Annotated in this window: 35 protein-coding genes and 2 pseudogenes; 14 read left to right on the top strand and 23 right to left on the bottom strand. The window is 57.9% G+C overall.

The window, feature by feature from the left end; all coding sequences use genetic code 11:
• The 4 genes and pseudogenes from CA85_RS22410 to CA85_RS22425 all read left to right on the top strand — a co-directional run.
• Positions 1 to 265 (top strand): annotated as a pseudogene (locus CA85_RS22410) (hypothetical protein); the annotation flags it as partial.
• A 74-nt stretch (positions 266 to 339) separates the two neighbouring features.
• Positions 340 to 558 (top strand): hypothetical protein, encoded by a 219-nt coding sequence (locus CA85_RS22415; RefSeq protein WP_146393597.1) that lies wholly within the window; start codon positions 340 to 342, stop codon positions 556 to 558.
• Positions 559 to 838: 280 nt separating this feature from the next.
• A complete protein-coding gene (locus CA85_RS22420) occupies positions 839 to 2,371 on the top strand; it encodes a hypothetical protein (RefSeq protein WP_186775142.1) in 1,533 nt (510 codons plus the stop codon).
• Positions 2,372 to 2,380: 9 nt separating this feature from the next.
• Positions 2,381 to 3,229, top strand: coding sequence for a trypsin-like serine peptidase (locus CA85_RS22425; RefSeq protein WP_146393599.1), 849 nt, complete (start codon positions 2,381 to 2,383; stop codon positions 3,227 to 3,229).
• A gap of 239 nt (positions 3,230 to 3,468) precedes the next feature.
• Here the strand turns inward: CA85_RS22425 and CA85_RS22430 are convergent, their stop codons facing one another.
• The 4 genes from CA85_RS22430 to CA85_RS22445 form a co-directional block, all read right to left on the bottom strand.
• On the bottom strand, positions 3,469 to 4,395 hold the full coding sequence (locus tag CA85_RS22430; protein ID WP_246113080.1) for an ISAzo13 family transposase: 927 nt from the start codon (positions 4,393 to 4,395) through the stop codon (positions 3,469 to 3,471).
• Positions 4,314 to 4,640, bottom strand: coding sequence for a hypothetical protein (locus CA85_RS25890; RefSeq protein WP_246113075.1), 327 nt, complete (start codon positions 4,638 to 4,640; stop codon positions 4,314 to 4,316). Before CA85_RS25890 ends, CA85_RS22430 begins: the two co-directional genes overlap by 82 nt.
• A gap of 162 nt (positions 4,641 to 4,802) precedes the next feature.
• Complete coding sequence (locus CA85_RS22440) at positions 4,803 to 5,720, bottom strand: hypothetical protein (RefSeq protein ID WP_146393601.1); 918 nt, start codon at positions 5,718 to 5,720, stop codon at positions 4,803 to 4,805.
• Positions 5,721 to 5,793: 73 nt separating this feature from the next.
• Positions 5,794 to 6,915 (bottom strand): S8 family peptidase, encoded by a 1,122-nt coding sequence (locus CA85_RS22445; RefSeq protein ID WP_246113076.1) that lies wholly within the window; start codon positions 6,913 to 6,915, stop codon positions 5,794 to 5,796.
• Between the two features lie 445 nt (positions 6,916 to 7,360).
• Between CA85_RS22445 and CA85_RS25895 the strand changes: the two are divergent.
• Positions 7,361 to 8,553 (top strand): annotated as a pseudogene (locus tag CA85_RS25895) (ISL3 family transposase).
• Between the two features lie 80 nt (positions 8,554 to 8,633).
• Here the strand turns inward: CA85_RS25895 and CA85_RS22455 are convergent.
• Positions 8,634 to 9,389 carry a hypothetical protein gene (locus CA85_RS22455; RefSeq protein WP_146393603.1) on the bottom strand — a complete coding sequence of 252 codons (756 nt, stop codon included), beginning with the start codon at positions 9,387 to 9,389 and terminating at the stop codon, positions 8,634 to 8,636.
• A 1,005-nt stretch (positions 9,390 to 10,394) separates the two neighbouring features.
• Between CA85_RS22455 and CA85_RS22460 the strand changes: the two genes are divergently transcribed.
• On the top strand, positions 10,395 to 11,630 hold the full coding sequence (locus tag CA85_RS22460; protein ID WP_186775143.1) for an MFS transporter: 1,236 nt from the start codon (positions 10,395 to 10,397) through the stop codon (positions 11,628 to 11,630).
• 523 nt (positions 11,631 to 12,153) lie between these two features.
• Here CA85_RS22460 and argF read toward each other — a convergent pair.
• The 5 genes from argF to CA85_RS22485 form a co-directional block, all read right to left on the bottom strand.
• Positions 12,154 to 13,101 (bottom strand): ornithine carbamoyltransferase, encoded by a 948-nt coding sequence (argF, locus tag CA85_RS22465; RefSeq protein WP_146393605.1) that lies wholly within the window; start codon positions 13,099 to 13,101, stop codon positions 12,154 to 12,156.
• Complete coding sequence (locus CA85_RS22470; RefSeq protein ID WP_146393606.1) at positions 13,098 to 14,495, bottom strand: aminotransferase class III-fold pyridoxal phosphate-dependent enzyme; 1,398 nt, start codon at positions 14,493 to 14,495, stop codon at positions 13,098 to 13,100. Before CA85_RS22470 ends, argF begins: the two co-directional genes overlap by 4 nt.
• Positions 14,492 to 15,355 (bottom strand): acetylglutamate kinase, encoded by an 864-nt coding sequence (argB, locus tag CA85_RS22475; RefSeq protein WP_146393607.1) that lies wholly within the window; start codon positions 15,353 to 15,355, stop codon positions 14,492 to 14,494. The genes CA85_RS22470 and argB overlap by 4 nt, the downstream gene beginning before the upstream one ends.
• A 100-nt stretch (positions 15,356 to 15,455) precedes the next feature.
• Complete coding sequence (locus CA85_RS22480) at positions 15,456 to 16,112, bottom strand: class I SAM-dependent methyltransferase (RefSeq protein WP_146393608.1); 657 nt, start codon at positions 16,110 to 16,112, stop codon at positions 15,456 to 15,458.
• 17 nt (positions 16,113 to 16,129) lie between these two features.
• Positions 16,130 to 16,654: a gamma carbonic anhydrase family protein gene (locus CA85_RS22485; protein WP_146393609.1), complete on the bottom strand. Its 525-nt coding sequence runs from the start codon at positions 16,652 to 16,654 to the stop codon at positions 16,130 to 16,132.
• A gap of 81 nt (positions 16,655 to 16,735) precedes the next feature.
• On the opposite strand from CA85_RS22485, the gene CA85_RS22490 reads away from it, so the two are divergent.
• Entirely contained in the window at positions 16,736 to 17,515 is a 780-nt protein-coding gene (locus tag CA85_RS22490; protein WP_146393610.1) for a ThuA domain-containing protein, read from the top strand.
• A gap of 50 nt (positions 17,516 to 17,565) precedes the next feature.
• Here the strand turns inward: CA85_RS22490 and CA85_RS22495 are convergent, their stop codons facing one another.
• Positions 17,566 to 19,005 (bottom strand): class I adenylate-forming enzyme family protein, encoded by a 1,440-nt coding sequence (locus tag CA85_RS22495; protein ID WP_146393611.1) that lies wholly within the window; start codon positions 19,003 to 19,005, stop codon positions 17,566 to 17,568.
• Entirely contained in the window at positions 19,002 to 19,790 is a 789-nt protein-coding gene (locus CA85_RS22500) for a TrmH family RNA methyltransferase (RefSeq protein ID WP_146393612.1), read from the bottom strand. Before CA85_RS22500 ends, CA85_RS22495 begins: the two co-directional genes overlap by 4 nt.
• A gap of 225 nt (positions 19,791 to 20,015) precedes the next feature.
• Here CA85_RS22500 and CA85_RS22505 point away from each other — a divergent pair, with 225 nt between their 5' ends.
• Both CA85_RS22505 and CA85_RS22510 read left to right on the top strand, forming a co-directional pair.
• Positions 20,016 to 21,065 carry a hypothetical protein gene (locus tag CA85_RS22505; RefSeq protein WP_246113077.1) on the top strand — a complete coding sequence of 350 codons (1,050 nt, stop codon included), beginning with the start codon at positions 20,016 to 20,018 and terminating at the stop codon, positions 21,063 to 21,065.
• 164 nt (positions 21,066 to 21,229) lie between these two features.
• Positions 21,230 to 23,371, top strand: a complete 2,142-nt coding sequence (locus CA85_RS22510; RefSeq protein ID WP_146393613.1) for a TolC family protein — start codon at positions 21,230 to 21,232, stop codon at positions 23,369 to 23,371.
• Positions 23,372 to 23,481: 110 nt separating this feature from the next.
• Here the strand turns inward: CA85_RS22510 and CA85_RS22515 are convergent, their stop codons facing one another.
• The 3 genes from CA85_RS22515 to CA85_RS22525 form a co-directional block, all read right to left on the bottom strand.
• Positions 23,482 to 25,338: a glycoside hydrolase family 97 protein gene (locus tag CA85_RS22515; RefSeq protein ID WP_146393640.1), complete on the bottom strand. Its 1,857-nt coding sequence runs from the start codon at positions 25,336 to 25,338 to the stop codon at positions 23,482 to 23,484.
• A 247-nt stretch (positions 25,339 to 25,585) separates the two neighbouring features.
• The gene (locus CA85_RS22520) at positions 25,586 to 26,617 is read right to left on the bottom strand and encodes a zinc-binding alcohol dehydrogenase family protein (RefSeq protein ID WP_146393614.1); all 1,032 of its coding nucleotides are present in this window, start codon (positions 26,615 to 26,617) and stop codon (positions 25,586 to 25,588) included.
• 2 nt (positions 26,618 to 26,619) lie between these two features.
• A complete protein-coding gene (locus CA85_RS22525) occupies positions 26,620 to 27,567 on the bottom strand; it encodes an aldo/keto reductase (protein WP_146393615.1) in 948 nt (315 codons plus the stop codon).
• A gap of 280 nt (positions 27,568 to 27,847) precedes the next feature.
• On the opposite strand from CA85_RS22525, the gene CA85_RS22530 reads away from it, so the two are divergent.
• Together CA85_RS22530 and CA85_RS22535 are read left to right on the top strand one after the other, a co-directional pair.
• Positions 27,848 to 28,726 (top strand): AraC family transcriptional regulator, encoded by an 879-nt coding sequence (locus tag CA85_RS22530; RefSeq protein WP_146393616.1) that lies wholly within the window; start codon positions 27,848 to 27,850, stop codon positions 28,724 to 28,726.
• A 345-nt stretch (positions 28,727 to 29,071) separates the two neighbouring features.
• Positions 29,072 to 30,535, top strand: coding sequence for a sulfatase family protein (locus CA85_RS22535; protein ID WP_146393617.1), 1,464 nt, complete (start codon positions 29,072 to 29,074; stop codon positions 30,533 to 30,535).
• 36 nt (positions 30,536 to 30,571) lie between these two features.
• Here the strand turns inward: CA85_RS22535 and CA85_RS22540 are convergent, their stop codons facing one another.
• On the bottom strand, positions 30,572 to 32,062 hold the full coding sequence (locus CA85_RS22540) for an alkaline phosphatase D family protein (RefSeq protein ID WP_146393618.1): 1,491 nt from the start codon (positions 32,060 to 32,062) through the stop codon (positions 30,572 to 30,574).
• 580 nt (positions 32,063 to 32,642) lie between these two features.
• Between CA85_RS22540 and CA85_RS22545 the strand changes: the two genes are divergently transcribed.
• Positions 32,643 to 35,045: a DUF6288 domain-containing protein gene (locus CA85_RS22545; RefSeq protein ID WP_146393619.1), complete on the top strand. Its 2,403-nt coding sequence runs from the start codon at positions 32,643 to 32,645 to the stop codon at positions 35,043 to 35,045.
• Between the two features lie 105 nt (positions 35,046 to 35,150).
• Here the strand turns inward: CA85_RS22545 and CA85_RS22550 are convergent, their stop codons facing one another.
• Both CA85_RS22550 and CA85_RS22555 read right to left on the bottom strand, forming a co-directional pair.
• The gene (locus CA85_RS22550) at positions 35,151 to 36,716 is read right to left on the bottom strand and encodes a sulfatase (protein ID WP_186775144.1); all 1,566 of its coding nucleotides are present in this window, start codon (positions 36,714 to 36,716) and stop codon (positions 35,151 to 35,153) included.
• An 805-nt stretch (positions 36,717 to 37,521) separates the two neighbouring features.
• On the bottom strand, positions 37,522 to 37,968 hold the full coding sequence (locus CA85_RS22555; protein ID WP_146393621.1) for a YbjN domain-containing protein: 447 nt from the start codon (positions 37,966 to 37,968) through the stop codon (positions 37,522 to 37,524).
• Between the two features lie 221 nt (positions 37,969 to 38,189).
• Here CA85_RS22555 and CA85_RS22560 point away from each other — a divergent pair, with 221 nt between their 5' ends.
• Together CA85_RS22560 and CA85_RS22565 are read left to right on the top strand one after the other, a co-directional pair.
• Entirely contained in the window at positions 38,190 to 38,774 is a 585-nt protein-coding gene (locus CA85_RS22560) for a pyroglutamyl-peptidase I (RefSeq protein WP_246113078.1), read from the top strand.
• Between the two features lie 342 nt (positions 38,775 to 39,116).
• Positions 39,117 to 40,721, top strand: coding sequence for a 2-isopropylmalate synthase (locus CA85_RS22565; protein ID WP_146393625.1), 1,605 nt, complete (start codon positions 39,117 to 39,119; stop codon positions 40,719 to 40,721).
• Positions 40,722 to 41,114: 393 nt separating this feature from the next.
• Here CA85_RS22565 and CA85_RS22570 read toward each other — a convergent pair whose 3' ends face one another.
• The 5 genes from CA85_RS22570 to CA85_RS22590 all read right to left on the bottom strand — a co-directional run bounded on the left by CA85_RS22570 (position 41,115) and on the right by CA85_RS22590 (position 47,789).
• Entirely contained in the window at positions 41,115 to 41,423 is a 309-nt protein-coding gene (locus CA85_RS22570) for a carboxymuconolactone decarboxylase family protein (protein WP_246113079.1), read from the bottom strand.
• A 106-nt stretch (positions 41,424 to 41,529) separates the two neighbouring features.
• The gene (locus tag CA85_RS22575; protein WP_146393627.1) at positions 41,530 to 43,560 is read right to left on the bottom strand and encodes a thioredoxin domain-containing protein; all 2,031 of its coding nucleotides are present in this window, start codon (positions 43,558 to 43,560) and stop codon (positions 41,530 to 41,532) included.
• An 86-nt stretch (positions 43,561 to 43,646) separates the two neighbouring features.
• Positions 43,647 to 46,232, bottom strand: a complete 2,586-nt coding sequence (hrpB, locus tag CA85_RS22580) for an ATP-dependent helicase HrpB (RefSeq protein WP_146393629.1) — start codon at positions 46,230 to 46,232, stop codon at positions 43,647 to 43,649.
• Between the two features lie 139 nt (positions 46,233 to 46,371).
• Complete coding sequence (locus CA85_RS22585; RefSeq protein WP_146393631.1) at positions 46,372 to 47,412, bottom strand: hypothetical protein; 1,041 nt, start codon at positions 47,410 to 47,412, stop codon at positions 46,372 to 46,374.
• Positions 47,409 to 47,789: a hypothetical protein gene (locus tag CA85_RS22590; protein WP_146393636.1), complete on the bottom strand. Its 381-nt coding sequence runs from the start codon at positions 47,787 to 47,789 to the stop codon at positions 47,409 to 47,411. Before CA85_RS22590 ends, CA85_RS22585 begins: the two co-directional genes overlap by 4 nt.
• Positions 47,790 to 47,878 lie beyond the last annotated feature (89 nt).

Raw genomic sequence — 47,878 nt, forward strand, 5'->3', positions numbered from 1 at the left:
CGAAGCGTTTCGCATCCTGAACCGAATCGAGCTGGTGTTCACACCCAAACATGGAAGCTGGCTCAACATGGCCGAACCGGAATTAAGCGTGATGACCCGTCAGTGTTTCGCCGGTCGAGTTGGCAGCGAGCAAGAAGTCGCTGACCGAATAACGGCTTGGCAGCAGGATCGCAACGAACGCCAAGTTGGGATCAATTGGCAATTCTCAACCGACGATGCAAGGGTCAAGCTAAAACGCCTCTACCCGAAAATGGAGCTGCGATAGAATGCTAGTCAGTGTCGCCGCTTGCCTCACCCGATATCGGTTTCGGGCTCATCCAATCGCCTTGATGTCTAAATATGAACAGACATGAATTGATCGTTACGCTCCGGGCGGAGCACTTGGAAACGATTGACAAGGTGGCATCTTCGCAACAAAAGGCTCTGGACATCCTCCGGCCTACGGAACAAATCGTGGGGATCACATCACGAATGGAGGTTTATTCGACGATCTTGTCCCTGTCCAAAGTTGACTCCGTGGAACGCGGCGAGGCGATGCAAGTATTTGACGACGAGTAGACTCGCGGACACCAAGGCAGAAGGGCTGATGTTAATCTGTGCGGGCAATTCGCATTTTGTCACCAGAGCCGATCCTAGGGGTCGATACCTCGTTCGGTGGGGCGCCGTTCAACGGCGACTCGATTGTCGCGTCAAATCCAGTCCGTTTGCCAATCGATGGTGCGTTTGACTGGTATCTCTTGAGAGGTGTTCAATGAGAATCATTTTGCATAGTTGGCTTTTTGTCGTGCTTGGAATCGCGTCTCTTCTGTCGGGATGCGCCCGCTGTCAGCAACGGCCGATGATCACTGCGGTAGGACTATCGCCCGCCAATCAATGTGACCCACCGGGAATTCCCTACTACCTCCCCAAGCCACTATTGGTGGTTGCTAAGAATGTACGACACATCGACGAAAGTAAAGTTGGTTTGACCGGACCTGCACCTATCCCGGGTGGCTTCGATAATCAAGCAGCCTACGCAGACATTAAGGCTAATGTGACCGTGCCTAACACCGGCGGCGAATCAGGGGGCGGCTTGGCCGCGGCGACTTTAACGCCGGCAGCATTGTCCGGGGCGGTAGTCGGTACCGGTGGAAACCAATCGACAGTTCCCGAAAAGATGACACCGGACCAGAGTTACAAGGATGGCGTTTCTCCCGACAGTTTCTTTACCTACCAGGTTATCTTCGTCCCCGACCTGACTCAGAAGTACGGCCTGCAGATTAGCGGCGGTGCCGGTGAGTTCCGAGCCGCAATGAACATGGTCAACGGCTGGATGTACACCGGGATGGGACCGTTCTATATGAAAGACAGTTCATCTGCCCAGAATGCAATGGCGACCGGTGTTGCAGCGATGTATGCCGGGCGGGGCGTTTCGGATGTTGTTGACAGCGTCGGCGGTCTAACCACTGCGATCGGAAATCTTCCTGGACAGGAAAGCGGCATTCGCACCGACGGCTTGCAAGCGGATGAATTCAGCAGTGCGGTCCGTGCACTCGAGCTTGCTCAAGAAATGGCTCCGAAAGTCCATCGTGACATTTTGAACTACGCTGAAGTTTACATTTACGAGCCTGTGCTTCTGCCCGACGGCCAAACAACCGAGTGGCGACAGGTTGCCGAACACCACTTTGATCGTCACTATTTCGACACGGCTGAAACGCCAGGCATGGCGAACCAGCGTGAACAGGTGATGCAAGGTCTATTTCGTCAGGCCATGGGTGTCGGTAAGCCAGCCCAGCCACCGACATTCGCTCAGCCTCCGACGGAATCAAGTGTCCTTCCTCCGCCAATTATCAATCGGATCGACCCGCCCTCCAATCAGTTTTCGCCCTTTGATAACGGGTCGGACTTAGAGGACCAGGACGAGCCAACCGACGCGAATGACGATCCGGCAACAGAGTCTGCCCTACGAATTCAGACCAAGTGGAATCAACAGCTGGCGATTGTTAGTCAGCAGGAGTCCGCCGTCCGTCAACACGCCGCTGAGCTACAGGTTCAGGAATCGGCGATCCGTCAGCAGCAAGTGACCCTTGGGGAGCGTGAAGCGGAGGTGCGTATACGTGAGAACGGCCAAAATTTCGCCATGGGAATGTTGAATCGAGCAGACGGTTTTCAGGTGCCATCGCAGGCCGGTAAACCCTATCCCATTGTCACTACCGATGCCTCCGGCAATCCTGTCTCTCCAACGGTGGTGCAGATGAACGTCCACGAAGCCGAGACCGAAAACGTCAATCCGCGACCGCGGTTAAGCCTCCGCGAGCTGTTCCACTGCGCACCGGCAGATCGGCCAACGGTCCGCAGCGAGGTCGCCCCACAAAGAATCATTTTACCATAGAATGGCAGAATGAAAAATCAAAACGCAAACAACAACTGGCTGCTTCAGAACGATCTTCTGCATCCGATCGGGAATCCGCTACCGCTGCTGCCAAGGAGCATCATTGGAACCGATGATCGACAGGCATGCCCTGACGTAACCCTCAATCCATTCCGGTGGATCTGTCAGATCGAATCCACTGGACGAACTCGCAGCGGAGCGACAGGCACCGCGTACGGAACCGGTTGTCTCATCGGACGCCAAACAATCTTAACTGCCGCGCACAACTTCTTTGTCGGCGGTCAAAAGGTCGCCAACCGCGACGTTCGCATCACATTTGGCACCGATGGTGACCGGTCTCGCCCAATGCTGGGCGCTTATGCTGTGACCAATGTTGAAACTCCCAATGCTTACAACCCAGCGGAGATCGTTTCCTCGCACGACATTGCCGTGGTCGGACTTCGCGCGCCCTACCCCGCAGACCAGATCACCAATATGGGATCTCAGTCATGGACAGAGATCACCGCGTCGCAATTGCTTCATGAGCAAGCATTTATCAGCGGCTATCCCGTCGATCGCCCGCGCACTCCGCCGCCAACCGAACCTGCCAATGCGGTCCAGTTCTGGCACGTTGAACGCGTGACCGACATCGCGTCGGGCGAATTGTTCTACGCGGTCGACACGACAATTGGGCAAAGCGGTAGTCCTATCCTCGCCCAGTTGCAATTGGAGAATGGTCGCACCGACACGGTCGCGGTGGGAGTCCACACTAACGCCGCCAGCGACCTCTTACCCAATCGAGGCCTCACGATCGAAGGCCCTATCGCCGACTTCGTACGACATCACTACGAAAGCAATGAACGAGGCTTCATGGCATAAGCTCCGATGGCTCACCTTGCCGATTGAGTTTGCCCAGATGCCAATGCGTTGAACGTCTATTCGTCGACCTGCATGTCAAGCTGGTGGATCGGTGCCACTGGCGGCTTGGAAGTAGACCGGTACACCTCCATCATCGCTCAGGGTGCAGTCGGGCAGGTAGCACGTGTTACCCTTGGGTTTCAGCATGATTTCAATCGATTTGTCTGAGTTAGGACCTGTTCGGAAACAATTTCGGGATTTCAGCATGGGATGACATAATTGAATTTACTGAGGCTTGAGTCCCGCTGAGTCGGTTCGTTGTCTTTGAATGCTTGCTCTACCTTGATTCCAGAGTGGTAGACTTTGCGAGCCAACTCGCAGACAACCTTCAGACCAGTTCGCGTATTGACTTTCGAAATCAGCGTCTGCATCCATGAGAGTGATTCGACGAGCCGTCCGCTGATCGCTCGTGTTAGGTGACAGAACAGGCGATGATCGATCGGGTTGTACTTGCTGCAATACGGAGGCAGATGAGCGACGCGAATTGGGATTCCAAGGGTGACCGCCACGCGGTGCAGGCGTTCCCGATAGAGCGGGACGCGGTAACCGTTGCTGCCACCGCAGTCAGCCAGGAGCAACATTCCCCCGGCATCGGCGTAACGGGTTCGTCCCATTCGATACCACCAACGACGAACCGCATCGGCAGCTAACTCACCGGTGTCAGCGCCCGTCGCCAAATACACAAACGCTTCGTTGGCAACTGTATCGTAGACGCCGTAGGGAATTGCTTTTGAATCACTGCTGTAGGACCCGAAGTCATGGTCAAAAGCATGTAGCGAGCCATCAGTCCAAGAGCGTCCGCTGCGGGAAAACTGACCGATCAACTCCTTCTTCTTCGTGTCCACGCTCAAGATCGGCCATCCGAGTCGTTCGTACTGCTGGCGAAGCTGCTGCAACCGGTCGAACTGTGGCTGGCGAAACTCGCTAGCCCCCAGAGGAATGTCTTTGGAGATCTTGCGACGCCCCAGTTTTAGGTTTCTACGAAGGATCTCAGCGATCACGCCCGGTGAGAGTGAAAAGCCAAGCCGATCGATGGCCGAGGCAATCACTCGCAGCCCGATGCTGGTCCAGATTTGACCATCGTGGACCGGCGATCCAGCTGTTTGCGTCGTGACTTCAGTTTCAATCGCATCGACGACCCCCGGCTGGGCTTTGCTAGCAAATCGGCGGCCTCCCCTTTTTTTCGAACTCGTCCTTGGGCCTCATCATGGGGCAGGTTTTGCAGGTCACGCTTGCCTCGCGTGATCGTATCGGGGTGACAGCCGAACAACTCAGCAACGTAACCGATCCCGCCATGGCCCAACTTGCTCGCTTCAATGGCCGCATACCGTCGTCGGTCCTTCTCGCTGAGCGATTCGTACAAATTCCGCATCTGCGTTTCAACATCGCCTCGGTAAACATTCTACATCGCTGGCCTCCGTGGAAAGTGACGAAACCAGTTTACACGTTTCCCGAAGTTGTTTCCGAACAGGTCCTGAGCCCGAGTGAAACGAGAGCTTTCAACTTTTGCTCAGGGTAACGCTTCTCACTGCTCTTACGATCCAGGAGACAGGGCGACGCGGAACACGAAATAGTTGTAGGGAAGAATTTCCGTAGGATTGTCCTTTGCGACGAACGCCCATCGATGCTTGTCGAACACCCATCCGTTCCAGTCAAAATTCTGTGACTCTTTCACTTGAACGACAATGTAGTTACCGCACCTCATCGGTGCAGCGAGCGGAGCGTCATCGAAATCGAGTCCGAGAAATAGTTCTTGAACCTTTACATTGCGATTCCGTTTCAAAAGCGATTCGACAAGGCCACGCCCCACGTCGACGAACGGCTTTAGAACCGGTTGAGAGGTGGCGAGCAAGTTCAGTCCAGCCTTTACCGATTCGCTCTTGAGAGCGTTGAGAAGCTGCTCGTCAGTTTCATTTCTCGCATTGACGGTGCAAAGCTGAAATGACACTCCGCGCTTCCCCACCACCAATCCGTTAAAAATGGGGTATCCAATGACACCTGCGGCATCATCTTCGTTGACGTCGAACGCTTGATTGAATACGACAGGCTCAGGTGAATCTGTCCCAGACAATTCATGGTTCGCCTTGAATTGAACTACAATCTGATGTTTTCCACGACCTGGGTAATCGTAGATCCGTAGCCGATCAAGACGAATGTCAATGGCCGCACCCTTCAGTGAACTGTCCGGGCTGACGTTTCCAAGCGATTGAATGGACACATGGTTCTCAGTAGTCGCGTTGACAAATTCGAGAAAGCCGATGGTCTGATTCGAGTATTCGTACGGGCGTGTCCCGAACCAAGATCGGGTTGCACCTGCACCAATCTTGGGTTGCCCAGTTCGCGTCTCTCCAGCCGAGGCAAGGTCAAGCTCGCGCACGACACATGCTGCGTCCTCCGCAGATAACTCGCCAATGGTAGGTATATCTGCGTAGAGTTTTGGAAAGCTGTTCATCGGATCGGCTTGCACCTCAAAAGTGGAGATCGATTAGGAGGGGGACGGTTTGATAGCGACAGGACGCGTGCATCTATACTTGCGGAGCTCGGACCATTCCGTTTCCGACATCGCTGAACACTGCGTCCGAGATGAATCTTGCCGACGCCAGTGTTTTGACGGCTAGATTCGTGTTGGTCAGCATTCCGGTGAGTTCCTTTTGCTGCTGGGCCCAAAGGGCCGCACAACCAGCCACGTGCGGTGTCGCCATGCTCGTTCCGCTGATTGTATTCAGCGCTCGATCATCACCGATCCATGAGGAGGTCACAGCCACACCTGGCCCGCTCAGATTGCAGTTAGTATTGGAGAACGACGCGATGCTGAACTGGTCGCTCGGAGAGCGTTGCAGTGCGCCGACGGAGATCATGCCATCGCCTGCAGCGGGCGGGGCCACCGCGATTTGGTATCGCGGTCGCTGGCTCTCATTTCCTGACGCCGCAACAATGACAGCCGCCTGCGCGAATGCATCGGAACTTGCCAGCATCGAGGTCAGTCTACTGAATAGGTTCACATTGGCGCGGTACTGCTCTAACGCGATCGAGGTGGCAGGCTCCGCTTCGAACCCACGCTGTTCGATCAACCAGGCAACGTAGCCAGGGAAATCAATTCCCAGTGACATCGAGATGACATTTGCTCCTTGCTCGTAGGCCCAGTGAATAGCGTTGGCCAGGGTCGCGGACGACCCACCGCCTGGGCCCAACACTTTACCAATGACTGCCTTCTGGACACCTGGGGCAACTCCAATCCGCAGGCCATCAACGTCTCGACCCAAAATTGTCCCGGCACAGTGAGTCCCGTGGCCATTTTCATCGTCATCGCCACCCTGAGTAAAATTACGGCGTTCCAGCTGAACACCGTTGAACGCATCGTGATTGGGGTCGATTCCCGTATCGAGGACTGCCACGACGACGCCCGATCCGTCATAGGGGCTTGTGTCCGCCCCCACCGCTTCAATCCCCCAGGTACTCCCCGTCACTGGGGCCGGCTCGGTACTCTTGAACGGTTCAATCAGCTTCAGTGGGATGGGATCGGCAATCGCCAGAACATTCGGATCGCGGCTGAGGTCCGCCACATCCGCTGATGTCATCTCGTGATGTTCCAGCGTCGGTTCGGCGAGATTTGTGAGTGTCCCCTCTTCTAAAGGACCGTAATTCATCGAGCGGGTCACCGCCGCTCTGCGCCGAAGCACAATTCTCTCTGAAGTTTGATTATCCACCGCACTCTTCTCCCTATGACGAAGTTAAACGACCAACGCAAGTAGTCCACGTGAGGTAGCTGCAGTTACCCCGAGCGACATTGGCCATCCTTTCGCGTTGGGTTAAATCAGTCAAGAGGAGGGGGTGAGGAATTCGCTGAAAAGTTATTTTTTAGCGAGCGATCGCGTCAGCAATCTCACCAACTTGAGAGCGCGTATTGGAGGCTTTTAGTGATGCCTCGTTAGCAGAATCGGTGGGTTTGATTTGGCTCAGCGAGCTTTCCGAGCTGGTGATACAGGGCGATTTCGTACGCCTTGTAGGATTTAAAACCGTAGGCTTTTCTTGGTTCTTCGGGGAATTTAGTGGCTGATCGCTTGAAACGCGTTGATTCTGTATTTCGTTGGGATGAAAGATCTCAACCAACACTACCGACTACTTCTTGGGCTCAGCGACGAATGGAAAGTCGTCGACGTTGACCTCGATCTAAACGCCAACCGAGTCATCATCGACCTGGAACATTCCGGTGGCAAGCTCTGCTGTCCTGAGTGTTTGGGATCTTGTTCACGAAGCGATACTGCTGCGAAACGAACCTGGCGCCATCTCGATGCGATGCAATTTGCGACCGAGATTCGAGCAGCGGTTCCGCGAAGCAGGTGCCTTACATGCGGAGTCAAAACCATCTCGGTTCCTTGGGCCGGCAAGCATCCTCGGTTCACACTGATGTTTGAATCCTTCGCCATCCGTGTTTTGCAGGCGGCGGCCAATGTCTCCCGCGCCGCTGAGCTTCTCAGATTGAGTTGGGATAGCGTTCATTGCCTGATCGAACGTGCGGTGCAACGAGAGCTGGACCGTCGTTCGCTGGACTCGGTCCACCATGTCGGCATGGACGAAAAGAGTCTGGGGAAAGGGCACGATTACGTCTCCGTGATGACGGACATTGATCATCGCCGTGTTCTGGATGTTTCGAAAGACCGTACCATCGCCGCGGCGGACGACCTTTGGCAAACACTCAACGAAAACCAGCGAAATGACGTCGAATCCGTCTCGATGGACATGTGGACGGCGTTCATGACGAATTTCACGTCAGCAAGTATCTCGGCGAAGCGGTCGACAAGGTGCGTCGTCGAGAGCAGCGAGAACTCAAAGCCGAGGGCGACGAGCGCCTAACAGGGCTTCGCCAAATGCTTCTTTACAATGAAGAGAACCTGAGTGAGGACCAGCAGGTCGAACTTCATATTTTGCAGAAGAGGGACCTGCGCACGGGACGAGCCTGGGCTCTGAAGGAGAACTTTCGACACTTCTGGGACTGTGGCAACGCGGCTGCTGGGCAGCGTTTCTTTGATGGCTGGTACGGTTGGGCAGTTCGCAGTCGCTTGGAACCGATCAAGAAGGTCGCGAGGATACTCAAGGGGCATCTTCCGGGCCTGATGAGCTGCTTCAATCACGGAGTCACAAATGCTCTTTCAGAAGGATTCAACAGCAAGATTCAGTCGATCAAATCCGCCGCCCGGGGGTTTCGTTTGTTCAAGAACTACTGCTTGAGAATCCTCTTCTATTGCGGCAAGCTCGAACTCAATCCATTCATTCCTAGCCACTAAATTCCCCGTAGAACCGAAAAATAGAGTGCCTTCTATTCGATACCGTCGCGCGAGTGACGATCTTAGAGACCCCTTATGGCCTAGGAATGACCTGGTGTATTCGTGTCGGTTTGAAGCAACATTTGCACTTCGGAGAGGAGGTAGAGTACTGCTCGCTTCTCACCTTTTGACAAGCCGCTGGACTCGCCATTTGCGTAGGGGGTGAGGACTTGTTGCAGGAGGTTGATGTGGTTGCTTACTTCTTGAAGGTGTTCTGTTGGTGGGGAACCGTTATTGGCTGCCTCGCTCTTGGTTTGGGGGATGTCGAAGTGGCGGGGGGCGACGATGTCGGGATCGGCGTATTTGAGGGGGCGGCTGGTGGTGGTTGTGGTGGTATTGGTTGTGGTGGGGGGCTGTTTGCTGGGGCGGGGTGGGGCGAGGCGGAGGAGGCCGGCGGCGGTGATTTCTTCACCGAGCTGGCAGGATCGCTTGACGTAGTCGGCGAATTGTTGGTCGGTGATCGTGGCGGAGCGCTGCCAGCGTTTGGATTGGTTTTGGGTGATTCCCAAGTCGCTCAGTTTCAAACGGTCATCGTGACCGTTTGATTTGCGGTCACCGCCTTTGAGCTGCATCTGAGCGAGCATCTTGCCCGCTTTGCGTTCGGCGAGCAGTCGTAGCTCGGCGGCCCGGTTTTGCACGTCGAGGCTCTCTTGGGCGCTCTTGGCCCAAACTCGAATCGCTTCGGCTCGACTGCGAAGGTCCGAAAGTTCGTCGAGGTTCTCTGCCTCGGCGATCGCCCTGCGGCAATCGTCGAGGGCGGCGATCTCGTGGGAATTCTCAGCGACTGCGGCCTGCATCGTCTCACCCTTCTCGTAGCGGAAATCTTGCTCGTCTGAATCTGTATGCCAGGTTGGTTCCTCACCGGATGCCTAGCGTATACTTCGAAAGAGGGGGTGGCAAGTTTTTTGTGGAGATTTTCGGGGGGGCAGGGTTTGTGGGTGGGGGGGCGGGAGTTTTTTCGGGGTCGCGGAGGGGGGGATTGTAGTGAGCGTGGTGTATTAGGAGGACTTATGTGGAAATGGTGAGTAGATTAGCTGGGGTTATGGGTGCGAGGGTGGTCTGCGACCCCGAGCGGGGTCGGTTGGGAGGGTTTGATTTTTGGTTCCGGCGGTGGGCGCTGCGCTCGGCCGCCGGCTTTTGTCTTGTACGCCTTCGGCGTGAAGACGGGGGGGAAATTAGCGGGGGCGTTTTCTAATTTCAAAACGTCGCTTCCCGTGTGACGAGCACACGGGGGAGCAGGCGGGTGGGTGGTTGGCGTCTTGGTTAGGGAGGGGCTCGTTGGTTTGGCGGTGTGAGGGGTTGGGAGGGACTCGTGGCCTCCTGTCAGTTACCCACAAGTTTGCCCACGCCGAAGGCGTTTTAGGAAATAGCCGGTGGTTTGAACGCAAGCGAACACCACCGGATACGACGCGAAACGCGAGAGCCAACCCCGAATGGGGTGGAAGATCATTCATGACGAGGTCTGGGACCCACTTCGGGGTCGACGTTCGGTGACCAATGAATCACCGTAGGTGGCGCTGCGCTGGCCTACGGTAATTCTCTATCATCCCTAACGGGATACTTGTGGGTAACTGGCTGCTCGTCGCCTCGTCCACTACGGCGGGTGGGGGCGGAGAGGGCGGGATCTGGGCCGGAGGATGGGGTTTGGTTGGCGGGATGGCTCCGCAATGAACCTTTGCTGATTCTGTAGCCTCCTGGACGGGGACGTGATGCTTTACCTTGATTGGCCCGTTGAGATGGATCGATTGGGGTTGAGGGTCGGTTGCGTTTATTTTAGTCGTCGCGTGAGGGAATCCGCTGTGATGCCGAAGTCGAAGTCGAGTCCGTTGACCGCTGCCGAGTGGAAGCTCGTCCTGCTGCTGGCGGCGATTAACTTTACCCACATCTTGGATTTCGTGATCGTCATGCCGCTGGGGGATCAGCTGCGCCACGAACTCTCGATCACGCCCCGACAATTCGGATTCATCGTTTCGGCGTACGGGATCTGTGCGACTGTGACTGGCATCATCGCGTCGACGGTTATCGACCGATTCGATCGTCGCCGGACCATGCTGTGGTCCTTCATCGGTTTCTTGGCTGCGACTTGGTACTGTGGTCTCGCGCCGAGCTTCACGCACTTGCTCGTCGCACGGGGGTTATCGGGGCTGTGCGGGGGTGTGGTGGCTTCGACGGTGATGGCGTTCATTGTCGAGTTGATTCCCGAGCAACGGCGTGGCCGCGCGATTGGCGCGGTGACGTCCTCGTTCGCCTTTGCATCGACGATTGGCCTCCCGATCGGCTTGGCGCTCGCCAGCGCGACAGAGCATTTCGGGACTCCGTTTCTGGCCATTGCAGTCTTCGGTACGCTGGTTCTCGCCGCGACAGCGAAGCTCTTGCCTTCGCTGCCGGGGACGCACCGCGATCTGCACGTGCATCCGCTGAAGACACTCCGGGATGTCGCCAGTCAAGCGAATCATTTGTGGTCGTTTGCGTTCATGATCGCGATGATCTTTGGGACGTTCATGATCGTTCCGTATATCGCTCCCTATTTGCAAGCCAATTGTGGGCTGTCGCGTGACAACTTGCCGCTTGTTTATGCCGTGGCGGGTGCGTTCTCGCTGTTTGTAATGAACTTCAGCGGTTGGTTGACGGATCACTTCGGGCCGCGACGCGTGTTTGCCGGAGCGGCTGGCGCGGCGGTGGTGATGACGTTGGTGATCACGAATCTGCCGCCGGTCAGTCTGATCGTGGCCGTGCTCGTCACGACGCTCTTCATGTGCGTGGCGTCAAGCCGGATGGTGCCCGCCCAAGCCATGATGCTGCGGTCGGCCGACCCGAAGTCACGAGGCGCTTTCACGAGTCTCAATACGGCGATGTCGCATTTCGCAACCGGGGTTGGACCGCTGATTTCAGGTTCGATAATCGGTGAAGTCTACCCGGGCGGACCGCTTACCCAGTACTGGCTCGTCGGAGTCGTGGCGGTCTGCTTTGGCTTGCTCGCCATCGGCCTCTCGTTCATGCTGCGACCGCCCGCGGACCCGATCGTCATGACGACTTGAGCAGGAATGACGTTTCCGGTGGTGATCGCTACGCTCAGATCACCGGCGATATTCAAAATGCGTCTGTGCGTGGTCAGTCGATAATCCTCGCTCACGCGTCGGGTAACCAAGACTGCTTCGCAAACAAAAGGAAGTGTCATTCGGCGATCGCCGTGGGACGCTCCGTTACCGGGGCCGGCTCGAAAGAGCTATGCGGGAGGATTGCTTCCGACGTGCGTAGCGGTTGTGCCGTTTTTCAGTGGTTCCATTGGAAGGGGTTGCAACGGCTTCACCCTCCCCGGAAGACTCGCGAACGGCTCGTCTTCCGACCCTCCCAGTTCCGCCGGGTGGGTGAAGGAAATCGTTTCTGCGCAGCAACTTAAAAACGGCCTGAGTCGCTTGGGTCGGGGCCCGGAACCTGGTGGCTCTACTGATGATTTTTCGAACGCGATCCAGTGGATTTGTCGATGTAGTTGCTGCGTTGCCAACGGCGGCGCCGCTTTTCCGGGCATCGGCTAGTATTGGGGCGCCAGGGATCCGGTTTTCAGGAATCCGATTGGGGCACGTTCTCGGCGATCCATTGGGGACGCAGGAGGAATACGAGCAAAGCTTTCTGCGCGTGCATGCGATTGCCGGCTTGGTTGATTACATCGCTTTGTGAGCCATCGATCACTTCATCGGTGATCTCCTCACCGCGGACGGCGGGGAGGCAGTGCAGGACGCGGGCGGTCGACGGAGCCGCTGACATCAATTTGCTGTTGAGTTGATAGTCAGCGAAGGCTTGTCGGCGGATTTTTGATTCGGCTTCCTGTCCCATGCTCGTCCACACATCGGTGTAGATCGCATCGGCATCCTTGATTGCTGCAATCGGGTCACTGACTTGATGGATCTGTGCATCGGGATACTGTTTCGCGATGCGAGCCAGCCAGGACTCGTCGAGTTCGTAACCATCGGGCCGGGCCAGCGTGAAACGCATTCGGAGCATGGCGCAGGCCAGGGCGAGTGAGCGAGAAACGTTATTGCCGTCACCGACAAAAACCACGTGCTTGCCCGCGACGCAGCCGAAGGCTTCTTGGATCGTCAACGCATCGGCGATCGCTTGGCAGGGATGCGACAAATCCGTCAGGCTGTTGATCACCGGCATCGCGTTGAATCGAGCGAGTTCCTCGACCCGTTCGTGTTTCTTTGAGCGGCAGGCAACCGCATCGACGAACTGGCCGAGCACGTTCGTGAAATCGGAGGGGGCTTCGCGTTTACCCCAGCCCACATCATCACCGAGAAAGAGACTGCCGCCACCGAGTTGGGTCATGCCGGTTTCAAAGCTCACCCGGGTCCGCAGGCTGGGTTTTTCAAAGAGCAGTGCCAGGGTGTGACGCGCCAAGATTGGCGGGCGGTTACCGCTGCGAAGTTCGCTCTTGAGATGCTGCGCAGTGGCGAGAATGGATTTGAGTTCACTTTGCTCGAGGTCGAACAGGGTCAGTAGGTGTCTCATGGTTGGTTCTCCGGGTCGGTAGGCGTGGCCGGGGTGTCACGGTGGTTGGATGGGGTTGAGCTTTCGTCGAGTTGATCAGCAGGTTGCTCGTCGATCAGAGTGTCCGTCTCGCCTTCTTCGCTGGAGTCTTCCTCCGCTATCGCGAGCAGGGGTTCCGCTGAGGCATCCTCGAGCCCGCGATCGTTGGGCTCGGTCGCAGAAACGTCTGACGCGGCGGCTGGTTCGTCAGGGGCGGTGGCAGGGCCTTCGGAGTCCGATTCCTCGCGTGCTATCGACTCGAATACGTCGTCCACGCGATCGCACAATGTCGCGATCTCGGCAGAGCTGATGACCAGGGGAGGCTGCATCGCGACGGCGAACTCGCCCGCTGTCGCAACACCGAGTTGATGGTCGGCAGCGGAATTCACCCACTGGGCTGCGGGGATATCGAGTTCTATCCCGATGGTGCGGCCGGTCAGGTGGAGGTCGCGGACACATTGATGGTTTGCCAATCGTCCGGCCAGCTCCGTCGCCAGTTCATCGGTCTGCACCTCGCGCCAGGATTGGTCGATCCATTGCTGGAGAGTCTCGCTGACGAGTGCGGCTGCCCAAGTGTGACGGGGCAGCTCAGAATCACTCGGCAGCAGAGAGGGAACATGCTTCGCCAGAGAAGCGTTCAGCGTGAGTAAACCGCCGGGCGTGCCACCCATCAATCCGGCTGACATGATTACTGCGTCCGCCGTGATCGAGGCAATCGCGTCATGCAGCCAGAAGCCACCGCCACCTTGCGGAGGAATGTGACGGTGGTCAATGACGAGGCAGGCCCCAGCACGCTGGCAGGCGGCAGCGATGCCGAGCAGCTGATCCTGGGTGACCGGTTTCATCATGTCGTGAACGTCGATCGGCGATACAAGCACCATCGCGATCGAATCATCGATGCGTTCGGCCAAGGATTCGAGGGCTGCGTGGGTGAATCCAGGAACCAGAGGCCATTGGGCTGATCGGCCATCGGCGCGGCCGCTCGCCATCTGCCCCAGGATTCCATCGCCATGGTCGCTGCCGACTGCAGCCAGACAGCGCGAGCTGAAAGCCGTCGATGCATCTGTCGCTGAGGATGATCCGTGTACTGCCTGATGTTGCAGTCGGCAGAGCACCAAGGCCCACTGCAGAAGTTCCTCCTGCGAGGCGGAGACCAAGCAGGACGCGATGCTGTCTTCGTCGAGTTCGGTTAACGCGCGCAGATGCTCGGCAATGTTGGCTGCGGTCGCATCGGTCGCGTCTCCTTCAGCGGCCTGCCATTGCCGCTGAGTCCACTGTGAACTCGCGGTGGCCAGGTAGGGGCAATCGGCTCCGGTCGCCGAAATCGTCCCGGCGAGTGCATCGATCCACGGCAGCGAATCCTGAATTTCGCTCATGCGTGAATCTCAGTTCCCACGCCATCGGTGGTGAAAATTTCCAGCAGCAGCGAGTGGCGCAGTCGCCCGTCGATAATGTGGACCTTTTGCACGCCACGGTTAAGCGTGTCGAGGCAGGCTTCGACTTTGGGGATCATGCCGCCTCGAATCACGCCGTCAGCGATCAGTTGGCGGGCGGTATCAGCGGACATCGCGGGGATGATGGACTGTGGGTCTTGCTCATCCCTCCGAACGCCATTGACATCCGAGAGGAAGACGAGCTTGTCGGCCCCGAGCGACTGGGCGACCGCCATGGCGGCGGTGTCAGCATTGACGTTGTAGAGTTGGTTGTTGTCGTCGTAGCACAGCGATGGAATCACCGGGACTTGATCGGTGTAGGCGAGTCCTTCGATCACATCTCGGTCGACACTGGTGACGTTTCCGACAAACCCGAGATCGGCGCCATCTGGATCGAGCAGTGGTTCACCGTGCAAGACACAGGTGGTGCGTGGGGACAAGTTCATTGCCCGCCCACCGAGTTTTTCCATCATCTGGGTGATCTCGACATTGAGTTCACCGGCGAGCACTTGCTCAACAACCTCGAGCGATTTCGCGTCGGTGACCCGCCGGCCACGGATGAACTCGGCCTCGATACCGGCATCGGCCATTGCCTGCGTGATTGCTTTGCCACCACCGTGGACCACGATCGGGCGGAGGCCGACGGTTTCCATGAAGACCACGTCGAGCAGCAAATGGTGCAGCGCCACCCGATCCTCGAGCAGGCTGCCGCCGAGTTTGATGACGGTCGTTTTGCCACGAAAACGACGAATCCACCCCATCGCTTCGATCAGGGTGTCCGCTTTCGCAATCGCTTGGTTCATTAGATGCTCGCCCGCAAGAAAAGCGGGAAATTTTACGGTGCCCGCGACCGGGGGTCAATTCGGGACCTTTTTTCGCCCGCTGTTGTCAGGCTGGAGCAGTTCAGGCGCGTGAGACTGCGCGCCAGGCCCGCATTTCGTTCGGACCGCAGAACTGGACGAGAACGGCTCCACGGGCAGCGTATTGGTCGAAGATCTGTTCGTGAAATTCGTCCTCGCCGGGCCACGGATAGCTGTAGACCACGGCAAAATCATCGAGTTCCAGACCGAGACGATGGTAGACCGGCTCGCTACCGTGACCAAGACTCGGCAGCGTCGGGTCGTCAGCGAGATCTTCGGCGCCGGCCGGCAGGAAGTTGCCCTGCCATAACTCGGGCGGCCGGAGTGGTGCGATCGCGGAATCCTCTCGCAAGGCATCACACCAATCGGCGACTGTGCGGCGGCCATGTTCGATCAGGACCGACTCGGATTCGATGCCGAGTGCCTCCCAGCCGAGTGCATCGGCCATCAGCGTCACCGCGGCAAAACCACATCCCCATTCGACGAAGCGGTTTCCGATCATCAGTTGAGACTCGCGTAGCCAATCGAGTGTTTGGTACACCAATTGATAGTCGGCAGCGACGAACTGTTCGATTTGGGGAATGTCCCAGCGGTCCTGGAACGCTTCGATGCGACATCGCAGATCGTGTACCATCGCATGCACACTGGCAGGGATCGGGCGGGTATCGAGATGACGCGGCAGTGAGATGGATTGCAACATGATGATACGAGTGGCTCCTACGAACCTTCGCCCTGGTACCAGCTCGCGTACATCAAATAATTGTTGGCGATCTTTTCAATCATCTCGCGGGATTGTTCTGGATCGACGTCCTTAATTCGCCGCGCCGGCGTCCCCGCATAGAGGCTGCCCGGTTCGATCTTCGTACCAGCGAGAACGACTGACCCCGCGCCAACGATCGAGCCTTCGCCAATGTGCACATGATCGAGAATCACCGAGTTGATGCCAATCAAGCAGTTTCCGTCGATGCGAGCACCGTGGACACAGACGTTGTGGCCGATCGAAACATTGTCGGCGATCTCGATTACCGATTTCTGATACAGTGTGTGCAGTACGGATCCGTCCTGAATATTGACTCGGTTGCCAATTCGAATGGAATTCACGTCCCCTCGAATGACAGTGCTGAACCAGGCTGAGCAGTCATCGCCCATCACTACATCACCGATCACCACCGCGTTGTCGGCAAAGTAGCAGTTATTGCCAAAGCGCGGCGTGAAACCGCGGACAGTTTTAATCAATGGCATGGTGAGCAAGGGCGTTTCGAGGGATAGGCGATCGCGACGGATCGAGAGTGTAACGTAAATCACCCGTGAGACTGAGTACCGATGTTAAGATCACTTTTCGTTTTCCTGGCTCTGATTTCGATCTCGCCTGCCGCCACCGGACGGGCTGATGAGACCAAGCCTCGTCTCGTGATGTTGATTGCCGAGCGGGAGTACGACACAGAGGTGACGCTGCCGCGTTTCGCTGAAGACACACTTTCAGATCAGTACGCGGTTTCCATCGTTGGGCCCGCCGAGGACGACCGAAATGCTTTCGACGGAATTGAAAAGGTTCAGCAAGCGGATGTATTGCTAGTGAGCGTGCGGCGTCGGACTCTCCCGGCAGAGCAGCTGGCGATTCTTCGGCAGTACGTGGCCAGCGGAAAGCCGGTGATCGGCATTCGCACCGCCAACCATGCGTTCTCGGTTCGCAATCAATCTGTCCCCGAGGACCGCGCTGTGTGGCCGAAATGGGATCAAGAGGTGTTCGGTGGCAACTACACGAATCACCATGGCAGGGAGCTTACGACAACCATCCGCCGGTACCATTCCGGGTCAACGCCAGCTGGACTGCTAGCGGGGATTCCCGACGATCAAACCTGGACGACGCAAGGGTCGCTCTACAAAGTCTCGCCGTTGGCGACGGGGGCCACCGTGCTGCTACGAGGCAGCGTCCCAGGCCAGCCGAGCGAGCCGGTGGCGTGGACTTTCCAACGGGCTGATGGCGGTGCGTCGTTCTACACGTCGCTGGGCCACCGCGATGATTTCGACGGTTCACTGCTACCTCAGTTGCTCGCCAACGCGATCGCTTGGTCCTTGACGGCGTCGAACCCTCGAGACTGACCACGCATCGCTGTGATGGACGCCCCGTGGAATCGGTCGTGCCAGCCAGTTCATTGGCAGCTAGTAAATCGTTTTTGGACGATGTGTCGGCGGGGAGTTTTTTTCGCAGTCAGTTCACCTCGATCGATTGAGAGCGGCGGGGAGAGACGCTCGATTCGGACCTGCGTATTCGGCGGCAACAGAGTCTTCAGCGTGGTCGCGATTGCAGGGCCGTCGAATGTTTCGCTCTGCACAGCAATCAGGACTCGCCCGTTCCAGCCGAAGACAACGGCATGTTCGCACGCATGATGTCGCAGGATGGCTTGCTCGACCGCAAGTGGATGCAGTTTGAATGCGTTCTCCAACACGATCACGTCGTCGGCCCGACCGAGAATTCGCATTTGACCGTCGTCCTGGCGCTCGACCAGGTCGCCTGTGTCGAGCCATCCTTGGGTATCGATTTTCGTCGCCGTCGCCTCGGCATCATCGAGGTATCCAAGCATCACGAGAGGACCGCGGACGAACAGGCGGCGATCGACGATGCGGACTTCACAACCATTGATAGGCGGGCCGACTAACCCTAGTTCGCTCATCCCCGGAGAGGCGCTGCAGATGACTGGAGAGGTTTCGGTGCATCCATATCCTTGGATGACCTCGACACCGCATTGGCGCAGCCTGGTGAATAGTTCGCGGTCCAGCGCGGCGCCACCGCAGCCGAGCACCGCGAGCTGATCGAGTGTCCGGTCGCCGGCTTCGAGACGCTTGGCGATCTCGCGGGCGAGAACGGGGACGCAGTTGATCATCGTTGGCCGATTGGCGTCGCTGAGTCGATCGAGCCCGCTTCTGCCGTAATCTAAAATCCACGAACATCCCGAGAGCAGCCACGTGCCCATGTCGCAGGTGCGAGCGTAGGCGTGGGCAAGCGACAACAGAGTCAACCGAATGTCATCACGGCCCTGCGGAACCGCCGCGAGTTTCGCCAGTGCATTGCCGGTCAAATTCTGCTGTGACAGAACCACACCTCGAGGTTCGTCCGTCGTGCCGCTGGTCCACAGCACGAGGCTGGGCTGGTGAACATCGACCTTGTCCGAGCAACGTTCGAGCTGGCTGAGTGCGTCAGGAAGGTCAGTGCTGCGGCTGGGTACCGGCTCGGCATCTCTTTGAAAGCGTACACCGCTGCAACGCTTTGCAATTTGATCGCGCATGGCCGCGGGCAAACGTGAATCGATTGGGATTTCAATTGCACCGGCTGCGATACATGCCAACGCGATGGATACGTCTGAGATGGAATTGCGGCTTTCGTGAACGATCCGCAGACCGAGGCTGCTGCGATCGTCCTGGGCAGGCCGCGAAGTGTCGCTCGCGAGTCTTTCCAGCTCGCCCCGTGTCCGATTGACGTCGACCGCGAGCTGCGCCCAGGTACGCGGTTGCTTGCCGGGGCAGTGCAGTGCCTCAGCATCGGGCTGGTCGCGGACCTGGTTGAGGAATGCGTCGAGTAAATGTCGGCTCATCGGATGGGTTTGGTCAGCTCGTACAGAAAGATCGCGCCAGCCACACCCACATTGAGACTGTCGGTGGTGGCATCCATCGGGAGCGTCGTCCGAAAGGTGCAGAGATCCTGAACCGATTGATCGAGACCTTGGGCTTCGTTTCCGACGACCAATACGGTTCCGCCGCCTGTCGAAAGCGTGCGCAGTTGCTCAATCTCGATGGCGTCCTTGTCGAGAGTTGTGGCTGCGAACTGGATTCCGGTCGCCTGCAACTCGGCGATCTGATCGAGGGGGTGATCCAAACGGTAGAAGCGATGATGAAATACAGACGCCATGCTGACGCGGATCACGCGGCGGGCGTAGGGGGTGATTGTCCGCGGTCCGATGAGAATGTCGTGAACGCCGAGGGCCGCAGCGGAACGCAGTAGACTGCCGACGTTCTCGGGGTCGCTAATAGCGATCAATGCCAGCGAGAGGCGGGGGCGTCGCTGGTTCAACTCCTCGCTCGCCAGCAGGGCGGGGCACTCGCCATGGGCCAGCACACCGCGATGGAAATCGTAGCCAGCGATCTGCTCACCGATATGCGGATCGACGACGAAGACGGGCGTGGAACTGTCGATCCGATCGACGTACTTGTGTTCCTGGCCCTTGTGAAGCAGTAACGATCGCAAAGGAATTTCGCTCTGCAGAAGCCTCCGCACCACCAGCGAACCCTCGGCGACGAATCCGTCACTCGGATCGCGGGTTCGAACGTTGCGATAGGCGTCCAGACGCGGGTCGGAGGGATCGGAGACTTCAATGAACACGGATGGCGGTGATCCAACGGGACGGAGAGAAACGCTCGCGGCGTTTGGCGTCAGGGTTAGGTTTTAACGCTTGTGCAGGTTACACCCAACGGGTTTTGCCGGGGAGTCCGGTTTTTGGAATTGTGCGTAGACGGAAGCGATGTGTCCCGCCGATTACAACGGCTGTCGGGGAAACTCGGCATGTGCTTTTCGATTCACATGAAACGGCAAGGGAGACGCATCGCAATGTCAAAACTAATCTGGGACTGGTGGTTCGGCGACGACCCACAGCGACGATTGGCGGTCACCCGATTCACGGCGCGGCGCCGTTTCATGGTGTTCTTGGCAGCGATCGGCGCGACACATGGCGTGGGCACGCCAATGATCTGGGCCGATGAAGGGGCTGGTCCGATTATCAACCAACCTGTTTCTGAGAGCGAGATACCCGTCTCGACATTTGCCATGATGCTCGCGGCCGATGAGGTAACTGCCGCTCAAAGCGGCTCCGCAGCGGTAGAGAGTTCTTCCCCGGGGCTCGACGTTTCTGCGGACGATGGATCTCGGTTGGACCTAGGAGCGGACCTCGACGCGGGTGCGCCGCTGACCGACGACGAAAAACGCAAAGAGCGATTGAAAAAACTGCTCGGTGACAACGAACCCTCTGCACCATTGGATCGTCCGGCCGCTCTCGATAACCGAGGCACCGGCGATGACGAGGACTCGCGAGATCCCAATCAAGTGCCTCCTAGTATCAAGGAGGACGGTGGATTGTTCTCCAAACCGTTCATCAAACGTCGATACCCCGAGGTGGAGCAGGGGCGGTTTGTCTTGCCACCCATTCGCGCGGTGTCCATCGATCAAAAACCGATTGGCAACGGTCGCATTCCCGAGACCGTCACTGCTGGCAAGCAACTCGATCTGATCCCACTGCCCGAAGATGGCATGCAGCGTGTAGCGATCTCCGGCGAAGGGGTGTGGCCAGAGCTTATCCGTCCCTGGGCGGCACCGAACACGTTCTCGCACCCATTGTACTTTGAAGACCGAATGCTCGAACGTCACGGGCATGAGCGTTGGGGATACTTCCAACCATTCGCTGCTGGCACACGATTTTTCGTCACGCTGCCAATGCTGCCGTACCTCGCGACGGTGCAACCTCCGTGTGAGACCGTGTACAGCAAGGGCTACTACCGAGCCGGATCGCCTGTGCCGAAGTTCTTGCAGCGACCGCCGCTGGAGCGACGGGCGATCATTGTCGAAGCCGCGGTGGTGTCGGGCACGTTTATCGCCTTGCCGTAACCAATCGTCTCCCCCAAAACGAGTTGAATTTGTGATCGCCGGGCTGCATTGCCTGGCGTAACCTATCACCCGCTCGCTCGCCACGCTATCTCGACAAGGATGTCAGATGCGGCGGGCGATCGCGGACTCACCGAAGTCAATGTTTGCGAAAGTCTGAGTCAGCCATGGATCGGCAACCCACTAACGACCGCCCTGTCGACAACCGTCGCCACAACTCATCTAACGCTAGCACCAGTGGCCGGCAGGCGAGTCGAGCTCAGCGGCGGCGTCGACGCTTGAGTGCCATCCTGTGCGGCTGCGTTGCCTCGGTCGCCACGCTCGGATGCGAGATGGCCCAGAAGATCCCCGACGGGCCGCATGATACGGTGATGTCGTATCACGATCACTCGGCGTTGAAGATCGAGTATCCCGAAGTACAGGATTGTGCGACGATCCAGACTGCGGCAGCGGAGGCCGCCGTTGCCCCCAATACCTTGCAAGACCCGTCGGCGCTGCCAGCTGTTGAAATCACGCTGCAGGACGCGATTCGCACGGCACTGGGTAACAGCCCGGTACTGCGATCGATCGGCGGAACGATCGTCACAACTCCCGCCGCGATGTCGACGGTTTATGACCCCAGCCTCGCTCATGCCAGTCCACAGCTCGGCGTCGAAGCTGCTCTGTCTGCCTTCGATGCTCAGTACACCCAAGCGTTGTTCTGGAATAAGATCGATGCCCCTCGAAACCTCAACCCGGCCGCGTTTGGGGGTGGTGGTGGTGTCACCAACTTGTTCCCGAGCTACACGAACCAAACCTTGGGAACCTACACGAACGAGGTCTCGAAACGTACGGCAACGGGAGCCACGTTCGCTCTGCGTAGCAATGTCGGCTACACCCGTACCGACGACCCCAGCCGGCAAAGTCAATTGTTCCCCAGCGCCTTTACCGGATTCATGGAAGCTGAGTACCGGCAACCGTTGATGAAGGGCGCCGGGACGACTTACAACCGGATTGCGGGCACCAGCGGTATCATTGGCCAGTACAACGGTGTTCTGATCGCCCGGGTCAATGAGGATGTCGCCCTCGCCGATTTCGAAGCCGCTGTGATTTCAATGGTCTCGGACGTTGAGCAAGCCTATTGGGAACTCGCCGCCTCCTACCGAATCCTCGAGGCGGTCGTCAAAGGTCGCGAGTCGGCACTGCAAACCTATCAGTATCAGCAGGTGCGTTTGGACGTCGGTGCAGGCCGCAGCGACGAGGAAGCACAAGCCCGATCGCAATACTACGAGTTTGAAGCCCAGGTTCAATCCGCATTGGCGGGGCAATCTGGTTTGTATCAAGTGGAACAACGCCTGCGGTACTTGGTCGGCATGCCCGCCAGTGACGGAACTCTGCTCAAACCCACGACCGCTCCGCTCGATGCCAAAGTCGTCTTTGACTGGGAAAGCGCCCTCGGCCAAGCACTCGTGCGACGTGTCGAGGTTCGACGTCAGAAGTACAACGTCAAACGGCGAGAGCTGGAGCTAACCGCAGCTCGGTTGAACCGACGGCCACAGGCTGACTTTATCGGTACCTACCGCTGGACGGGCATGGGGGATCACTTGATCGGCAACAGTTCAGGTGCTCCCTACAACCAGAACCTTTTCAGTTCGGTCACCAGTGGCCAGTATCAACAATGGGGTGCTGGCGTGGAGTTCACCGCTCCGATCGGGCTGCGAGCGGCCAGCAACGCGGTGGCTCATGCCAACCTCAACCTTCGCCGTGATCGGGCACTTCTCAACGAAACCGAGTTGCGGATCAGTCACGATCTCTCCGACGCCGCACGAGAAATCGACTTGACCTACCAACTCGTCGAAACCAACTACAACCGTTACCTGGCCGATCTGCGCCAGGTCGATGTGCTGCGGCGGCGATATGAAGATGGTACGGACAATATCAACTTCCTGTTGCAGGCCCAGCGTCGTGTTGTGCTGTCCGAAACCGAATTCTATCGTTCGATCTCCAATTACAACCTAGCGATCCGTGACTTCCACCGCGAAAAAGGCTCGCTGCTCGCCTATTCTGAAATCGGCTTGGCCGAAGGCGGCTGGTGCCCAGGTGCTGACCGCGATGCCTATGAACTCGGTAGGTTCCTCGAGCCTCATTGCCACCCTGAAGATGTCTGTGTACCACGCCCAGTCAGTTCCGGACCCTTCGATCCCTCGGCCACTCAGGGCTCAGGTGGAATGGTTGGGTTCAGCAACGAGGAAATGATCGATGTCGGCATAAGCTCACCCGGTGATTTCAACGAGACGACAGTCGCATCGCCGATCGAGGGCGAAGAGTAGCGTCTGCTGATCGGACCCTACCGCGACGTAACTCGAAGCGATATGGCGGGACTGGAGCCTTCGAGTTTCGCCGAGACATCCGAAATGTCGCTGCCTACCTGCTTCGCGATTCAGTTGGGTTGCTTGGTGGCGGCCGACGTAGGCGAAATCAAGATCGCACAGCCACTTCCCGCACTCATAGTAGCTGTCAACGAACTGGCCGAGTTGACTTGACGAGACTCGATCGTGACCAGCTTCATGTTCTCGGGATCTTCGGCAAAGACTGTCGCGGTGAACTCGCCGGGGCCCAAGAAATCCAGCGGGACTTCGAGGCTCCGAGCTTCGTTGACGATCGTGCCGACGAACCAGCGGTCGCCTTTTCTCCGAGCAATGGTCATATGGCTTCCGATCGATCCATGAACCACTTTGGAATCGTCCCATGTCGTCGGCATCTCTTTCCAAAACTCAAGCTCAGGGTATGCCTTCTCAGCGTATTGATCGGCCTGGTCGTACCAGTGTAAATACTGCAGAGGGCTGAAGAACACCACCCCAAGAGCTAGCTGAAACGAACGGCTGACAACGCGGCCGTTAAGGTAGCAGGGCGTGTAATCACCTGCTCCTGCAATCATTCTGGCGAAGGAAGTGGTCAGAACATTCTTCGGTGGGTTGCCTCTGTCTGCGTGTTCTTCGTTGCCGAGAATTCCCTCGACGGTCAAGAGATGAGGATAGGTTCTTTCGATCCCGGTCAACCGAAAGTTATCGTGGATGTCAACGACGAGTTGGTACTTTGCTGCCGTCTTGATGGCATTGAACAGAAACTCCATGTCGGCTTGGCTTCTCCAGTCGACAAAGCCCATCTTCACTCCGCGAATCCCCCATTGTTGGTAGGTGCGAAACGTCTCGTCGAGATCGTATTGCGACATCGCAATCTTGTTGATGTAACAGATCAAACCGATGCCATGTTCGTTCGCATAGCGAATTGTCTCCTGCATGTCGATCGGGTCGATGACCGTCAGCGGGTTGGATTTGGCATCTCGTTCGGGCCCATACCAGCCCGCATCGTAGTGCACGTATTGGTACTTGTGGGTCGCGGCGTAGTCGATAATCGCCTTTGCCCCGCCAGTCGTGAGGCCACTTCGCCAGACCTTGCCAGGCCTGATCCAGGACGTATCACTCAACGCACAGGGAGCCGATAGATTTTGGAGCAGGTAGTGGTTCTCGACCAGCGTGCCGGGGTGGTCGGCGACCATAACGACGCGCCATGGCGTCACGAGGGAATCGGTTGCCGAAACGGTTCCACTTCTGAACCGGGTGACCAATTGGTTTTCGCCGGAACGATTGAGCATCATCGGCGCGTAGTGTTCGAGACTGCCGGCTTCGGCAATGGCCACAAAATGCGGTCCGGCTTCCACGAGTAGTGGCCGGATCGAATGGTCGGGCATCTCCGAGATTGGCACCTTGGTGTATTCTGCCTGGGGGTAGTCATCCCAGTAAACAAAGTGATCGTCGGTGAACTGAAACAGACTGTCCTCGGACCGAACTTCTATTGCTGCGAAACCCTGCTGTTTGGGAATCGTATAGCGAAACGCGACCCCTTCATCGTATGCCCGGAATGAGAGGTCGAGTCTACGCTTCTGTTCGGAGGTTTCCTGTAGCTGAACGACGCATTCGTTGTACGCGTTGGGGTAAGAACTCTTCGATCCGGCCACGGGGACCCAACTATCCTGCATTGACTCGGTTCGGGTGTCCTTGACGACGAATCTTTCGCCCAGAGCATCGCCAGCGAGATTCAATGACAGGCCGGAATCGGCAAGGATGACAGTTCCCTGATAAGAGACGCTGTAATGCGGCACCCCTTCGATCAGTGAAAAGTGGATCGCGTGGTTTCCCGAGGGCGATGTGACCTTCACTTCGGTGGCACTCAAGGCCCCGCCCGATGGCGCGATCGCTATCAAGCAAAGTGTCAGGAAGGTGGGCAGAATTGGCATCGAGGTCACGGCTAGCAGCTCCCGTAGTTCAGATCAGTTGGCGAAATATCGTGTGACGTGTCTTCATAACCTGTCCGTTACCCACCGGTATGTTGCCTCGTGTGCTCGTCAAAGGGGAGGCAACATTTGGAAACGAGGGACCGCCGATAGCGATCCGGTTTCAGGGTCCACTGACAGATTTTAGCAGAATCCGCGGTCTCCGATGTCTCGCACGTGTTGCGAATCAGATACAGGGAGTCTCGCGGTATCACCCACTTACTTCGATCATCGCTTTCAGGACTCCCGAATCGGGAGCGATCCACTGGTCAAAGACGTTTGGTACGTCCTCAAACTTCGCGTGATGGGTGATCCAGGGTTCTGTGTTGATTTTCTGCTCTTGAATCAACTGGATAATCCGTCGGAAGTCCTTGGGCATCGCATTGCGGCTAGCCAACAGGGACAGCTCGCGTCGATGGAAAACGGCTGCATGTGGAAACTGCAAATCGTTTTGTGTGATTCCGACATAGACCACTCGCCCCGTGAAGGTAGCGAATTCGAAAGCACGCACCATGCTGTGGTGATTGCCGGTCGCATCGATGATCACGTCGGCAAGCCGGCCATCGCCTCGATCTCTAATGGCATCGAAGTCTTGCTCGTCTCCTTGCAGTTGCACCGTCTGGGTGACGCCCATCACGTTCGACACGAAGTCCAGTCGCTGTTGGTTGATGTCTGCCACGATCACATTGGCATCGGCGAGCCTGGCGAACTCCATGGCGGATAAACCAATCGGACCGGCGCCGAGAATCAATACGTTTTCGCCTGGCTTGGGGCCGCCTCGGTCGACGGCGTGGCAACCAATAGCCAAAGTCTCGACGAGAGCCGCTTGTTCGTAGGTAAGCGATCCAACGGGATGCAGTTTCCGGGCTGGGAGGATGACCTGGTCGGTCAGTCCGCCATCGCACATGACGCCAAACGTTTGGTTGTGTTCGCAGCAATTCGTGTGTCCACGCTGGCAGGAGTCGCACTTGCCGCAGTTAAGATAAGGTTCGACACAACAGCGGTCGCCGGGTTGAACGTGGGTGACGCCCTTCCCTACCTCTAAAACCTCGACGCCCAGTTCATGTCCAGGAATGCGAGGGAACTCGAAGAAGGGGAATCTGCCTAGATAGCAGCCGACATCGGTTCCACAGACTCCCATCCGATGAACGCGGACGAGCACTTCATCGGGGCCGGGATCACCGGGCTCGGGGATGTCGATTTGTTTCCACGTCTTGGCTTCGCTGATTTGTAGTGCTTTCATCGCTAGTTGTTCTCCGGAAGACCTTCGCTGTGGCTGATATTGTGAACGGGTTGGAGGATACAGAGCACGTCCGCGAGCAAGTCTTCGTCGATTGGTTGGCTGATCCACTCCGCCCACTTGCGGATATTGTTTGGGTTGGCACTGCCCGCCACCGTGGTGGCAAGGTCGGGGTGGTTGCATGAGAACTGGAGTGCCAATTTGGCGATGTCCACTCCCTGCTTCTCACAGTGCTGGGCAGCCAACCGTGCAGCCTGCTGCACCTCCGGTGAATCTTTGTGCCAACTCGGCAGCGGTGCGTTGGTCAGCAATCTCGCCGCGAATGGGCCAGCATTCATGACCCCAACGCCCTTGGGTTTGAGTTGCGGCAGCACCTCATCGACCAGCCGAGTGTTCTGCAATGTATACTGGTTGTAGGACATGATACAGTCGAGGTCGACCTGCGTAGCCACCTCACCAAACACCTTCATCGGATAGCCACTGACCCCGATCGCGCGTACCTTGCCAGCCTCTTTGGCTTTGCGAAGTGCCGGGATCGTCTCCTCGATGATTTGCGTCAGCGGAATGAATTCGATGTCGTGGCATAGCACGATGTCCAGGTGGTCGGTACGCAGTCGGTGCAGACTGACGTCAATGCTTTCAGCAACCCGTTTGGCTGAGAAGTCGAAATGGTTGACATCATACCGGCCCAGTTTGGTACACAGCATGTACTGGTCGCGGGGGACGTTTTGCAGAGCGATGCCGAGTAAGACCTCGGACATGCCACGACCGTAATAGGCGGACGTATCGATCAGATTCATGCCGAACTCTAAGGCCGCACGCACACTCGCGAAAACCTCTGACATTTCCACGTTGCGAAATTCGGCTCCGAGCGATGAGGCGCCAAAGCTGAGAATCGGTAGGTCCAGATCGGTGTTTCCGAGCCTGCGCGTCGGGAGCGTTGCAACACCCATGAATTTTCTCCTGGTTCGTGTGGTGGGTATGGAAAGGACGAGGTGGTCTTAGCGGGTCGGCGGCCTGCCGGCCAGGGGCGCACCTTCACGCCCCGATTAACGAGTCTTCCCTAATGCGCGAAATTGCGCACTGGGTTGACGGGCGTCGCGATTGCCCAGGCCGTGCATTCGTTTCTCGAGTTGCATCGGTGGTTCGTGTTTTGCGTATCATTGTGGGCCTCGTGCTGGTATTCTCCATAGCCAAATCTGAACCATGCATGTCTTTTTTTAACCTGAGTCGATGACTGTCGATCCTGACTTTGTATCCCGTCAGACGCATGACGCGCGGCGTTTTTACCTTAATCTACAACCCTCGCAAGCGCAGCCGTTGTCGCTCGTCTGCGGAGGCGTGGAGCGGATGGATGCCGATTACGTGGTGGAGCGATCCAGTTTCCCGTATCACGCCATCGAATGGGTGAGCGAGGGACGCGGGATTCTGGAGATGGGGGGCAAGGAACACGAGTTGGCTGTCGGATCGATGTTCGCTTACGGCCCCGGCATCCCACATCGGATCCGGAACCTGCCGCCCGAGAACATGCGGAAGTATTACCTCGATCTGGCGGGCACGGAGGCAACCGAGAGACTCACTGAGCTGGGGTTGCTCGATGGTAGACCGGTGACGATCGGACGACCGCACGAATTCGTCGAGCTGTGGAACCTGATCGATCGCGAAGCCCGTGATGTGGGCGAGCACTCGCATTCGATCTGCGAGATGTTGACCTGTGTGTTCTTGCGGAAGATTCAACAGCGACTCGTGTCCGCTCCCGCGGGGGAGTCGTCCGAGGCCTCTCAAACTTTTGAGATGGCATGTCACCTGATCGGAGAGCGGTTTCTTGATTTTCGGACAGTGGAGGAGGTCGCTGCCGAGCTCGGCTTCTCCCCAGTCTACCTCTCGAGGTTGTTCAAGCGATTCACCGGATCGGGTGCGTATCGGTATCTGTTGCGTTTGCGGATGAACTACGCTGCGGAGTTGCTCGTTGAACGGGGCCTGCAAGTCAGTGCAGTCGCAAAACGTCTTGGCTATGCTGACGCGTTCCAATTCTCTCGCGCCTTCAAACGTGTGTACGGAGTCCCGCCGAGTTCGCTCGCCAAAACCTTCTCTGCAAAAGCCGGGCAATAGGATCCTATCGGTAGCGATCGCAACTCAACGAAAGACGGTGCCGTGCCGTGAGGGAGCCCCCAGGGGCGTTTCCATTCAACTTGAATCTGAATCATTCCAAATCGAACTATCGTTCATGGCACATCGCCTGCCAACGGAGCGTGCTTGCGGTCCCCCGGTGCGAAACCGAATAGACTGACCCGCGGCCAAGTCGCATGATAAAATACACGAGCACCACTTGGCAAAATTGCGAACGCCGGCTGCGGCGAGTCACGCTCTCGTCTCAGTTTGATAACGCGGACAGAATCCAACCGGGCCGTTTGCAGACAAAATATCCATCCACCTATGAGACGAGCTGGAGAACTGATGAGATCCATTTTTCGACTGCCCAGCACATCGAGCGTGCTGGCCATGCTGGTGTGGATGAGTGCATCCGCGGTTGCCGCAGCACCGGAGGTACCCAGCAAGCCAAGCTTCGTGATCATCTTCTGTGACGACTTGGGGTACGGCGACGTTGGCTGCTTTGGTTCGAAGACGATCAAGACGCCGAACATCGATCGCATGGCGAACGAGGGTTTGAAGCTAACTAGCTTCTATGCTCAAACCGTCTGCGGGCCGTCGCGGGCGTCGTTGATGACGGGCTGTTATCCGATGCGACTGGCCACGGAAAAGAACGACGTCGCTGTTCATCCACGTCTGCACACCGAGGAAGTGACCATTGCCGAAGTCTTGAAGCCGCTCGGTTATGTGTCGATGGCCATTGGCAAATGGGATCTTGCGGGGCATTCGCAGTCCACGTATTCGCGTGATCTGCTGCCGACCTACCAGGGGTTCGATACCTTTTTTGGTACACCCTCGAGCAACGATTCAATTGTCAACTTGCTGCGTGACGATCAGGTCATCGAGAAGAAGGCCGACATGAGCCAGTTGACTCGCCGCTACACCGATGAGGCGATTTCGTTCATCAAGCAGAACAAGGAAAATCCTTTCTTCGTTTACTTGGCTCACTCGATGCCACACATCCGCTTAGCCGTCTCGGATCCGTTTCAGGGAAGTTCAGCGGGCGGCATCTATGGCGATGTCGTGGAGGAGATCGATTGGAACGTTGGCCGCATATTGAAGGTGTTGCGAGACGTTGGCGTGGACGAGAACACCTATGTGATTTTTAGCAGCGACAACGGTCCATGGTATCTGGGACGTAGTCCGAACCATCTAAAAAGGTTGGGCCCTAATGCTGAGCAGCATGGCGGGTCAGCGGCACCGCTTCGCGGCGCGAAGACGTCGACCTGGGAAGGTGGCTTGCGAGTTCCCTTCGTAATCCGGGCGCCGGGAAAGGTTCCCGCGCGAACGCAGAGCGACGCAGTAGCGGCGACCATCGATCTGTTGCCGACATTGGCAGCGCTTGCGGGCGGGAAAACGCCTTCGGACCGTGTCATCGATGGACGCGATATCACAACTCTGTTCACAACGGCGGATGGGGCGGAGCTACCAATGAAGCCCTATTTCTATTACGGTCATAGGCGTCTCGAGGCCGTTCGGTTGGGGAAGTGGAAGCTACACTTGCCCCTGCCTGTCAATCAATCGTGGGCAAAGTTTTCGAAGGTCGGTGATAACGTGATTTTGGAAACGCCAGCTCTCTATGATCTCGACACAGATATCTCTGAGACCAGAGACGTTGCGGCGCAGCACCCGGAAGTGGTGGCGAGGCTGATGAAGTTTATCGAGCACGCCCGGGCAGACATCGGAGACCATGACTGCGTGGGAGAAAATGCGAGGTTTTTCGATCCAGACCCCCGTCGACCTGACCTCAGGAAATCAACGAAGCAATAGACGAGATTCGGGGCAGGTATGCTGAACGGGGCAAACTCAAACGGTTACCGTTTCGATCACTTTTCCCTCTTCGTTAATCAACCGGAATACTGCTTCGGGGGTTGCGCCCTGCTGGCTGAATGAAAACTCTCCGAACGCCCATGACCTCGATGGCAGCCCAAACAATTGGTGGGTGCGGTCGTCACCGAATGCTTCCGGCCCTGGTACACCACCTAGCGTTCCGACCTCAAACTCGTGGATCGTTTTGTGACCGGGTCTGGGGATTTGAAAGCCTCGTGCGCCGTGGCGGTCTCCGGACAACAGCATCGCTTTCGAATCTGACTTTTTATCGATCCATTGGAAAATTTGCTCCCGACCTTCTTTGTCCCAAATTCCCCAACTGTCTTTGCCGTTGGAAATATGGTCGGTCCACATCGTGCCGCCACTGATCAGAATGAATGGGGAATCAGAATCGGCCAATTGTTTTTCTAGCCATTTCATCTGCTCGTCGCCGAGGAATGACCCCGCCCGCCCCTTCCGCTCGTGAATTCGGCAAGAACGCGTGTCCAATGCGATGTAATGGATGGGCCCGAAGTGAGTTGCAAAGTAAATTCCCTTGCGATCCGCGAGATCACGCTGTGGATTGTTCCACTGCGACTTCCACGTCTCTCGAAGTTTCTGCACATCGATTGGTTTACCGGAGCGGGTGAGCTTGCCCGACGTGTCATTGCCCCAGTAATCATGGTCGTCCCAGGTTGCCAATGTGGGCACGTTTGCCGTCAACGATTGGATCGCCGGCGAGAGGTTCCGCAGCATGTAGTCGGTGTTGATCATGGGAAGATCGTCTTTGCGACCATCCACTGCGCTGTCGCCGATCAACAACATCGCCCGGCTACCACGTTCGCGAATCAATTGCATCAATTCCGGGCGGTACATTCCGATCTTATGAAAATCGCCACCGAAGGTGATTCGCCAGGGCTTTTCGTTCAGCTTGTCGGGAGGCGTCACGAATTGACCTTTGCCAAGCTCGACTCCCGCCTGGTTGGCGACGGTGTAGGTGTAACCCGTGTCGTTGCGAAGACCGTTGCAGCGGATAGATAGGATGGGGCTATCAGAACTCGACGTGAATGCTTTTGAGTGACCGCCGTTGTTCTCCGTCATCGTCACTGTCACGGCGGTCGGCTTGGGCATGTGCATCCAGACCGCGACGCTAGTTGGCGTGACGTCGCCCAACATCGGTCCGCCGAGCTTGTGCCGATTGAACTTGCTGCAGATATCCGCCACGGCTTGCTCTGGGTTGGCACCATTGAGAGCAGCACGGCAAGCGACATAGAAGTCCTGTACCTCCTGGGGCTGGTCACCGAATTGGTTCATGATCCGCAGATCGATCTTGATGGTGCCGATGTGGGCCTCGCGGAGCGAGACAAATTTGTCACTCGGTGTCACCGTCTCGTCCGCAGCCGCAACGGCCGGCAGCGCGAACGCTCCGCTACTGGCGGCCGCAATGGCGAGAAATCGACGGCGTTGGATCTCGGTGGGGTCAATCATCGTTGCGGTCCTGATGGTCGTGGGGAAGTAGCCTGGAGCGAACGCGGCTGGTGCGGCTTTCGGCTAGTCTGGTATCAATTAGACGCCAAATTGTTATCGCACGGGTGACGTGAGTGTCTCGGATCGCGTTTAGGCCCGAATGTCGTTGCGGGGGAGGGGGGATTCATCTAGCAACACACGATGAATAAGTGTCGGTTTTAGTAGTGGACGAGGCGACGAGTCCTGCGGCTTTGGACTCGTCGCTTCGTCCACTACGACAGAAATTGATCGTGCGTTGCCTAGTTGCGGATCGATGTGGTTGTCAGTCGCGTCAGGGGTGATCTTACCACGAGGCGAGACCTCCAAGAGCCTGGGGGGGCTCGCTGCACCAAGATTACAAATTCGTCCGTGTTTCCTGGGGATCTCGTTCATCTCGACGCGATTGCGAGGCGGGGAAGCCAGTCTGCTCCGCAAACGGGGCGTGAAGGGATGCTTCATTCGCGTAAACCAGAGGCTGTGATGAAGATCGGAGGGAAAAGATCTAAGATGCTGTGAGAGCCGCCCGCCATCCTTTCACTGAACATTCGATTGAAGCTGCAGTATGAGCATCCAGAATCAGGTCAAGCAACTATTTGTCGTGTTGCTCGCGGTAGCCGCCGCAGCTTCGATAGGTGCTGCGGCACCGCCAGCCATTCGTCTGGAGAAGATTCCCGATCTCACACAGGGAGACGAAACCGACGGCAGCCACGCTTGGACGCTCGGGCCAACCGGCGCTCGAGGCTGGGTCTATGCGTGGAAGCATACTGCCGATGCGCGTCAAATCTTAATCACACGGGTCGCCGAAGGTTCACCTGCGGACGGCGTCCTGGAAGTCGACGATATCATTCTCGGGGTTGACGGCGCGCCATTTGATGACGATGCGCGGATTGAGTTTGCTCGCGCCGTGACGCAAGCCGAGCGTGAAGAATCCGGCGGTGTTCTCAAGCTCATCCGTTGGCGTGATGGCCTATCCGAGAATGTGGAGATCCAAATTCCAGTGATGGGGACCTACAGCGATACAGCTCCCTATGACTGTGAAAAGTCGGCAAAGATCTTCCGGCTCGGTTGCGACGTGATCGCGAAGCAGCGGTTCAGACGCGTGTCGATTCCCAACAGCATCAACGCCCTTGCCCTGCTCGCTAGCGAGCAGCCAAAATACCATCCCTTGCTCGCGGGCTACGCCCGGAAGGTATCCAGATATTGGACCGACGACTTTGCCACCTGGCACTATGGGTATGGGATCATGTTCCTCGCGGAGTATGTTATTGCGACCGGCGACGACTCGGTCATGCCTGGGTTAGAGCGACTGGCTCTGGAGGCTGCCCACGGTCAAAGTAACGTCGGCTCTTGGGGACATCGATTTGCGTTGCCCGATGGTCGCGTCGGCGGATACGGGTGTATGAATTCGCCAGGAATCCCGTTGACCATTTCCATGGTGCTGGCCCGCGAGGCCGGTGTGAATCATCCCGACCTGGATCTCGCGATCACTCGGTCGGCCCGGTTTCTCAGATGGTATGTCGACAAGGGCGCGATCCCTTACGGTGACCATGAGCCCTGGCCCGGGCACGAAGACAACGGTAAATGTTCGATGGTGGCCGTGATGTTTGATCTGTTGGGCGACGAGGAGGCGTCCAGCTTCTTCGCGAAGATGGCCACGGCTGCTTACGATGAGCGAGAACGTGGCCACACGGGTAATTTCTTCAATATCCTGTGGGCGATGCCGGGCGTGTCTCGCTGTGGTCCGCTCGCCAGTGCAGCGTACTGGAAGGAGCAATCCTGGCTTTACGACCTCGCACGCCAATGGGACGGCAGCTATCCATACCAAGGATCGCCGTACGGCGAAGAGGAGCACGGGAAGTACGCCGACTTCGATAGCACGGGGGCATATCTGCTGGCCTATGCCTTGCCATTGAAGAGTCTTTACATCACTGGCAAAAAGCCCAGTTCCGTGCCGCCACTCGATCAGTCGGACGTGGATGATGTCATCGCTGCGGGGCGCGGTTTTTTCGCAACGAAAGAAAACGATCGCTTCCGGTACCAAGATCGCAGCGAACAGGATTTGCTCGGCGGGTTGACCAGTTGGTCGCCTTCGGTTCGCAAACGCTCGGCTCGGGAATTGGGAAAACGCAAGGGCGATTTCCAGCCAGCCGTGCTAAAACTCATTGCCTCTGGCGATCGCTATTCACGCTATGGGGCCGCCGAGGCACTCGGGCAGATTGAGCCGAGTGCCGATCCGGCCGCTAGTGTGTCCGCGCTGACGGGGGCATTGGAGTCGGACGATCTGTGCCTGCGTATCCTCGCCGGGGAAGCGATTGCGAGCATCGGCGAACCAGCAATGTCTGCAGTTCCGGTGATGCTCCAGCGACTCGCCAGCCCCGATCTGGAGCAAGATCCCAGAGGGATGGAACAACGCTTTCTCTGTTTCAGTCTATTCAACCGTCGAGGTGGCCTGATCGGCGGGTCACTCGACGGCGTCGACCGTGATCTCCTGTTGCGAGCCGTTCGCGCCGGCCTGCAGAATCAAGATGGCCGAGCACGCGGCAGCGTTGGCACTGTGTTTAAATATCTGACCTACGAGGAAATCAAGCCACTGCTGCCTGCGATCCATCAAGCGATTGTCGAGCCCGCACCGAGCGGAATCATGTTTGCCAACCAGGTCCGTCTCGCCGGTGTCGAGCTACTGGCTAAGCATCGCATCCGAGAAGGCATGCCACTGTGTATCGAGATCATGGAGATCGACAAGTGGGGCAAGAAGGCGCGTATCACGCAATGCCTGAAAACGCTGGAAACCTACGGAGCAGGGGCGAAACCTGTATTGCCTCAACTTCGAGAACTCGAAAAGGACTTGCTCGCCCACCGCGAGCATAGAATGCTGTCGCCTATCATTGAGCAACTTGGCGACCTGATCGAACAAATCGAAAACGGCACGGAGGCTGTTGAGCTACGAAGTCTCCCAAAGACGTAGCCGAACGAGACTCTTGGGCGAGCGGTAGGTGCGTTCGTGCCAGCTGTCGTCGTGGACGAGTCATTGCCGCTTCAGCTGCCTGTCTTGTTTGATCTGCCGCTCGGCTCACTGCCAGTACTTGTTGAGCAAGTATTGATTGTCCTTGCCGTGCTGCAGCCATTCGTCATACTCTGATCGAGAGCGGAAAGGTGGGATGTGGTGCGGATCTAATTTCTCAGACGTTTTGACCAGCGGAGCAGGCGACTCCGGAATCTGAGCGGCAAGTTTGTTCTTGATCTGAGCGAAGTTCGGATCTCCCGCTAGGTTATGCCATTCTTCGGCGTCCGATTGATGGTCGTAAAGCTCTTCGCTGCCATCGATGTAGCGAGTGTACCGATAACGCTCGCTGCGCACCGAGAACTCGCCAAAGTCGTACGTGGTCAACGCGACGTGATCCCATCGTCCCTCAGGTTCCTCGAGCAGAGGCGTCAAACGGTGGCCGTCGATCTGGTTGTTCGTCGGCAGGCCACATAGATCGACTAGAGTTGGATAGATGTCTTGTAAAGAAACAGGGCGATGGCACCGCTGTCCGTCGGCCGAACCGTCGGGCAGTCCGGGAGCGTTCTTGGGAACGTGGATCATTAACACCGAACGCACGACGTTGTCCCAGAGCGCGAACTTACGCCAATGCTGTTTCTCGCCAAGTTGCCAGCCGTGGTCGGACCACAGCACGATGATAGTGGTTTCGCGTTGACCGCTCTCGTCGAGACCGTCGAGTAAGCGTCCGAACATCGCATCAGCGAAGGCGATCGACGCAAGGTATCCCTGAACAGCCCGTTTCCATTGACCAGCCTCCACAACGTGCTGATGGTAGCCTCCGCCTCGAGAAGCGATGTCCCGTACGCGTGGCCCGACGTCTGCGAGATCGTTTTCCAAACGCTTGGGAAGAACCACCTCGTCGAGTGGAAACATGTCGAAGTATTTGCCAGGCACATACCACGGCAGGTGCGGTCGGTAGATACCACAAGCCAGGAATAGTGGTTTGTCGCGTGGCTTGTTAAGTTGCCCCAGCACGTAGTCGACACTCTTGAAATCTCCCATTTCTTCATCGGCGATATCCAGGGCCGACCAGTCGAACGCTCCATACATTTGATCGAACGCTGGCATATTCATTGTAGCTGGCGTTGGCTTATCAGCCGTCGCGAGCCTCGACTCGGTGAAATCAGGCAAGGCATCGTCGGGCATGTTTTGCTGCTGCGACGGCCAGTACTCGTCCCAACATTCAGGGTCGACCATATGGTAGTGGAAAATTTTTCCCGCACCGGAACTGAAGTAACCCTGCTGCCGAAAATAGGCGCCGATCGTTTGGTGGTTTGAAATCGCCTCACGCCAGTCTTGATAGTTGGAGTAGACACCGGACGTGTAGGGAGCCAAACCGGTCATGATTGCCGTACGGGACGGGTTGCAGCCAGGACTCGGGCAGTTGGCGTTCGTAAAACAGACCGAACGCTTCGCGAAACGAGTGAAGTTGGGTGTCATCGCTTGCGGATGCCCACGCAGTGGCTCAATCCAGTCGTTCAAATCGTCTACTGAGACAAAAAGAACGTTGGGGCGTCGCTCCTCTGCGAAGGCTGACGCAATGGCAGGCAGAACAAATGCGCAAATTAACACCAGCCGAAGTTTATCTTTCACGAGTCTCTCGCTCATCAATCCGTTAGGCAACTTTCAATGGTTCACAACTCGACTTCAGGATAGCAGCAATGGGTGAGGGCACACGGACGAGCCACCCGCTAGAAGCGTTGCCGAGGAGAGAATTCAAGGCTCATCCGACGGAAGCGTGCGCCCGAGGTTTTCAAGGCATGGCTCCCGTATCCAAGGATTGATTTGTGGGATGTGATTATCAATGTTAGACTGGCACTGCCGGGAGAAACGGAGCCGAGCTCGAATGGCGTGGACTTAGGGCTTTTCTGGTGGTTTCACGGGCTCGACCGCGATCCGCTTGGCTCGGCTGGGTCGAGGCTTTTTCAGCTTGGGATATTTTGATTGATTTCGGCGTTTGAGCTCGCGAGGTTCCTGGCGACCGGGGCGATCTCGGACCAGCCGGGAAGTTGCCGACAGCACGATCCACATTAAATATGTGTCCCTGACGAACAAACGCTCGCCAGGGACCGACAACACCATTGGCGTACCGCTTTTGCAGGGAAACGCTGGCGACCGAGATATCCCTTGCCAAGCCAGCACCTCTGCAGAGCTCGGCTCCGTCTCTCACGGCAGTGCCAGTCTAACATTGATAGTCACATCCCACAAATAAATCCTTGGATACGGGAGCCATGCCTTGAAAACCTCGCGCGCACGCTTCCGACGGATGAGCCTTAACTAAGCAACACACGATGAATAAAGTGTCGGTTTTAGTAGTGGACGAGGCGACGAGTCCTGCGGCTTTGGACTCCTCGCCTCGTCCACTACGACAGAAATTGATCGTGCGTTACTAACAGGCTCACAGTTCGGCTGCGGCGATGGCTAATTTCACGTCTTCGTTGCCGTAGACAATCGACAAGAACGCTGGCATGTAGCGATCGAGCATCGCGCCACCCACGTACAGGATATGATCGATCACGTCGTCGTCGGGGAACGGGTCGCCCAGGGGCAGGGCAGTCTGATATCGCAGTTCGCCATCCTCCAAATCCATTTCGAAATTACCGAGTTTGAGGCCATAATTGGCCCGCGTGGTCGCTTCGGTGATCAGTTGTCGATGGCTCTCAGGGATTTTATTGGCCGGGTGGGTGAAAACCTGGAGCATGGATTCATCGATGATCATGGTCACGCGGAGGTCGCCATGTTTGCCCTCAAAAAGCATGCGAAAGAGTCCGCGTTCCTCGTCTTGATCATAAACAATCGTGCCTCGATCCAAATAAGCGCTGAGCTGATCGACTTGAGCTGACATGTCGGTAACTCCGAGGGTTAGTGATTTGGAAAAGGTCTCGGCAGCACTGAAGAACCAAGACAAAACGAGCCGTGCGGAGGTTCGCACGGCAGCGCGATGTCCCGACCATGTGACGCTCGCTACCGACGATTGTACCGAAAAATTCCATTCGAAGCGAATCACGACGCCCAGCGGGAACTATACTCCCCTAGTCCCCTTTTCCCCTGAGAATGACCTCGCTCGTGATCCGCGTCCTCCTTACCGCCTTCGAACCGTATGACCGCTGGCCCGACAACGCCAGCTGGCTGGCGCTGATCGATTTGACACGCTGGTATGACGGGGCGGTCGAAGTAGTGACCCGCCGCTACCCGGTGGACCTCAGCCAAATGAGTGAAAAGCTGCGGACGGACCTGCAGGAAGACTATGATTTTGCCTTGCACTGCGGCCAATCGCCGGGTTCGTCAGGGCTGCGTCTCGAGGCGATCGGCCTGAACCTACGAACCGATGGCAGCGAGATTCTCAGCGGCGCCCCTGCCGCCTATCGCAGCCCCCTACCGCTGGCGAGCACCGCTCAGCACATTCGCCATGCTGGTATTCCCGCCGCGGTTTCGCATCATGCGGGCACCTACCTCTGCAACGCGGCTCTGTTTCTCAGCCAACACTACATCAGCTCTTTTGGGATGCGAACGGCATCGGCATTCCTCCATGTTCCACTGGCGCCTGCCCAGGTGGCTCGCGAGAACTCAGACGCCCCGAGCATGAGCACGCCGATGGTCAGCGCCGCCCTGGCGATTATGATTGAAAACCTGTCCGAACATCGACGCTAAACCGCCGCTGGGATGGCCGCCGAATTTTCTGCTCCACGCAAACGAACCTCTGCGAACGATTCTCGCTCAAGGAAGGCAGCCGGTGCTTTTCGTCACCACTTGACGCATCTCGTGAACACTGTTTATTCTGAAAAACATGCGGATTCAACTCACTCGACGACTGCTACTCGACCTCGGCCTGCTACCCGGCAGCTCGAGCCGATTCGTCGTGTGACCCGAGACCATCGCGTTTCCGCACACCACTGAACACGAATTAGCCCGAGCCGCCCGAAGTTGCGTCTCGGGCTTTTTTTATGCTCGTCAACCGTTCATTCTTTCCCACCTTCTTTCACTTTTACTGCCATGTCCGAGCCCACGTCTGCCGCCGACTCCTCCGCAACCGAACCGACGCCTGGCGTCGCGACGCGCCACATCCGCATCTTCGACACCACGCTTCGCGATGGTGAGCAATCGCCCGGTGCGAGCATGAACTTGGCCGAGAAGCTGGAGGTGGCTGCGGCCCTGGCCGACATGGGCGTTGACGTGATCGAAGCGGGATTCCCGATTGCTTCGCCAGGGGATTTCGAGGCCGTCCGGCAAATCGCCGCAACCGTCCGCGGTTCGACCATCTGCGGTCTCGCTCGCTGCAACGAGAAAGACATTGATCGGGCTTGGGAAGCGTTGAAGGTCGCCCCGAGCAGCCGCATCCATGTGTTCTTGGCCACCAGCGCGATCCACCGTCAATTCAAGTTGCGGATGTCGACCGACGAGATCGTCGAGCGGGCAATCGCTGGAGTGAAGCGGGCTGCCACGCACTGCGACGATGTGGAGTTCTCCCCCGAAGATGCCTGCCGCACCGAACATGATTTCCTGTGCCGCGTTGTCGAAGCTGCGATCGATGCCGGTGCCACTACCATCAACGTTCCCGATACCGTCGGCTACGCCACACCCGAAGAGGTCTTGGAACGGTTCCAGATGCTCTGCAATCGCGTGCCCAATATCGACAAGGCTGTGCTGAGCACCCACTGTCACAATGATTTAGGGATGGCGGTCGCCAATTCCTTGGCCGCTGTCGCGGGTGGTGCGGGCCAGATTGAATGCACGATCAACGGCATCGGTGAGCGGGCTGGGAACGCGGCCCTCGAGGAGATCGTCATGGCGATCCAAACACGCAAGGACTGCTTGAACTTGTCCACCGGTATCAACTCCCGCCGCCTCGTTCCCGTCAGCCGTTTAGTGAGCAAGACAACGGGCATCCACGTCCAACGCAATAAAGCCATTGTCGGCCGCAACGCATTCGCCCACGAATCGGGAATCCATCAAGACGGGATGCTGAAGGAGCGCAGCACTTACGAGATCATGTCCCCCGAAGAGGTTGGGTTTGCCAAAACCGATTTGGTACTGGGCAAACACAGCGGCCGGGCCGCTTTGGCCGATCGAGCCAAACAATTGGGCTTCACCCTCAGTGGCGAACAGTTGCAGGAGGTCTTCGAAAGCTTCAAGGTGCTCGCGGACAAGAAGAAAGAAATCTACGACGGCGACATCGTGGCCTTGGTCCAGCAACAGATCAGTGGACCGGAGACGTCCCAGTGGAGCTTGCTCGATTACGAAGTCACTAGCTCTCGCAGCCAGACGCCTCGCGTTCGTGTCACCCTGGGCCACGCGGGTCAGGAGTTCACCGAACAGGTAGAACAAGGAGATGGGCCGATTGATGCCGCCTTCTGGGCGGTCGAGAAAATCACCGGCATCGAACTGGTGTGCAAAGACTTTCGCGTCCGCAGCGCCACGCTCGGTCGCGACGCAATCGGTGAAGCGAACTTGGAAGTCGAACACAAAGGACGGACCTACCGTGGTGTCGGTGTCAGTACCGACAGCGTGGAGAGCACGATCCTCGCGATACTCAATGCGATCGACCGCATCGCGTCGGGAAAAACCGACGGCGAGGAAAACAACCTGCCGCAGCCCTAAAGGACATCTCGTAGTGGACGACGCCACGAGCCCTGTTCGGTAGTGGACGACGCCACGAGTCCATGATTCTCCACAAATTCTCCTACGCCGAAGGCGTTGAAGAAAATAGCCGGTGGTTTGAGCGCGAGCGAACACCACCGGATACATCGCAAAATGCAAACGCCAACCCCGAATGGGGTTGAAGATCATTCATGACGAGGCCTGCGACCCACTTCGGGGTCGACGTTCGGTGACCAACGAACGCACGTAGGTGGCGCTGCGCTGACCTACGGCTATTTTCTATCATCCCGTTCGGGATGCTTGTGGGTAATCGATGGACTCGTCGCCTCGTCCACTACCAAACAGCTGTTGGAAATTCCCCGCGTATTGATCACGTGATGCCAACCGCCGCGTTCACTGTTTGTCCAGCACGTCTTCGACCCAGCTCTTCGCTCGCATCATGGTCGGGAAACCGATTGTGGGGGCGGTCAGTAACGCCACGTGTCGCAAGTCCTCCCCACTGCATCCCGCCTGGAGCGCCTTGCGGGTGTGAGAATGGGCGCCGCCCTCGAGCCCCGCAGTGATCGAAATGGCCAATTTGACGAGCGCGACCTCGCGGTCCGAAAGCGGCCCCGACTCACGCGATGCTTTCCCCATCGCTTCATAAGCCTGCATGAATTCAGGGAAGTCTTCGTGCATCTTTTCATAGCTCTTGGGGATCATGTTTTGCCTCGCGTTGGTAGGAGATCCGTGAAAGGGGAGTCGTCGGCACAGCCTACCATAGCGGGCGCAAGCTCCGGGAAAAGCTGGGCGCCGCCGGCTCCTTTCCTCAGGGATCGATCTCAGGCGATTCACAGTGAAAATCGCGGCATCGATAGAGTGTGAAAGACTCTCCCAGCGAAGTTTTCCCTGCCCGCAGCGCGGCCGCGAGTGGCGACGCATCGGAGCCATCCGGTAACACCCAGGCGACACTCAATCCAGGCTGGTAAGCCGCCAATACCTGCCGGGCGATCGATGGAATGTCCGCCCCGGCGGCGGGGGCGATCACCAATTCTCCTGGGTCGTGGTGCAGCTCATCGAGCACGCTAATTAGCGCCGAGCAAGCCCGGGACTGGGTGCGGATCACGGTTTCACCCGCCCGCAGCGTGTCCGTTGCCGCTTGGGCGAACCGCGTCTCTCCTGTCAACCGCGAAAGCTTCAACAGCACCATCGCAGCGGCAGCACTCCCGCTGACGAGCGAACCATCGTGCCAATCCTTGTTGCGAGTGATCAGCGCGCCGGCGTCACTGGCCGTGTAATAAAATCCACCGTCCTCGGTGTCCATGAACCGCCCCACCAACTCTTCGGCCAAACCAACACTCTGTGTCAACCAACGTTCATCCGCGGTCGCGTCGTAGAGTTCAATCATCGCTTCGGCGAGCAGTGCATGGTCGTCGACAAAAGCCGTCCCGTGGGCGGTGCCGTCGCGATAGACGTGCAGGAGTTTGCCAGAATCGTCCCGCATGGAATCGAGAATAAAATCGGCTGCGTGAATTGCTGTGCGCAAGTAGTCATCGCGCCCGAGCACGACGCTCGCGACTGCGAAGGCACGGATGGCCAAGGCGTTCCAGGCGACGACAATCTTGTCATCACGCTGCGGTTTGATGCGGCGCTGACGCACGCTCCACAACTGCTCCCGGTCCGCGGCCAGTTCGCTCTCGAGCTGGTCCAGTGGGATCGCTAGCTCGGTCGCCCACTCAGCGAGCGGACGTGGCAGATTGGCGATGCTGTGGCCCTCAAAATTCCCTCGTTCGGAGATGTCGTAGATCTGGCAGAACCGCCGCCCCCGCGCCTGTCCGAGTACCTCAAGCACCTCGGCTGGATCCCAAACATAGAACTTGCCCTCGACGCCCTCACTATCGGCATCCTCGCTGCAATGAATTCCGCCGGATTCGTCGAGCATGTCCCGTTGGATGTAATCCAAAATCTCGGCGGCGACCTCGCTGTGACGCGAATGCCCCGTCACCTGGCTGGCCCGGGTGTAGACCATCGCCAACAAAGCGTTGTCGTAAAGCATCTTCTCAAAGTGAGGAACCAACCACTGGCCATCGACGCTGTACCTCGAGAACCCACCACCGATGTGATCGCGGATTCCGCCAGCGGCCATTTTGTCGAGTGTGAGTTCGGCGGCGTTGATCAATCGCGAATCCCCGGTTCGCATCGCCACACGCAGCATCAACTCCAGATCCGTTGCATGAGGGAACTTCGGCGCCTGACCGAATCCGCCCCAAGTCAGATCGACGGTCTTGAGTAATTGTTCGACAGCGACACCGACGCGATCGCCCCCGGGGACTTGATCGACCGTGGCCCCGGTACCGATGGCGAGTTGTTGCAGTGCTGCGGTGATCTCGCCCGCATGCGACGCGATGCTGTCGCGTCGCTGAGCCCACGCGTCGACCAACGCATCGAGCACCTGCGGGAAACTCGGCATGCCGCCCCGCGGCGTCACCGGCCAGTAGGTACCGGCATAGAACGGCCGCCCGTCATGGTCGAGAAAAACACTCATCGGCCAGCCACCGTGTCCGGTCATCAACTGCACCGCATTCATGTAGATCTGGTCGATGTCGGGGCGTTCCTCTCGGTCCACTTTGACACAGACAAAATGCTCATTGAGATACGCGCCGACCTCTTCATTCTCAAAACTCTCATGGGCCATCACGTGGCACCAGTGGCAGGCGGCATAGCCCACCGACAGGAACACCGGCACATCGCGTTGACGCGCCTGGGCAAATGCTTCGTCGCCCCACGGCATCCAGTCCACCGGATTGTCCTGGTGTTGGAGCAAGTAGGGACTCAGTGAACGGGCGAGTTGATTGGACATGAAGATATTCTCGGTGTTGAGGATTTTTCTGAGCAGGCTATTGTGACAGGGCAACGCAGGGGTCGAGCGTCTCGGGACCAAGCTGCTTACTTGGGTTTGAGTCCGTTGTGTGTGGCCTGGGCGGTCTGTGGGTCTTCGGGCCAATGATGCTTGGGATAGCGTCGCCGGAGTTCCTTGCGAATCTCTCCGTATGTGTTCGCCCAAAAACTCTCCAGATCGTCGGTGATCTGTTGAGGGCGGCGATTCGGACCGAGCAAATGCAACTGGATCGCGACGCGGCCGCCAAGGATACGCGGCGTGCTCTGCCATCCGAAGCACTCCTGGATCCGCGCCTCGAGCCATGGCGGGCGGCCCTCGGCGTAACCGACTTTAACACGATTGCCGCTGGGCAACACCAGATGGGTCGGCGCATCGGCCTGCACCCGCTGCCAAAAATCATACCCCACCTTTCCGATCAGGTAGTCTTTCCACGGCGCCCCGCGAAGTTCGGCGAATGAGCGCCGACCATGACAGAGATCGCGGCAGACTTCCTCCCAAAGTCGTTTTCGCTCGGCGATACCCAAAGATTCACTGTCAGGGGCGTGGTCAAGGGTGAGTTCAATGCGGTGCAGTGCAGTCTCCAGGTTGTTCTCATCCCCCGGCGCAGCCGATGGCATCACTCGTTCAGGAGCCTGCAGAGCGGCCTGCAGGAGCTGGTTTGCAGCCGCGTCGCTCTGCTCGCATGCAACCGGTGTCTCACTGAGTATCAGGTCTTCGTAACGCCGCACGTCACGGCAAACCACCGCCTCGCGCTCGTAGTCAAAATCCACCTCAGTGACGTGCTCAATCTTTTCAGGGGGCAGCCAAGAGACATCGATCGCAACGGCGCCGCGGACTCGCGATTGTGTCGAACTGCCGTCGACGTCGTAGCACAGCAAGCAATCTGCCGAGCGATCCAGGTGGGTGAGCGAAAGCAGGCCGATCACACCGCGGCGGCCGACCATCACGCCGCGGTCGGACGCGTGACCGCGCCGCAGCACAACGCGATCCGGGTACGCAGCGAGCAAGGCGCGAGCAATGGACTGGGCGGGCGGTGAATCCTCACCGACAGGCAGCGACTCGGCCGCTCCCATCGCGCGTTCGATCTGGCGGCAAACATTGCGAAAGCTGCGGCGGAGCGATTGCGGGTGCGCCGCGATCCACTGCGCCTTCTCAGGCAAAGACAATTTCTCATATTCCGCTGAATCCGAGTTCAATGGGTTCGGTTCGCTCAACAAGGCCGAGGCGATGGCGACGTGGGCAGGTGGCAGGTGCGGGCGAGCAGCCAAGACAAAGCGAGCGACGCGCGGGTCCAAAGGAAGCCTCGCCATCTCACGGCCCAGCGTCGTGATCCGTCCCTGGGAATCGAGAGCACCGAGCATACTCAAGCGATCCTGAGCCGCTCGCAGAGAGTGATCCGGTGGCGGGGTGAACCAGGCAATCGACTCGTCAGCCCGTTCACCGAGACTGGCCAGCGTCAACACGGTGGCTGCCAAGTCGCCACGCAGGATTTCGGGACGATCGTAGGCTTCCCGTGTCCGCTGAGCTGCCGCAGACCACATCCGGTGCGCCACGCCCGGAGCCGTCCGCCCGGCGCGGCCCGCTCGTTGGTCCGCCGACGCGATCGAAATCGGTTCGGTCTGCAACCGAGTCAGACCCAAGCGTGAATCCAGCACGGGGATCTTTGCTAATCCGGAATCAACTACAGCCGTGACGCCTTCGACCGTGACCGACGTCTCGGCAATATTCGTCGACAGAATGATCTTGCGGCCGCGGTCGAAACCTCCGCGAATCGCGACGTCCTGTTGCGACGGTGAAAGTGACCCATGCAACGGCAGCACCGAGACATCCGGAGCGAGCGAAACCGAGGTCAGTGCATGGCGAGCGCGGTGAATATCAGCGATCCCCGGCAGAAACACCAACACATGCCCCGCAGTCTGTTCCAACGCCCCCACGATCGCCTGCCCCAGTCGCCCATAGTCGACCGACGGCTCCGCCCGTCGCGAGAAATCTCCCCCACCAACCGACCGCTCCCCCCGTCGCCTGCCACCCTTACGCCATCGATCATGAAAAACAATCTCCACGGGAAAACTCCGCCCCTCACAGGCCAATGACACGGCATCGGCGCCGAGGTAGTCGGCGATCGGTTGCGGATCGAGCGTTGCCGACATCACGATCAAGCGGAGTTCGCCGCGCAACTGGGTCCGCAATCGCTGCGTCAGCGCCAACGACAAATCGAGATCGATACTGCGTTCATGGAACTCATCGAGAATCACGCAGCCGGCCCGCTCGAGCAGCGGATCGGACTGCATCCGCCTCAGGAACATGCCGGTCGTCATGAGCAGCACACGGGTGTGTGCCGATTCTTTTCGGTCGTGCCGGACATGGTAGCCAACTGTCTCGCCCACCTGTTGGCCGAGAGAACGAGCCAAAAACTCGGCGACACTCCGCGCCGCGAGCCGCCGTGGCTGCACGACCCAAATCTGCTGATCCTGCAGAGCGGACAGATCGAGCAACGCCAACGGCACCCCCGTCGTCTTGCCTGCCCCCGGAGGTGCTTTCAAAACCACGGGGCACCCCCGCGAAACCACCGCCTGCAATTCAGGCAGCACCTCGTCAATCGGTAGCGTCGGTCGGGTTAAACGATCATTCACGGGCACCTCAGAGGCATCGGCGGATACACGCAGTCATAGTCGCATCGCGTGATCAATAAGGAGCGAATCTGGCGAAAATTATTTTATGGTGGACGGTATTGAGGGGACTCGTCGCCTCGTCCACTACGAGCTTTGCGGGTTAAGAATTCTTTGTCACGACGTTGACACAATCAAGCGCCGTCGCGTGGAGCTTCTTTCGCAACCACTGCAGACTGATGTCGAACGATTGAGCATACCCGACTCGAAACTCAGGGCGCATGGCAGCAACCTGCACCCCGAGCACCAAGCCACCCGCGACAAGCACGCCACCGCTGCTACCGGGACCAAAGGGCGAACGGCGTCGCTCGTCGCTGGGGACGCTCTCGTATGCGATGATGTGTTGCAGGCGGCCGAGAGTGGGGATCGCAAGCGTTGGATAGAAGGCATCCCAATACCAGGGCACAGCGATGGCATCACCGACAAAGTCGCCCGACGTCCCAGTGCTTGCCCAGCGAGCCAGGTCTTCGCCTGTCACCACGGCGAGTGGCGGCAGTCCGATCTCCGGGAGAAAACCGCTCAACCACAATCGATCCCACCCCGTCTCGACGATCGCCACGTCGGGGCCGCCCGGAATGCGTCCTCGAGCAGCGACACGGGAACGAATCGCATCGGGGCCATCACCGCAGGCCGCGACACGCCGCACCGCCGCTCGTGATTGGCTATCGAGATCCCCACGGCCCACGAAGAGATGGGAAACTGTCACCAGCCCCCAACGCCACCTGGGGTCGTCGGGTTGCCTGGCATCCGGACGTGATGGTGTCGGCCGGACCGTCGTCCACCGCACCACCATCGACGTCGTGGCGCGTCCTTCCTCTGTCGAGATGCTCACCCCAGTCGGGAGGATACTCCCCGTTTGCCGAATCTGGGTGGGCAACTCCAACTCACGGTACGTGCTCGTCGAGCGGTCGAGCAGTCGCACCGGTTCCACTGGCTCGATACGTTTTCCCGGTGGGACACGCTTGCGTTTTCGATTGACATCAAACCGGGCCTGAACCACCGCGTCACCCGAGTCACCTGACTGCAGCGGAGAGAATCCGACCGAACGGACGTTCTCGGCATCGCGACTGGCAACCCGACGCTGCAGCGTTTGCTGCAGTCGCCGCAGGCAATCGAGCGACAACGACGCAGGCGGTCGATTCACAGTTCCTCGTCGCTTTCAATCTCCACCAGGAACGCATCGAGGTTGGGATAACTCTCCACCAGCCACACATCAATGGCGTCTCGAATCGGCATCGACGGGATCCCCGCCGGGATGACCACACGCACATCCACGCGGTCGTCGCTGGAGGTCACCTCCACGCCCTGCACACTCATCCCGAGGCTGTTCAAGTGAGCGTGCAAGCGAGTTTCCAATCCAACGGTGTCCACCTGTCCTGACGGCGTGTCGATCTCGTTGGGCGCTGGCGCTGGCGTCGCAGTGGACTCTTTCTCACTGAGCGCAGCGGCCGAGACCGCTGGCGTGATCGCCATGACATCGAGAGGGTGCGATCCGCTTGGTGCGCTCGACGAGTCCTGCATCACGCTGTTTCCAAATTGATAAGGTCGCCGACGGTCGGTTTTGACTGGAGCCAGTTCTCATAGACGGCATCCCACACTCCACTGAGCAG

The sequence above is a fragment of the Allorhodopirellula solitaria genome (assembly GCF_007859855.1).
Taxonomy (GTDB): Bacteria; Planctomycetota; Planctomycetia; order Pirellulales; family Pirellulaceae; genus Rhodopirellula; species Rhodopirellula solitaria.

What these genes read in the sequence shown, in the direction of transcription:
- CA85_RS22415 (WP_146393597.1), top strand. Translation starts at nt 340, where the DNA reads ATGAACAGACATGAATTGATCGTTACGCTCCGGGCGGAGCACTTGGAA.
- CA85_RS22420 (WP_186775142.1), top strand. Translation starts at nt 839, where the DNA reads ATGATCACTGCGGTAGGACTATCGCCCGCCAATCAATGTGACCCACCG.
- CA85_RS22425 (WP_146393599.1), top strand. Translation starts at nt 2,381, where the DNA reads ATGAAAAATCAAAACGCAAACAACAACTGGCTGCTTCAGAACGATCTT.
- CA85_RS25890 (WP_246113075.1), bottom strand. Translation starts at nt 4,640, where the DNA reads ATGCGGAATTTGTACGAATCGCTCAGCGAGAAGGACCGACGACGGTAT.
- CA85_RS22440 (WP_146393601.1), bottom strand. Translation starts at nt 5,720, where the DNA reads ATGAACAGCTTTCCAAAACTCTACGCAGATATACCTACCATTGGCGAG.
- CA85_RS22445 (WP_246113076.1), bottom strand. Translation starts at nt 6,915, where the DNA reads ATGAATTACGGTCCTTTAGAAGAGGGGACACTCACAAATCTCGCCGAA.
- CA85_RS22455 (WP_146393603.1), bottom strand. Translation starts at nt 9,389, where the DNA reads ATGCAGGCCGCAGTCGCTGAGAATTCCCACGAGATCGCCGCCCTCGAC.
- CA85_RS22460 (WP_186775143.1), top strand. Translation starts at nt 10,395, where the DNA reads ATGCCGAAGTCGAAGTCGAGTCCGTTGACCGCTGCCGAGTGGAAGCTC.
- argF (WP_146393605.1), bottom strand. Translation starts at nt 13,101, where the DNA reads ATGAGACACCTACTGACCCTGTTCGACCTCGAGCAAAGTGAACTCAAA.
- CA85_RS22470 (WP_146393606.1), bottom strand. Translation starts at nt 14,495, where the DNA reads ATGAGCGAAATTCAGGATTCGCTGCCGTGGATCGATGCACTCGCCGGG.
- argB (WP_146393607.1), bottom strand. Translation starts at nt 15,355, where the DNA reads ATGAACCAAGCGATTGCGAAAGCGGACACCCTGATCGAAGCGATGGGG.
- CA85_RS22480 (WP_146393608.1), bottom strand. Translation starts at nt 16,112, where the DNA reads ATGTTGCAATCCATCTCACTGCCGCGTCATCTCGATACCCGCCCGATC.
- CA85_RS22485 (WP_146393609.1), bottom strand. Translation starts at nt 16,654, where the DNA reads ATGCCATTGATTAAAACTGTCCGCGGTTTCACGCCGCGCTTTGGCAAT.
- CA85_RS22490 (WP_146393610.1), top strand. Translation starts at nt 16,736, where the DNA reads ATGTTAAGATCACTTTTCGTTTTCCTGGCTCTGATTTCGATCTCGCCT.
- CA85_RS22495 (WP_146393611.1), bottom strand. Translation starts at nt 19,005, where the DNA reads ATGAGCCGACATTTACTCGACGCATTCCTCAACCAGGTCCGCGACCAG.
- CA85_RS22505 (WP_246113077.1), top strand. Translation starts at nt 20,016, where the DNA reads ATGTCAAAACTAATCTGGGACTGGTGGTTCGGCGACGACCCACAGCGA.
- CA85_RS22510 (WP_146393613.1), top strand. Translation starts at nt 21,230, where the DNA reads ATGGATCGGCAACCCACTAACGACCGCCCTGTCGACAACCGTCGCCAC.
- CA85_RS22515 (WP_146393640.1), bottom strand. Translation starts at nt 25,338, where the DNA reads ATGCCAATTCTGCCCACCTTCCTGACACTTTGCTTGATAGCGATCGCG.
- CA85_RS22520 (WP_146393614.1), bottom strand. Translation starts at nt 26,617, where the DNA reads ATGAAAGCACTACAAATCAGCGAAGCCAAGACGTGGAAACAAATCGAC.
- CA85_RS22525 (WP_146393615.1), bottom strand. Translation starts at nt 27,567, where the DNA reads ATGGGTGTTGCAACGCTCCCGACGCGCAGGCTCGGAAACACCGATCTG.
- CA85_RS22530 (WP_146393616.1), top strand. Translation starts at nt 27,848, where the DNA reads ATGACTGTCGATCCTGACTTTGTATCCCGTCAGACGCATGACGCGCGG.
- CA85_RS22535 (WP_146393617.1), top strand. Translation starts at nt 29,072, where the DNA reads ATGAGATCCATTTTTCGACTGCCCAGCACATCGAGCGTGCTGGCCATG.
- CA85_RS22540 (WP_146393618.1), bottom strand. Translation starts at nt 32,062, where the DNA reads ATGATTGACCCCACCGAGATCCAACGCCGTCGATTTCTCGCCATTGCG.
- CA85_RS22545 (WP_146393619.1), top strand. Translation starts at nt 32,643, where the DNA reads ATGAGCATCCAGAATCAGGTCAAGCAACTATTTGTCGTGTTGCTCGCG.
- CA85_RS22555 (WP_146393621.1), bottom strand. Translation starts at nt 37,968, where the DNA reads ATGTCAGCTCAAGTCGATCAGCTCAGCGCTTATTTGGATCGAGGCACG.
- CA85_RS22565 (WP_146393625.1), top strand. Translation starts at nt 39,117, where the DNA reads ATGTCCGAGCCCACGTCTGCCGCCGACTCCTCCGCAACCGAACCGACG.
- CA85_RS22570 (WP_246113079.1), bottom strand. Translation starts at nt 41,423, where the DNA reads ATGATCCCCAAGAGCTATGAAAAGATGCACGAAGACTTCCCTGAATTC.
- CA85_RS22575 (WP_146393627.1), bottom strand. Translation starts at nt 43,560, where the DNA reads ATGTCCAATCAACTCGCCCGTTCACTGAGTCCCTACTTGCTCCAACAC.
- CA85_RS22590 (WP_146393636.1), bottom strand. Translation starts at nt 47,789, where the DNA reads ATGCAGGACTCGTCGAGCGCACCAAGCGGATCGCACCCTCTCGATGTC.